This window comes from Pseudoalteromonas sp. C12FD-1, from assembly GCF_037414265.1.
GTDB lineage: Bacteria > Pseudomonadota > Gammaproteobacteria > Enterobacterales > Alteromonadaceae > Pseudoalteromonas.
The window spans coordinates 230,687-283,138 of record NZ_JBBEVD010000037.1; the positions used below are offsets into that span (position 1 = coordinate 230,687).

A 52,452-nucleotide genomic window follows, 5' to 3' on the forward strand; every position below is an offset into this window, starting at 1 on the left:
GCTTAAGGTTACTTGATGAAAACGTGTTATGCCGCGTATACGAGCATCACGAATTTGAAACGGGGCAATCTATTTCGCACCAACGTTTACGGGGTTATCAACGTGCTTTAAGTGAGGCAAATATTACAGTAGCTGATGACCGTATTTGGAATATACCCGAAAGCAGCGAGCGTTTTGCTAACATTGCCGCCAAAGAGGTGTTAAGTGCCTCCCCTCGCCCTAACGTTATAATTTGTATGAGTGATTTAATAGCCCTTGCCACCATGCGAGAAGCGATAAAACAAGGTATAAAAATAGGTGAAGAACTGCGTATTGTCGGCTTTGACGGAATAGATGAAGCCGCTCGCTTTGTGCCGCGCCTAACCACTATTCATCAAAACAGCCAAGAAAAAGGCGTAATGGCCGCCGAACTATTTATATCAAAAGAAGAAAAAATATGTGATGTAAGTTACGAGCTAGATATTGGCGCAAGCGGTTAATAGGTTATGTTAAAAAGGACAGGGTAAACAAAAGCCAAGCTTTTGAGCTCGGCTTTTATGTTTTAATGGCCTTTTAGACTAACAATGCGTTTAATCTTATCGTTGTTTCTTCATCACCGTTTACTTGAGTAATAAGCGCGTCTCGCGTTTTAAAATTAACACTTAATGCAATAGACTTATCTTCTAGTTGCCACGTTAAACAACATATTCCCTGTGTACCGTGAGCACTAAACTCTCCTTCAAAAGCGGGGTGTTCATTACGTAATTTAATGAGCTCTATTAAACCTTTTACTACAGGTTTATTAAGCGCGTGCTCAATTGTTTCAGTATTTAAATACGGGCGGTTAATATCACGGCCCACATTGGTACGTGCAAGCAAATCCATATCGTTTTCGCAGGCAAATAAACCACCGTAGTACACTTGCGGCACACCGGGTGCAAAAAACTGTATGGCACGCGAAATCAAATAATCTAAGTCGTTAGCACCTAATGCATTGTAATACGTACAGTTTACTTGGTATAAATCAACGTTACTGGCAGCAGCACCCGTAGCTTGGCGGCTTTGGTTGTTACTGTTGGCATGCATGGTTTCTACAAGGGTATCTATTTGCTGTGCATTTAAAAGACCTGGCTTGTCGCCCATTGGGCCTGCATCAATAATGCCTATGCCGTCGTGCGTATCTAGAACGGTTAAACAATTGCGTGGTGAAATAGCTAACCATTTAAGTAATGCTTCTACATCGTTATTAAATAAGCTATGTAAAATAAGTGGCGGTAATGCAAAGTCGTAAACCATGTTTACACGCTTTGCTACTTCTACTTGTGTTTGGTAGTGGCTATGAATTTCAGCAATGGTTTCCATGCCAAGCTCGTTTGCTTGCTTTGACAAGTTATCTAGGTAGCCAAAGGTTTCGTCTAGCATAAAACAATTTGTACCGGCTTGTTTAATTGCGTAACCCGCTGCATCTAAACGAATAATATTTACGTTATTTTCAGAAAACTTAGTTAATACGTTATTTAAATACGCTATACCCGCTTCAACTTTTACGTTTATATCAATTTGGTTATCGGTAAACGTGGTCCAAAAGTCATACGTTTGACCGTCGCCACACTGCATTGGTGTAAAACAGCTCCCTGGGCGCGGGCGATAAATAGCTTGCTGCTCTTGCTCGCTCATTCCATTTGGGAATACATCGTCTTTTGTTAAAAACAAATCCCAAAACTCTGATTGCTTACCTTTTGCTAGCACATCTTGAAACTGATAAGACTGCGCCGATACATGGTTAACGATTAAATCAGCCATTAAGTCGTGGTTTTCACCCAGTGCTTGAATATCGCTCCATGTACCAATGCGAGAATCTACTTCGCTGTGATCAATCGGGTCAAAACCCGCATCGCTTCCGTCAATAGGATTATAAAACGGCAAAAGGTGTACACCACCAAAAACGCCCTTAAGTTGGCCATTTAAAAGCGTAGTAAGTGCGTTTACATCTTGCCCTGTGATTCGATCAGCGTATGTGATCAATTGAACTTTATTCTTCATCATGTGTGATTACCGTGTTGAAACTTAATCGATTAAGATATATCTTTAACTAGCACGTACAATTTTACAAGTAATTTTTAAATATTTTACATACAAAAGTTGTGGCTCACGTAATACTAACCATAGTAAGTGATTGAGTTATTACTATAACTTGAGCCATAACGAGGAAAAATCACATGACAAATTTAAACACACACACGCAAAGCGACCCAATGCAGCGAATACGAATACTCACTTACATGATGTTTTTTATGTTTGCGATGACCTCTGATGCGGTAGGTATGATCATCCCCGAGTTAATCACAGATTTTGGTTTAAGCATGACCCAAGCCAGTGCTTTTCATTACGCACCTATGGCACTGATTGCCTTTAGCGGCTTATTTTTAGGTTTTTTAGCCGACAGCCTAGGTCGCAAACAAACCATAATGCTGGGCTTACTTATTTTTTCGGGCAGCTGTTTTTTATTCGCTTTAAGCAATAGCTTTTCGGTATTTTTAATTTTGCTTTGCTGTATAGGTTTAGCCATAGGTTTATTTAAAACGGGCGCATTAGCGCTACTTGGCGATATATCAGCGAGTAACGCAGAGCACACCAAAACCATGAATAAAGTAGAAGGTTTTTTTGGAATTGGCGCTATAGTTGGCCCTGCGCTGGTAGGCGTACTGCTTACTCAAAACGTAAGTTGGACTTACCTTTATATTATTGCCGGTGTTATGTGCTTAATTTTAGCGTTAATGGCTTGGCGCGCCGACTACCCTAGCGTTGTTAAAAGCACAGAAAAGCCAGCCTCGCTCGCCACCACCATGAAAATGATTAAAAACCCTTATGCTCTTGGTTTTTCACTAGCAATTGCCTTGTATGTGGCCACCGAAGTTGCCATTTACGTGTGGATGCCAACACTTTTAAAAGATTACACAGGCTCTTGGCCGTTACTTGCTACCTACGCACTTACTATATTTTTTGTGTTGCGTGCTGCTGGACGTTTTTTTGCTGTATGGCTTTTAAATCACTTTAGCTGGCAAGGAGTTATGGCTTATTTAAGTTTAGGCATAGCGCTATGTTATGTGGGCACTTTGGTAGGCGGTGTTGATTGGGCGGTAGGCTTGCTTCCGCTTTCAGGTTTGTTTATGTCGATGGTTTACCCTACTTTAAACTCTAAAGGTATATCGTGCTTTCCTGTTGCGCAACATGGTGCAGTAGCGGGTGTAATTTTATTTTTTACTGCGCTTTCGGCCGCGCTGGCACCTTTATTTATGGGCGTAATAAGTGATTACTTTGGCCATGTACGCTACGGTTTTTACTTAGCAACAGGCTTTGCTGTGATATTGTTTTTAGCCATGCTTTATAACTTTTACCGCGACCCTGCGGCAAAAGCATTAACTAAAAATGCATAAATGGCTGCTCAAGCCAGTATAAAAAACACCATTAAAATCAATACAAAAATAAAATAAGAGCAAATTACACACAAAAATAATTTGCTTATTGTAAAAACTTTGTTATTTTTACTTAATCGATTAAGTAAAAATAACAAACTCACACAACACAATGAGGCGTTAACATGACAACACACCACACACCTTTATATTTAATCAGTGCCTTAGCACTTGCAGTAAGCCAAGGCGTTCATGCACAAGACGAGCAAGAAACCAAAGTGCAAGCTAACCAAGGGCTTGAAACAATTGTTGTTACCGGCGTTCCTCGCCGCACAACCATTATGGCGTCGAGCTCATCAGTAAGTAGTTTATCGCTTGAACAAGTAGAGGTGTCTACACCTCGCTCAACGGCTGAAGCATTTAGAATTATTCCGGGTGTTCGCGCCGAATCAACAGGTGGTGAAGGTAACGCTAACATTGCTGTTCGTGGTTTACCTGTAGCATCGGGTGGGGCTAAGTTTTTACAACTGCAAGAAGATGGTCTGCCTGTAATGCAGTTTGGTGATGTTGCCTTTGGTAACGCCGATATTTTTATGCGCCTTGATAACACAGTACAAACAATCGAATCAATTCGTGGTGGCTCTGCCTCTACCTCGGCAAGTAATGCGCCTGGCGGCATTATTAACTTTATTTCTAAAAATGGCGAAAACGAATCGGGCAGCGTATCTACTACTGTTGGCCTTGATTACGACAGTGTTCGCACCGATTTTGAATACGGCACCTATTTAACCGACAGCGTACGTTTTCATGTAGGTGGTTTTGTGCGTCAAGGCGAAGGCCCACGCGAAACTGGCTACACGTCAAACAAAGGTGGCCAAATTAAAGCTAACCTGACTAAAGATTTTGAAAACGGCTACGTACGCCTTTACTACAAGCACCTAGACGACAAAAGCGTAGGCTATTTACCTATGCCTATGTACTCAAACGGTGATTCTATTGCTGGGTTTGATGCACAATCAGATACACCGCATTCAGCCTTGTTCACTAAAACAGTGCGCCTAAATGGCGAAAACCAAATTAGCAGTGGCGACTTACGCGATGGCATGAACCCTAAAGTAGATGCGGTAGGCTTTGAAGCCGTATTTGATTTAGATAACGATTGGCGTATCGAAAACCGTTTTCGTAAATCATCAATTAGTGGCAACTTCAACTCGCTAATCCCTGCAGAGGTAGGCAGTGCCTCATCTATTGCACAAAGTATTGGCGGTGTTGGCGCAACACTTAGCAACGCAAATACCGGTGCAGCCTTTAACGATGACCTTGCCATGCGTATTCACACCTTTGATGTAACGCTTAACGACTTTGGCTCAATTGTTAACGACTTCAAACTAACTAAATCGTTTAGTGATGACACTAGCCTAACCTTTGGTTACTTTGCCTCTACGCAAAATATTGCAATGTCGTGGTTATGGAACTCGTACTTAATGGAGCTTAAAGGCGACAACGCAGCGCTTTTAAATGTAACCGCTGCCGATGGCACTGAATATTCAGAAAATGGTTTATATGCTTATGGCACACCTTACTGGGGTAACTGTTGTCAGCGCGATTACGACACAGAGTACGATACTCGTGCCCCTTATGTTGCGTTTTCAACAAAGCTTGGCGACGTAAGCATTGATGCCAGCGCCCGCTACGACAGCGGTGAAGCACGCGGTAATTACGCAGGTGCCATAACCTCAACAGTAGATATGAATCGCGATGGCACTATTTCTATTCCTGAGCAAAACGTAGCAGGTATTGATACAGCTAACGCAAGCCCAGTAAATTACGATTGGAGCTACTCATCTTATTCTGTAGGTGCTAACTACCAAATTGACCCAAGCCTTGCTACGTTTGCACGTATTAGTAAGGGCGGACGTGCCAATGCAGACCGTTTATTATTTGGTAAAGTACGCAGCGACGGAAGCGTAGCCGATGAAGATGCAGTAGATGAAGTAAACCAATTTGAGATTGGTGTGAAAAAACGCTTTGATTCGTTCTCGGTATTTGCAACAGCCTTTTACGCAGAAACAGAAGAGCAAAACTTTGAAGCAACATCGCAAACCTTTTTCGACCGTGAATACGAAGCAAAAGGGATTGAGGTTGAATCAACTTACTTTATGGATGCATGGGACTTTAGAGGTAGCTTTACTTGGACCGATGCTGAAATTGCAAAAGATGCGCTAACTCCTGAAGTTGTAGGTAACACACCACGTCGCCAAGCGGATTTAATTTACTCACTAATGGCGCGTTACAGCTACGATAAAGGCGCGGCAGGTGTAAGCTTTATTGGTACAACCGATGCTTACGCTCAAGATAACAACGACCTTAAGTTTGACGGCTACACGCAAGTGAATGCGTTTGTGAGTTACGACTTATCAGAAAACTTAAACCTTGCGCTTAATGTAAATAACTTATTCGATACAGTTGGTATTACAGAAGCCGAAGAAGGATCAGTACCTGAAAACGACATTATTCGTGCCCGTACAATTAACGGCCGTACTACGTCGGTTACTTTAAAATACGCTTTTAACTAATTGTGTGTATTGCGCTGCAGTGAGTCATCGCTGTAGCGCCTTTTAAAGTACGAATAAATAACCCCCTTCATGTTTTAGCCCAGGTTTGCTGGGTTTTTTAGGATATTCCAAATGACCAAACTCCTGTGCTTAGGCGAGCTATTAATTGATATGCTGCCTCAAGATGCTCATAACTCAGCGTACTTACCCATCCCTGGTGGTGCACCTGCTAATGTTGCTGTTGGCTATGCAAAACTTGGCGGTGAGGCTGCATTTTGTGGTGGTAAAGGTGACGATCATTTTGCCAATCAATTAAGTAATGCATTGGCTCAATACAATGTAAATACAGACTATTTATTTACCATTACTGGCTCACAAACCGCCATGGTAATAGTAAGCCTTGATGAAACAGGCGAGCGCAGTTTTGGCTTTTACCGCCACAACACAGCCGATGTACTTTTAACCCAAGCGCATTTAGCGCAAATAAATTGGCAAAACATAAGTACCCTGCACTTTTGCTCAAACACCCTAACCGACCCAGTAATTGCCAATACAACACTTAAAGCGCTAGAACTTGCTAAAACACATAACAAGCTCGTCAGCTTTGACGTAAATTTACGCTATAGCTTGTGGGAAAACACCCATGATATAGCAAGCAATGTACAAGCCTGTTATACCTATTGCGACATAGTTAAGCTTTCGCGCGATGAACTTAATTTTTTAGCGCTGCATAGCGAAACAACGGGCGACGATTACATTCAAACATTATTAAATACCGGAGTAAAACTGGTATTTTTAACCGACGGGCCTGAGCCTGCTACGGTTTACCACAGCGCATTTATACTTAACGAATCGGCACCAAAAATAAACGCAGTAGATACAACAAGCGCGGGCGATGCCTTTATAGCGGGGGCTTTATACTATTTAAATAACTTAGGGAGTGATTTATCACTAGCAGATAAGTTAAATGATGAAACCAGCATAAAAAACGCCCTCCAATTTGCCCTTCAATGTGGCTCTAAAGCCTGTTTAGCTAAGGGGGCATTTCCGGCATTACCAGTGCTAGCTGATGTAATATAACTCTTGAGTAGAGTGTAAGTTGCTTTAAATAATAAAAAACGCTCTTGTGAGCGTTTTTTATTATTTAATTATTCATCTAGCCAATCTATGGCGGCGGTGGCGTTTTCGTAGTATTGCACCTCGCCTGAAATAAACCAGTTGCCTATTTTAGCCATGCGGGCTTGCCATTCTTGATTGCCATAAATAGCAATTTTATTAAATTCTTTTGAGTGCCTTACGCCAAGCTTTAAATCATCCCACGCGGCGCGAAGCTCCCAGCCATCTAGTTCGCTGGCATCAATAAGCACATTTGCTATAGGGTGTTTAACCTCGCCAAGCGCTGAGTCGATCATGGGGGTAATGACTTTATAGTCTTCGTGAGTGAGTGTACCCACTGCTTTTAATTTTAAAAAGAATTCTCGGCCTGCGCGTTCAATACCAATAGATAAACCATGTGTTGTGTGTACCATGCAGCTCTCCTTAATCGGGTGCGCTTATGTTATTTACAGCCTGTGTGAGTGGATTTAATAACGAAAGTTGGAGTTAATTAAAGCCTATAAAGTGAAATTATTCCCTTTAAAAAATAAAAACCCCAAAAATACCCATCACTTACTGAGTTAAACTATAAAACTACACCGAATTAAGTTAATTAGTACTGAACTAAATCAAACAAAACTGCTAAATAATGGTAATTGTTAAGCACTTTGCACACGCGCTATTTGCTTATCTACATCGGTTAAATGGCCTAATTTTAGCCACACTTTTGCACCTTGCTTTCCAGCGGTTATATTAAGCTCACTATTCACAGGCAGCCTTAACCAGCTGTGTTTTACTAATACGTCTGATTGCTCAGTTACCTCGCCTTCAAGCACGAGTAACTCAGCCCCCCCGTTTGCACTAATTTGCATGTTAGCACCGGCTTCAAAATGCAATAGGCTCACGTCTTCAACCTCATCTTTATAAAGCGGTGTAATGGCAAGCCCTTTAAATACAGGGTGCGTCACGCTGCCCATGTGCTGTGTTTGAAGGCGTACGTGGGTTCTATCTTGTGGCTGAAATTGCCAAAGCTTTACAAATATTATGCAGCCTTCATCGGAGCCTGGTTTGTGCTTTGATTGCGGTGGGTTACGAATATAAGAGCCTTGGGGAAAATCCCCATGTTCGTCTTGAAATACGCCTTCTAGTACTAAAAACTCTTCGCCGCCTGTATGCACATGAGGCGAAAACTCGCTCCAGGGTGCATAGCGCACAATGCTTGTAGCGCGGGCTACTTCTGCGCCTACTCTATCAAGTGGGCGCCTATCAACTCCGTTCATTGGCGAAGGGATCCAATCAAGCTGCTCACTATGAACAACGACACGCTGGGTAAAATCGGCAGCTATTTTCATCTTTACACCCTTTAGTTTTGCTTTTATACGCATAAAAAAAGCGAGCTAAGTAAGCTCGCTTTCTTAAATTTTTAAGCTGTTATGCTACATCTAACTTTTTATGTTTAGAGTGTACAAACACTAATGCAATTAAGCCAATAATTACTACAGCAGCACCAATTGGTTTACCTAAATCAGCAGATAAGTTAAAGCCAATTGCAGCGGTCATTATATACGAGATAGTAACGCCTGTTGCAATTACAGCAGGTACGCTGGTGATCCAATGAAAGGCACGTCTATCAAACAAGTACTTAGTAGCAAGCCATAGTACGCTTGTTGAAAGCAGCATGTTTGAAAATGCAAAGTAGCGCCAAATCACTGAGAAATCTAATTTAGTCATAAAAAAGGCAATCGTTAAAATAGGCACGGCCAGTAATAAGCGATTACGTAAGCTTTGCGGAATATTAAACGCATCAACCACGGTTAAACGCAGTGAACGGAACGCCGTATCGCCAGAGGTAATAGGGAACACCGCAACAGCAATAATGGCCATAATACCACCCATTACGCCTAAGTAACTATTTGCTACATGGTTAACCACTAAACCTGGGCCACCTTGGTCAAGCAATGCTTTTAAGCCAGCGTAACCTTCTGGGAATGCAGCAATACCCGCAAGTGCCCATACACAACCTACAATGCCTTCACACATCATTGCGCCATAATAGACTGGGCGTACGTATTTTTCGTTTGTTAAACAGCGGGCAATAATAGGCGCTTGGGTAGAGTGGAAACCACTAATGGCACCACAAGTAATGGTAATAAATAGTAACGGCCATGTTGGTAGGCCATCTGGGTTTGGCTCTAAAAAGTCGTGCGCGTGGTCTGCTTCAAAGTACGCTAAAAAGTCGCCTGCTACCGGCAAGTGTGGCGCATCGAGTAATAACGCACCGGCTATTAGCGTGGTCATTACTATCATTAATAAGCCAAATAATGGGTAAAATTTAGTAATAATTTTATCAATTGGCAGTAACGTTGCTAAAAAGTAGTACGCTAAAATAGCCAAAACCCAAAATGTATTGTTAGCTAAAAAAGTGCCTTCAAACACATCTAGGTTACTCAATAAGCCCGCTGGGCTCATAATAAATACAACGCCTACAAAAAATAACAGCATGGCTGTAAATATTAGCATAAAGCCTTTAAATACAACGTTGTAATAGTGCCCTGCTATTTCTGGTAAGCTTTTACCATCTTCTTTAATGCTCATCACACCCGAGAAGAAGTCGTGTACTGCACCGCCTAATACGTTACCTAGCACAATCCAAACTAAGGCAACTGGGCCGTAAAGCGCACCTAAAATTGGGCCAAATATTGGGCCTACGCCGGCAATATTTAAAAACTGAATTAAAAATGCACGCACAGGGTGAATGGCTACATAGTCAACACCTTCGCTAAAGCGTTTTTGCGGTGTATCAACTGTTGTATCCATACCTGCTTGTTTTTCAACAAATGGGCTATAAAACTTATATCCCAGTATTAAAATTGTGATGCAGATAAAAAAGATGATCATAAAGCACGTTTCTCTTTTTGTATTTGGAGTATAGAGCGTGTAATTTCCGCTCCGCCTTTTCAATCCGTGAATAATCGACGAACATTAACAAAGTATTAATTCCCCCGCTATAAGACGAATAGCTAATACACCAGCCACTTTTTATGCACCTTGCTCAACACTTAATCTAAATGGCTTAATAAATAAAAATTAAAGCAAAAAAAAGCGGCTTTACTATAAAAGTAAAACCGCTTACACACACAATGATTGGGTGTAACTGTGATTTGTTACATTAAGCTGGGCTCATAAACTCATTAATTTGTTCATGCGTTAATGTAGGTGTCGCACCGGCGCTTTGTGCAACCATAGCGCCTACGGCACAAGCAAAATCAACAGCGTGCTGAGCACAATCGCTACTACAAAGCTGATAAATTAACGAACCTAAAAACGAATCCCCTGCGCCAACTGTATCTACAACGCTAATTAAATAACCTGAGTTATAGTAATTCTCACCTTTAATAGTGAGTAGCGCACCGTGGCTGCCTTTGGTTACACAAAGGTATTCGGTGCTAGTTTGCTCTGCAATAAACGCTAAGTTTTGCTCAAGTGAATGGAACTTACAGCCCATTGCTTTAGCAATTTCGTAAAGCTCTTCATCGTTTAATTTGATGAAGTCGGCTTTGTTCATTAGCTCAACTAATGTTTTTAGCGTGTAATGCGGTGCACGTAAATTTACATCAAACACTTTAAAGTTAGCCACATCAACCAACTGGTTTAATGTAGCAAGTGAGGCTTCGCTGCGGCCAATTAGGCTACCAAATACAAATACATCACTGGCTTTTACTTTTTCAATAAGTGAGTTAGTAAGCTCAATGTTATCCCACGCAGTATCGGCAACTATTTCGTAGCTGGCTGAGCCGCTTTTATCTAGAGTAACTTGTACTGTGCTGGTTTTTTTGTCGTTATTAACGCCAATGTATTCGCAGCTTACGCCTTTGTTTTTAATTTCACTGAGTAACTCAGTACCAAGTTCATCGTTACCTACCGCGCTTATCATGTCGGCTTTAATGCCCAGTGAGTTAATACGCACACACATGTTAAGCGGCGCGCCGCCTAAGCGTTTATCGTTTGCAAAACAATCCCATAACACTTCGCCAAAGCAACTTACGCTTACGTCTTTACCTTGTTTAGAATCAATTAAAATGCTCATCATTAATTACCTTTAGGCTCAAGGACGTTATTCATAATTGCTTTTATTTTGCTTGCCGGTGCGTATAACGCTTCTACATTATTTTTGTAGTGAGACGTAAATGCGCTTTGCATGTTTAAATCGCCAAATAGGCTTGTTAGCGATAAAAATGCAAGGTCATCGGTGGCCGTTTTAGCAGCGGCTTCATGTAGCTCGCTTTGCATTGCATCAATTACTTCAAGGGTATTGCCTTGCTCATCTGTTTCTTTGTCGCTATAAAAACACCATGCAGCAATAACCAGTGTAGCAAGTGACACATCACGGCCTTGCGCTAAGTTTTCGTTAATAGTGGCAATTAAAAATTTAGGTAGTTTAGCTGCACTTTCTGAACAAATACGCGATAAGCTATCTTTAATGTTAGGATTAGCAAAGCGTTCTATAAGTGTGTCTTTGTAGATTTCTAGGTCAATGCCTTCTAGTTGCGCTAGGTTAGGCGTTACTTCTTTATCCATAAACGCACGTAGGTACTTTGCAAATAAAGGATCGGATACTGTTTCGTCAATTGTGCCATAGCCATGAACAGAGCCTAGTAAACCCAATACTGAATGACCTGCATTCAATAAGCGAATTTTCATCGTCTCAAAAGGTGTTACGTCACTTACAAATTGTGCACCTACGCTATCCCAATCTGGGCGTCCACAGCAAAATGAGTCTTCAATCACCCATTGAGTAAACGATTCACACGTAATTGGCCACTCATCGCTAACACCGTAAGCATCAACAACGTAATCAATATCGCTCTTCTTAGATACTGGCGTAATACGGTCAACCATTGCATTTGGGAACGTAACGTTAGTGGCAATCCACTCGCTTAACTCTTTGTCTTGCTCGGCTACAAAGGCAAGTAACATTTTGCGCGTTACACTACCGTTGTGCTGAATGTTATCGCACGACTGTACTGTAAACGCATCAAGGCCTTGTTCTTTACGCAACTTTAGCGCAGCAGTAATGTAACCAAACGCCGTGATTGGGTCGTTAGGGTTATTAATGTCGTTAATAATGTCTGGGTTTGAGTAGTCAAACTCACCCGTTACTGGGTTAAAGTTATAGCCGCCTTCGGTAATGGTTAACGACACAATGTGTGTATCGCTGTGCGCTAGCTTATTAATAACCGCTTGCTTGTCCTCTGGGGCAAACAAAAAGTCAATCATAGAGCCAATAACTTTGTTATCTATTTGCCCATTTGGGTGCCTTACTGTAAGCGTGTAAAGGTAGTCTTGCTGCTTTAAAATATCGCGCAGACCACGGTTACCCTCTAATAAGCCTACACCACAAATACCCCACTGCTCAGCACCTGGCGTTTTTAAAAGCTCGTTAACGTACACAGCTTGGTGAGCACGGTGAAAACCGCCCACACCAATATGAACTATACCCGCTTTTAGCTTACTGCGGTCGTAGTTTGGTGTATCTACATGGCTTGGCATATCTGCCAAGCTCTGTTGGTTTAGCCCTTTAACAAGAGCGTCAGTGTGCTGGTGTTGCGTCATGGTGCGGCCTTACTAAAACAATATTAAAATTTAAAATTAAGATGCAGTATTAAGTGCTTTATGGCGCAATAGCGACCAATAAGCGGTTGCAAAATAAATAATGGTGCAAATAAAACAGGCAATTTCAAACTGCGTTTTATTTCCTGCGTAAATGCTCATGCTGTCACTAAAAAACATAACTTGGCTGGCAAAGCCAAAAATAATAAGTAACGAAACGGTAGAAACAGCATTCAATACTTTAGTTAGCATAGAGTTATCCACAACAGGGGCTTGAACATCTTCAGCCAAGCCTGCCTGGTACTCTTTAATGTCTTTTTGCTCTTGCTCTTCTGCTGCAATTTCTTTGCTGTAGTCTTCATCTGCGCCGTATTTTTTAGCCAGTAGCGTGTAAACAACAATAGTGAAGAACCACGTAGGGATGAATAGGTAATAAAACGACATTACATCAATTGCATTTAAACCAAAGCCAAACACAAGTGCTAATGCCCAAGAGGCAATGGCCGGTACGCTGCGTGTAATGTTTTTGTATTTAGCCCAGTAACGAGTTAAACCAATTTTAGGAAATAAAACATGCTCAGCAAATACAATGCCGCCCACCGGCACTACTAATAAGCCTGCGTAAGTTAAAAGCGGTAACATTTGCGAAAATACAAACGGGAAACACGCAATTATAACAGTTACAACACCGACAATAGCGGTTGTACGCTCACGTGATTGGTCAACAAAAATAGATTGCGCAGCAAGGCCTGCACGGTAAAGGTTGGCGTTAGCTGTTGTCCAGCCTGCAATAATTACAATTACAAAACCCGTCCAGCCTAATGCGTGGTAAGCAACATCACCCGGATCAAGTGATGAAATAGTTGTTTTAAGTAATACCGCAACACCTGCGCCCATAATACCGGCCGAGATCCATGCAATGTAATGACCAAAAAACATACCTACGCCTGAAAACAAACCGTAACTTTTACGTTTTGCAAATCTAAAAATTGCCATGTCAATCAAGCCAAAGTGAGTAATAGAGTTTGCAGCCCATGCAAAACCAATCACTTCTAATAAGCCAATACCTTTTTCGCCATCAGCGTTTGTGCCGGTCCAGATTGATGAATCCCCTATTGCCATAAAGTCATCAAACCCTGTTAGCGTGGTTGCTCCTAATACATGATTAGAAAGCTCTGGGAACAATGCAAACGAGCCTGCTATAAAAATAACAAATAGCCATGGAGCACAAATTTTAGAAAAATCAGCAACGGTTGAAAAACCATACATAGCCACAAATACAACTATAGAGCCAACCGATAATACAATGGCCACAAATGCTAAGCTGTTAGGATACCAATCGAGTTGCGCGGGAATATCAAACAAAAACCGTACTGCGGTTGCCGATACCGTGATCATGGCGGCGGATATAACACTAAATATGACCACGTTTGCCCAGTTATAGAGCTTGGTCATTGAGTTACCGGCAATTTTATTTAGGTAGTTGTATAAACTTAAACGTGTTTCTACCGCAATTGGCGAGGTAATTAGCCACCACGAACACATTGCTAATAGGTTACCAATTAATAGACCTAATAGAATGTCGATGGTTGATGCGCCTAATGCAACAAAAGTTGCACCAATAACAAACTCGGTTGCAGCTACATGTTCACCAGCGTATAAACCGGCAAAGTGCTTCCAACCATGAAGCTTATGATTAGCAACAGGCAATTGCTCTTCGTTAACATCGTTAAATGTTTGTGTGTGTGGACTTGATGCCATGGTATTTTCCTATTGTTTTAAGCACAGCCCTAACTGTTAATTTAAATAAGTGTTTTTTATTTAGATTAACAATGAGTAAAACACCGTGCCTTTTTATAATGCTACTACTATAACTACTTAATAATTAATGCATTGTTACGTTAAGCTTGGTCAGTGTAATAAAGCTCAACGTTGATATTCTATTACTGTGTTTGTAATGCTGGGTACTGCTTATAAAAGTCATCCCAATGTGTTAAATGCGCTACCTCTGGGTAAGCTTGGTGAACAAAGTTCACTGCATCTTGCATATGCCCGCCACCACTGTAATGCAAAACTTGCATATTGGCGGCAAGTGCGGCGCTCACGCCGGCTTTTGAATCTTCAATCACTAAACAATTTTGAGGCTTCACGCCCATTTGCTCAGCGGCATGTAAAAATAAATCGGGTGCGGGCTTACCATTTTTTACCTCACTTGAGGTAAATACCTTATTAAAGTGCTGCTCAAGATTTACAACATTCAGTGCTTTAGCTGTGCGCTTAGGGCTACTGCTTGTAGCAATACAACAAGGTACCGCTAGGTGTTGTAAAACTTCTTTAATGCTATTTGTTGGCATTAATGCAGTTTCGAACTCGTTTAATAATGCTTCTCGGTAATCGGCTTCAAAGCTCTCAGCTAAGGACACGTTAAAGGTATCGAATAAGTTTTGGGTCACTGTTTTAAAATTACAGCCCAAAAAATATTGCTGTACATAGGCTCGGTCAATATTAACGCCAATCTCTGCAAGCATGTTTATTAACACTTGCGCGCTTAATATTTCGCTATCTATAACAACGCCATCACAATCAAAAATAACTAATTCTATTTTAGTATTCATATTGCCCCTTTTTATGCACCTAGTTTGGTGCAACCCCACCTTGAGCATAAGCCCAGCAAGTGAGCATATTCTCTTTATTGTTATAATAAGTCAACATCTTGTTAGTGAAAAACGCACCACAGTGGTGAATATTTATTCATTAAATATGAAATTGTCTGTATTTTCATTGATTTCAAAATTGCAATTACGACTAAGGTCGAACATTGCAAAATCGCTATTTAGAAAATAGAAGGCAGCTAACAAACAACAATCCAAATTTATGATTACTCCAATCTAAACAATCAATTTTACCGAACTCACTTTTGTTAATACACTCGTTAACAGTTAAACAGCCAGCAACACTGCCGGCACTTTTATACAGATGAGGTCGACAATGAATACTCAAAAAAATACTATTAATAATAAATCTACGTTAACGCTAAGCGCATTAGCTTTAGCAATGGCATTACCTGCAAGTGCCGCAACTACCCTTACTAAAGACAACGGCGCAGCTGTTGGCGATAACCAAAATTCAATTACTGCTGGCGAGCGCGGCAGTGTATTACTTGAAGACGTACAACTAATTCAAAAGCTACAACGTTTTGCTCGTGAACGTATTCCTGAGCGTGTAGTACATGCACGTGGTACTGGTGCTCACGGTGTGTTTGTAGCATCTAAAGAATTAGATGACTTAACAATTGCTGCACCATTTGCAGAAGCAGGCAAAGAAACTGATGTGTTTGTACGTTTTTCATCAGTAATTCATTCAAAAGGTAGCCCAGAAACACTGCGTGACCCACGTGGTTTTGCTACTAAGTTTTACACAGACCAAGGTAACTGGGATTTAGTAGGTAACAACTTACCAGTGTTCTTTATTCGTGATGCGATTAAATTCCCAGATATGGTTCACTCGTTAAAGCCATCTCCGGTAGATAACATTCAAGATCCTAACCGCTTTTTTGACTTTTTCTCTTACGAGCCGGGCTCAACTCACATGCTAACGTGGGTTTACAGTGACTACGGTACACCAGCAAGCCTACGTAAAATGGACGGCTGGGGCGTACACGCATACAAAATGATCAATAAATCAGGCGATGTTAAATACGTTAAATTCCACTGGGTAAGCCAACAAGGTATAGACAACCTTGATGCTAAAGAAGTAAACGAAGTGCAAGGTAAAGACTTCCAACACTTAACACGCGACCTATACAGCGAGATTGGTAAAGGCAACTTCCCTAAGTGGGATCTATACATTAAAACACTTGATCCGTCGCAGTTAGATGACTTTGACTACAACCCATTAGATGCAACAAAAATGTGGTTAGATGTAAAAGAAGTTAAAGTAGGCACAATGACCTTAAACCGTATGCCAACTAACTTCTTCCAATCTACAGAACAAGTTGCAATGGCACCGGCAAATGTAATTCCTGGTATTGAACCATCTGAAGACAGACTATTACAAGGGCGTGTTTTCTCTTACGCCGATACGCAAATGTACCGCTTAGGTGCTAACCACCAACAATTGCCAATTAACCGTGCAAAAGTTGAAGTGGTTAACTACAACCAAGACGGCGCAATGAACTACGGTAATACAACAAGCAACGTGAACTACCAACCTAGCCACGAAAATGTTGCAGAAAACCCAATTGCACGTAGAAGTAACACAGAGCTTAAAGGTTACGTACAACAAGCAGCGATTAAAAAGCAGCAAAACTTTGCTCAAGCTGGCGTACTTTACCGCAGCTTTAGTAAGCAAGAGCGTACTAACTTAGTTAACAACTTAGCCGGCGATTTAGGCAAAGTGAAAGACAGCAAAGTTATGCACAAAATGCTTAGCCACTTCTACAAAGCAGATAGCGAATACGGTACACGCTTAACTAACGCTGTAAACGGCGACATGAAACAAGTTAAGCAACTAGCCGCTAAGCTTTAATATTTTACCCAACCTGTAAGTTATTGAGGAAAGCCTAGCTTTCCTCTTTTTAAAAAGGTAAACAGTATGCGTAAATTACTTATTATATTTACTTTAGTGATGAGCTTTTCAAGCTTTGGTAATGAACAACAAAGCCCTGTAACGGAACAAAGCACCGCCCAGTCGCAATACGACAGCTTACTTGCTTATTACTTTGCAGCCGCACGCACCGACGACACCGCCGTAATAACGCAATTTGTTGATGCTGGCATTCCTATTAATAGTTACAACAACAAAGGTTACACCGCGCTAATGATTGCCACCTACCACGGCAATAAAAATACGGTAAACACCTTATTGCAATTAGGCGCTAATGCCTGCCTTGAAGACAACCGCGGTAACACAGCCCTAATGGCTGCTATATTTAGAGGCGAATTTAGCATAGCTAAAACACTTGTTAGCCTTGATTGCGATAACGCACATCAAAACAAAGCAGGCCAAACCGCTGAACAATTTGCACAAACTTTTGGTCAACAAAAAGTACTCGACTTACTCGCACAGGTAAACAGTAAATCTAATTAAAGATCAGCTATGCTGTGCTTATGCAAATAGCAAGATTTAGAAAACAAGTTCACTCCCATAGTTATTTAAATATTTAAACCTTCCTCTCGCCCCACTTCATTTGGGGCGTGGTTTATACAATGCCTACCCCTCTTGATAAAACTGGTCTAACCAGTTATTATTTTTACCTATGTACTTTATATGGGAAATAATAATTCTAATGACCGCACCACACTTTGAGCACACCACTATAACCTGTAACGACAGGCAAACCCTAAGCGCCCGTATATTTACACCCACCAGCCCTGTTAAAGGTGCGGTGATGATTGCCCCTGCTACCGGTATAAAACAACAGTTTTATGCAAACTTTGCTACTTACTTACAGCAGCATGGCTTTGGCGTAATTACCTTTGATAACCGAGGTATTGGCCAATCGCTTAACCACAGTATTAAAAAAAGTAAGGCCAACTTACAAACTTGGGGCGAGCAAGACATGCCAGCCGTGCTTGAGTATTTGCAAAAAACCTTTCCTGATACTTCATATCATTTAGTTGGCCACAGCGCCGGCGGGCAATTAGTGGGGCTTATGCATAATGCAGAACAGTTAAGCTCAGCGTTTAACTTTGCTTGCTCGTCAGGAAAATTAACCAATATGCGCCTGGCGTATCAAGTTAAAGCGCACTTTTTTATGAATGGGGTTATTCCTCTCAGTAACGCACTATTTGGCCATACTAAATCACAATGGTTTGGGATGGGCGAGCCCCTACCTAAAGGCGTTGCTAAGCAGTGGCAAAAATGGTGTAACGCGCAAGGTTATGTGCAATCGGCATTTGGCGATACCGTATTTCAACACTGTTACAACACGCTTGCTATGCCCTCGCTTTGGGTTAATGCTACCGACGACGACATTGCAAATAACGCGAATGTCGTCGATATGCTCTCGGTATTCCCTAAATTAAAAGCGAGTAAGTTAACCTTAAACCCACACGACTATGGCTTAAAAGAAATTGGCCATATGAAGTTTTTTAGTAAAAAATCAGATGGACTATGGCCACTGGCACTTAATTGGCTAAACAAACACAGCTAAAAAAGGATGCGTTTACACCGTTAATTTACAACATTAACTTGGTTTTTAATTGGTTTTTCACGGGTTACAAAATAACACACGAGTGAGCCGCCAGTGACCATTATTACCCCTTGCCAAAACGAGGCACTAAGCGTAATAGACAAATAAAGGGCTGAAATAATCGCCGAGAAAACCGGCGTAAAATACGAAAGCGTACCAAGCAACATTAAGTTACCGCCAATAATTGCTTGGTTCCAAAGGGCATACCCGCTGCCAACAACCACACCAGCTAAAATAAGCGTCACGGTAGCGTGTAGTGTAAAGGTCATTTTTGGCTCGTCACTTAAACCATACAACACCCATAAGCTTAGCGCTGTGGCAATAAAAAACAGCACAATGGCATTTTGCCCATTACTATTTTTTTGAGTAACTACGCAGTAAACAGACCATATAAAAGGGGCTACAAACGCCAACAAGTAAGCCGTGGGATTACTTGCAAAATTGCCCATAATACTATTAACAGATAAACCACTGTCACCACCAACACACCATGCAACACCAAAAAAGGCAAGCAGCATACCTGGGTAAATCCATACACTTACTTTACTACGGTTAACGATAATACTGAGTAAAATAGTAAGCGTGGGCCATAAGTAATTTATAACGGCCATTTCTACCGCTTGGTGGCGATTATTAGCCAGCCCCACAAACAACGCTAAACACACTTCATAAAGTGCGAATAAGGCAGTCCCCCAAATAATATAACGCTTATTAAATCCAGCAAACTTAGGCCGCCCCATTACCAACATTAAAAACAGCGCGCTTACACTGTACATTAGTGCCGCCCCGCCTATGGGGCCAAATAACTCCGATACATCCCTAAGCAGAGCCACTAAACAGCTCCATAATAAAATAGCGGCAATGCCATAAAGTGTGTATTTATGATTAGAAAAAAAGTCCATTAACTACCTAAAAGTACTACTTATGTTTGACGTAACGCTAACAGTAATTACTGGTTTAAACAATTGTTGCCCATCATTTATTGTTATAAAGGCGTTTTTAGCCTGCACTTAAGTGTTTGACCTTTTGGTCAGTAAAGTTACAATCATTCAACACCTTAAAAACAGCATCGCCATAATGAGCACACAAACAAAGCCAAATAAAAAAGAACTCACCCGAGTAAAAAACCAAACATTGATACTCGATGCCGCCGAGCAATTATTTTCTCAGCTTGGTTACGATGGCACCAGTATGAGCATGGTTGCCAAAGAAGCAGGCGTTCCTAAGGCCAATATTTTATATTATTTTAAAAGCAAAGACGGCCTATACGAAAACGTAATAGACCGCATTATTGCCCACTGGAACTTAGGCTTAGATAACGTAACCCCTGAGGACGACCCTGCACGTGTGCTTTATCACTATATTAAGAGCAAGGTAATACTTGCCGTAAATCAGCCGCTGCAATCACGTTTATTTGCCAGTGAAATACTACGCGGTGCTCCGTATTTGCAAAACTATTTTAGAACCAACACGCGCCCGTGGGTAAAACAAAAAGTAGACGTGTTTCAGGCCTGGATAGATGCAAACAAAATGGATAATGTTGACCCTTACCATTTATTATTTACCATTTGGTCAACTACACAGTACTACGCCGATTTTCAGGCTGAAGTGCTACTCGTAATGAACAAATTAGAATACGACGAAACCGATGTGGCACAAATAACGCAATCAACTGCCCACATAATTTTAAAAGGTATTGGCTTAAAAATACCCGAGCAAAGTGAGGCTTAACCTATGGATAACTTTACAACCCCCGATTTATTTGACGATCACCGCGAAAGCGTACAAGTAGCCGACAGCGGCCTGCGCCACTTTGGTAAAAAAACCACCTTTAGTGGTCAAGCAGTCACTGTTACCTGCCCAGAAGACAATTCATTCGCCGCCGATATACTGCATGAAAACGGTAAGGGAAAAATATTAGTTATTGATGGCTTTGCTAGCAAACGCTATGCATTTATAGGCGATATAATGGCTGAACGCGCGTTAAAAAATGGCTGGGAAGGCGTTGTTATTAACGGCTGTTGCCGCGATATAGAAATACTTACCACTATGGATTTACCGGTTATGGCGCTGGGCTCAACCCCGCGCAGTACTCTAAAACGTGGCTTTGGCGATAAAAACCAAAAAGTGACCATGCTTAGTACCATAATTAAGCCAAATGATTGGTTATACGCCGATGTAAACGGCTTAATTATTAGCCCACACACACTATTGTAAACCCATAACTTACAACCAAGATGGTGCAGACACGCACCAACTTGGTGTGTTTTTACCCCTAAATTACACCCTATTTATTACTTAAATTTTTATAAATACCATACAAACCCACAAAAACCTGACCGAGCGGACAACTTTATTGTATTTGGCATTGCTTTTGCTTAGCTTTTAGGCAATATAATAGGCTAACCGATTAAAAAGCGGATCAGGCTCTGTAAAATAAAAATAAGATGTTACGCAGTGGGCTGAAAAATAATAATAACTAATTCGTCTTTTTAACCACCCTAAATCTGATTATAACCAGTTGGTCAGATTTACTTTATAACGAGTGGTGATATGAGTACCAAAACACATAATAATTTAACCGGTATTTTTTGTGACCATGGTCCAAAAGCATGGCAAACACAAACTCACGGCACATTAGTAAATAAGCGCCTTGCGGTAAAAGATGTATTTGCTGTTAAAGGCGATCGCAACAGCGCAGGTAACCCTAGCTGGTTTAAAGCAGCAAAACCTGCTCAGCAAACAGCAAGTGCGGTAAATAAGTTAATGAATGAGGGTTGTAGCTTTACAGGCTTTACCCATACCGATGAGCTTGCTTATAGCTTAGAGGGTAATAACATTCACTATGGGGCGGCACAAAACCCAAAACTTAGCGGTCATGCAAGTGGCGGTTCGAGTATGGGTTCGGCGGCCGCCGTTGCGGCTAACTTAGCCGATATTGGCTTAGGTACCGATACGGGCGGCTCTATTAGAATACCCGCAAGTTATTGCGGCTTATTTGGTATAAGGCCAAGCCATAACGTCATTGAAAAAGACGGCCTAATTCCGCTCGCGCCCCCATTTGATACCATTGGCTGGCTTACGCAAAGTGCAAAGCTACTAAGCGATGTAGGCAATGTATTGTTACCAAATCAAACTATTAATAACGTTGATACTTTAGTTATTTGCGAGCCATTATTTGAGCTAGTAAGCCCTGCTTTACAAGCACCTATTAAACAACTACTTGAAAAAACCAAGCCTTATTTTAAACACCATAAAAAATTTGAACTGCCTAATAGCAACTTGTTAAGCGAGCTCGCTGATAGTTTTAGAATACTGCAAGGGCGAGCAATCGCAAAAACGCATAAAGATTGGCTTCAATTGCCAGGGCAACTTCCCCAGTTTGCTCCGGCAATTGCGGCACGTTTTAAAATGGCATTAGCACTAACCGCCCAAGAAGAACAAGAAGCACTAAAAGTACAAACCCAATGGCAAACACTAATAACTAAAAACCTAAACACAAACAGTTGTTTATTTTTGCCAACCACACCCACAACTGCACCTAAATTGGGCGCCGACACAAGCGCCCTACGTATGCAAATTATTACCTTATCGGCCATTGCGGGCTTGAGCCGCTCGGTGCAAGTGCACTTACCATTGGCTAATTTAGAAAATGGCCACCCGTATGGGTTTTCATTAATGATGAGCCACGGCAACGATAAAAGCCTACTTGCCTGCGTACAACAATTAGCTGCACACTTTAAACAGGACACACTTGCATGAGCACACACAACATTGCCTTTACTGCCCCGCATTTTGCAGCAACTGAGGCAGGCACCCAAATACTAAAACAAGGCGGTACAGCCGTTGAGGCCATGGTAGCGGCAGCGGCTGCTATTAGCGTGGTTTACCCACATATGAACTCGATTGGCGGCGACAGTTTTTGGCTTATTGATAACCAAGACCAAAGTATACCCACTGCCATTGATGCCTGCGGGCGCGCACCAAACGATATAAGCGCCTACAGTAATGAGCAACAGATACCAGAGCGTGGCGGTTTAAGCGCATTGACTCAAGCGGCTACGCTTCGTGGCTGGCAAAAAGCCCTTGAGGTAGATGAGCACGCAGCCCTACCACTAAGTACTATTTTAGCGCCCGCTATTAAGCTTGCTCGCGAAGGATTCACAGTATCAAAAAGCCTGCAAGCTGGCTGCGAAAAACTAGCAAGTGTTGCCAATACTAACGATGCCTTTAAAGCACTATACATCCCCAATGGTAAACCTTTACAAGCAGGGCAACATTTTAAAAACCCAAAACTTGCCAATACCTTTGAACACTTGGCAAAACACGGCTTAAACGCTTTTTATGAAGGAGAACTTGCCGACTCATTTGCCAGCGATTTAGCAGCTGCGGGCAGTATTATTACCCCAGCCGACATTGCCAATACAAAAGCAGATGTAGTGACACCACTTAGTGCTAATTTATCGGGTATTCATTGTTATAACTTACCCGCACCTACACAAGGGGTGCATTCTCTACAAATAATTGGCGCGGTTAATAAACTAAAACACTTAGCCAAAACAGAGGCCGATTGGATGCACTTAATTGTTGAGGCAACCAAACAAAGCTTTACGCACCGCCCTACACTTTGGGCTGACCCAGATGCGCTTAGCGATGATTATAAAAATGCACTAACCGATGAGCGCCTAAATCAGCTTGCCAACAATATAGATATGAACCAAGCCAAGCAATGGCCGTTCAGTGCTGAGCCAGGCGATACCGTTTGGATGGCAGCACGGGATAAAAACGGCCAACTCGTGAGCTTTATTCAAAGTGTTTACTGGGAATTTGGCAGCGGAATACTCATGAGCGAAGGCGGCTTTGTGTGGAATAACCGCGGTTTAAGCTTTAGTTTGAATAGCAACGATGTCAATGCCTTAAAAGCACATAAAAAACCAGCTCATACACTCAACCCAGCTTTAGCAAAATTTGATGACGGCAGGCGCCTTGCCTACGGCACTATGGGCGGTGAAGGCCAACCTCAAACACAAGCCGCAGTATTTACAGGTTACGCGTGGCGTAATAAATCAATTAACCAAGCAGTAAGCGATCCGCGTTGGTTATTAGGGCGCACCTGGGGCGATACAAGCACAAACTTAAAGGTAGAGCAAAGCTTAGTAATTCAAGTTAAACATGAATTAAATCAACGTGACCACGACTGGGTAAGCGTTGATAATAACAATGAAATGATGGGTCATGCAGGTGCCATTTTAGATACGCCTACCAGCCTTGAAGCAGCCACCGATCCTCGTTCAGATGGTCGCGCAACAGTAACTACAGCAGGAACACAATGACAGAAATAATAAATCAATGGCCGATTATAGCGGCCTTAATAGCAACCGGTATTTTTGCAGGTATTTTAGCAGGCCTATTTGGTGTAGGCGGCGGCATAGTAATTGTGCCTGTGCTGTACTTTTTACTGCAAGGCTTTGGCGTAAGCCCTGAGTCGGCCATGATGATAGCCACTGCCACATCGCTTGCCACCATAGTGCCTACTTCTATTTCGTCGATTCGCTCGCACCATGCCAAGGGCAATATCGACCTTGCTTTAATTAAATACTGGGCCCCGTTTATTTTGGTAATGGCCGTTATATGTAGCTACTTAGCGCACTCAATACGTGGTAATGCGTTGGTACTTATGTTTGCCTGTATTGCCATTTTAGTTAGCTTAAACATGTTATTTAGAGCTGGCGCCCCTGCGCTTGTTAGTAAATTACCAGGTAAATTTGGCCAAGGCATTATGGCAAGTATTGTCGGTGGCTTATCGGTCATGATTGGCATAGGTGGCGGCACGATTGGCGTACCCATGCTAAACGCGTTTAACGTACGTGCTCATGTTGCCGTTGGCACCGCTGCTGTATTTGGTTTATTAATTGCGCTACCGGGCGTTATTACTTTATTAAGTATTGGTACTACACCCACCGATGCGCCGCTTGGCACGTGGGGCCTTGTAAACCTACCTGCTTTTATACTTATTATTCCGCTTACTATTTTGTTTGCCCCTATTGGCGTAAAAATTGGTAGCAAGCTAGATCAAAAACAATTAAAACGCGCCTTTGCCGTTGTATTAATGATAACGGGCATTCGTATGCTTATTCAGACTCTGGGAGCCTAAAACATGTTTAGCAACACGCAAATTCAAACTTTAAATCCGCCGCAGCGTTTACTCATGGGCCCAGGCCCAATAAACGCAGATCCACGCGTGCTACGTGCTATGTCGGCGCAGCTAATTGGCCAATACGACCCAGTAATGACGGGTTTTATGAACGAAACCATGACTCGCTATCGCGAAATATTTAAAACCAAAAACGAATGGACCATGTTAGTTGACGGTACATCGCGCGCAGGCATAGAAGCCGTTTTATGCTCTATTTTACGCCCCGGCGATAAAGTACTGGTGCCTATTATGGGGCGCTTTGGCCACTTACTTGCTGAAATAGCCGAGCGCGTAGGCGCAAAAGTACACACCATAGAAGTCCCGTGGGGCGAGGTATTTACCCCCGAACAAATAGAAAAGGCCATTGTTGATGTAAAACCCCATGTACTTGCTATGGTACAGGGCGATACTTCTACAACCATGAACCAACCGCTTGAACACATTGGCGATATTTGCCAAAAGCACGACGTATTATTTTACTGCGATGCCACCGCCTCAATTGTAGGTAACGATTTACCTGCTGATGAGTGGAAACTCGATGCGCTTTCGGTTGGTTTGCAAAAATGTTTAGGCGGTCCTTCTGGCTCTGCGCCTTTAACACTGAGCGATAAATGCGCTGATTGGATCCAAAAACGCAAAAAAGTAGAAGCGGGTATTCGTACCGCAGAGCATACCGACGGCACCGAGCCATTTGTACGCTCAAACTACTTTGATTTAGGTATGATCATGAATTACTGGGGCGAGGAGCGCCTTAACCATCACACCGAAGCCACCAGCATGCTGTATTGCGCATCAGAATGTGCGCGCATTGTTATTGAAGAAGGCGTAGATAACTGCGTTGCCCGCCACAAGTTACACGGCGATGCCATGCTAACGGGTATTCAAGCCCTAGGCTTAAATGTATTTGGCGATTTAAACCATAAAATGAACAACGTAGTGGGTGTGTATATCCCCGAGGGCATTAATGCTGACCACGTCCGCGCTCAAATGCTAACTGACTTTGGTATTGAAATTGGCACCTCGTTTGGCCCGCTGCATGGCAAAATTTGGCGTATTGGCACCATGGGTTACAACGCCCGTAAAGATGCCGTATTACAAACATTGGCAAGCCTAGATGCCTGCTTACATGCCAACGGCTATAAAGGCCCTAAAGGCGAAGCCGCTATTGCCGCCCTAGCCCATTATAAATAAAAAAAGGATTTAGCATGACGATCGCAAGCCCCCTCCATGAGCCATTATTAAACACTGAGCTGGCTAATAAATTTGCCGCGCGCGCGTTATTGCGCTGTAAAACGCTCAGTGGCCTATCGCAAATGCAAGGTGGCATTCACCGTGTGTATTTATCTAAAGAGCACAAAGAGTGTAACCGTATAACTGCCACGTGGATGGCTGAGGCGGGTATGCAATCGTGGCAGGACGAAGTCGGCAATTTATGGGGGCGCTTAGCGTCATCTAACCCAAATGCTAAACGTTTAATTATTGGCTCACACCTCGACACAGTACCAAACGCCGGCGCATTTGATGGTATTTTAGGGGTATTACTGGGTATTGAAATAGCCGCCCTTGCGCATACGCTTAAGCTTGATTTACCGTTTCATTTAGATGTTGTGGGTTTTTGTGATGAAGAAGGCACCCGCTTTGCCACCACATTAATTGGCTCAAAAGCACTGGCAAACGAGTTTGACCCGCAGTGGTTAAATATACAAGATACAAATGGCATTAGTATGCGCCAAGCCATGCTTGATTTTGGCCTAAACCCTGATGATTACGCTAAAGCCGCCCTTAACAAAAACGAATTACTCGGTTACTGGGAAACCCACATAGAGCAAGGCCCTGTGCTTGAATCGGTAAATCAGGCGTTAGGCGTAGTAACCGCTATTGCTGGCGCCAAACGCGCCATGATCACCCTAACAGGTCAAAGCGGCCATGCAGGCACTACACCAATGAACTTACGCCAAGATTCGTTAGCAGGCTGCGCCGAATTGACACTTGCTATAGAGCAACTAGCAAAAAGTGCGAGTAATGGCGAAGTAGCCACCGTTGGGCAAATTCAAGCACGCCCAGGTGCTACAAACGTTATTGCCGGTAAAACCACCATTAGCCTTGATGCACGCGCACAAAACGATAACGACCTAGCAGTATTACTTAATGCAATACACACCCGCGCCGATCACATTGCAACATCGCGTAATTTAACGCTCGATTGGCAATGGACACATGCGGCCGACGCCGTAGCGTGTGATACTCAAATTCAGCATTTATTTACTAGCGCATGTAAACTTAACAACCAAGCCTCGCCTTCGCTTGCCTCAGGCGCCGGGCACGATGCCATGGCTATTGCCCCAATTTGCCCCGTTGGTATGTTGTTTATACGTAGCCCTGGCGGGATAAGCCATCACCCCGCAGAAGCTGTCATTGATGAGGATGTAACAAAAGCCCTTAGCGTAATGTACAGCGCACTTGTGCTTTACATTAAAGATCTTGAGAAGTAGTTATCATCAGTGCAGCGCATGGTACAGCAACTAGGGCGAGTAAACTACGTGGTTGTATTTTAAAGCCTAATTTAGGCTTAAGCCGAGCTCATTTAAACTCGCCTCAAAGCGCTGCCATCTTCTATCTATTTTACACTTGGCCATTGTGCTCACGTAATTACTAATAGGAAAAAACTCGGTATTACCAATATCATCAACAACAACACACCGCTCAATGGTGCCGTTATTATTAACACACGCTATATTGCGTGGTTTTATTTCTTTGGTAATAACTAAATTTTGTATTAAATAATCTTTTAACTTTAATAGCGGAGCCGCTAACGCTTCATTATTTGGCTCATTTAAATAATGCTCTAGCGTTTTAGAAGTTTGATTATTAGAATCGACTACCAGGTCAAACACATAGCCTTTACCTATATTGGTTTCTACCGCACCATGATAGCGCGTTAATAAATCCCACTGAATTTTTTTGTTATTAAGACGCTGATAATATGCAAGCTCTTCCTCTTGTTCGTGAGAAAACCCTTCATGACTTACTTTAATACATAAATTATCTATACCTGGGTGCCTGTAACAAGCTCTGTGAGTGCCTTTACCTATTAGTAAATCGTCATTTAATATTATCAAAACCGTTTTTATCCTAGCGTAAATTTACAAATACCAATTCACTTAATTAAGTAATCTATTTTGAGGATTGGTATAAAACGAGGTAAATGACACGCCTTAAAATTGCACGCTTAATATTTACATCTATTAATGCAGCTTTCATTACTATGTAAGTAATAAAGTAGGTACACTCGTTAAATAAGCCGGCCATTTTAGCTATAAATTAGGGTATATCAAGTTAAATTAAGAAGGCAGCGGGTATACAAACAAATAAAATAGCCTTATGAAACAAGTATCACACTAGGCTGGGTAATAATTAAATAAACCAAAAGTGTATACGGCCATACATTTGTTAATTAGCGCGCTTAGACCTCATAATAAGCATTCATAATTAGCTTAATAAAAAACGAATACGTATACTTTGATATTTTGGAAATGGAGAACATAGGATGTTAAAAAAAATTTTATTTTCAATAAGTTGCATACTAATAACTATTGCAGTATGGCTTGTTTTTCAAGCTTTTGGTCAACACACTTTTTCAATAATGCTAATAATTTCTGCTGTAGTAATTATCAAAATTTGCTGGGCTAAGCTTAAGCATCGAAAGTAACCTCTCGTCTATTTTGCCATTCAACATGCTTACTAAGGTGTGAATGTTAATGGCTATATACCGCACAACTATATAGCCACCCATTTTACTTTAATGCTTATCTAAGGTCTTATTTAATAGTTACCTTTGCGTCACTTACCCACGTTTCGGTTATCGCTTCATCATTTTTATCCACTAAATACGCGCGTATATGCGTTGGGTTATTATTAGATTGCTTGTAATCAAACGCTAAACGCCATTGGTTGGTACCCACTATAGGGTAAGCGCCAATTGGCTCTAGTATTTCGCCGTTACTGGCTTCAACAATAGGCTTTATGCTGCTTTCTCTATCGAGCTCTTTAAGTACAGGCCCTTCAAAGTCAATCACCATTTTGTTCACGCCCTCAGGAATAGGTTGACCAGGAATTCCGCCCTGCCCCTGGCGTGTATTCACAACACTTGCCAGTTTTTTTGATTTTGGGTCGAGTGGACGCCATTCAATATCATAAGAAAAGGTAAACTCATCGCCTTTACGTACCTCTTTTTCAGGCACCCAATAGGCAACAATATTGTCAAACGTTTCATCTTTTGTAGGAATTTCGATTAGCTGTACAGCCCCTTTACCCCAATCACCCTGAGGTTTTATCCATGCTGAAGAACGCTTATTGTAAAATACACCGTCGTCTTGATAGTTATTAAAATCACGATCCCTTTGAATTAAACCAAAGCCTTTAGGGTTCTCATCAATAAAGCTATTGGTCGATACCGACTGAGGGTTATTTAACGGTCGCCAAATGTACTGCCCCGATCCAGTATGAATCGCTAAGCCATCGCTGTCGTGAATTTCTGGGCGCCAATCTTTAGCTTCTGTTTTATCTTTTTCTGAGTACCAATACATACTCGTTAATGGTGCTATGCCTAAGCGCTCTACATCGGCGCGCATATACAAATTAGCACTCACAGAGGTAATATGCCCTTTGGCCTCTTTGTTGTCTTTACTTAAACCAAACCGATAAGCACCGGTGATAGAGGGCCCCTCAAGCAATGCCCACACAGACATGCTCTCACCTTTATTTTCTGCAGGGCCTAACCAAAATGCCGAAAAGCGAGGAAATTCTTCAGGTTGATTCATACCGGTATTAATTGCAATACCGCGAGCCGACAAACCATATTGCCCTTGTGGACCATCAGTTCTAAAATAAGACGCTCCCAAAAACGATATCCAATCTGGTTTTATATCGGGGCGCATAATTCTAAAGCCTGCAAACCCAAACCCTTCTGGCAGGTCGTGGGCTGGGCTATCGTCAGGCATATCAAAAAGCTCATTACTAAAAGGCAGTTCTTTAACGTTGTTTTTATCATCCCTAATATAAATACTTACTGGCTCAGGAAAGTATCGGCCAGGGTAAAATAATTGCACAGGAGCCTTTTTACCATTTGGATATAAGGTTTCATCTTCTTTAAAACGTATTTTCCAATGTTCGTCATAGGTAATTTTATCAATAAGCTCAGGGGCAGGAACTGCAGTTGGCGAATAAGGCTTTTTGGCAGAGGCTTTTGCCATTGCTTTTAAGTCTTCGAATGTAAAATGAGCACTTTCTTGAGCTGGCTCTGCGTGTAACGACATAGAGGTAGAAATAATAGCGGCAATAAATAACTTTAACTTCATAAAGAGTATCTCTAGTAAAATGAGTCTAAAAATAAGTGCTCGGTTCAAGCACTTAACTTAAAATGCGTGTAAAGATATTACACACCGCAATATGAACTCGCGTTTACTAAAATAACGTTATTTGGCTTAGTTAATTTGTTTTTGGAGCGGCGATTTTGATGATATCGCTGAAGTGAAAATAAGTGGGGATAGCGCAATTTATTATTAGAACCCTAGTATTCAAATTGATAGAGGTTGTATTTAGATGTTAGAAAACGAAGAGGCTCATCGCTTTAAAATTTCAATTAATAGCTAATTTTTACTTGGCCCTCGCTTCAGAGAATGTTGTTATATTTTTGAAGTTAATTCTTCAATGGCATCTTTAGCTACTTTCAAACTTACACCATGAACAGCTCTATAATATTTTATTGCTCTTACTTTGTGACCTGATTTTAAAGCAACAATAATATCATTTTCGGTTACACTGCCATGCCTAGGTATTGAGTTACCAAATATTAATATAAATAAAACTGCAGTAACCGCTAAAACCCCCAAAATATATTCAATTTCCATTAATATCCTCGATGTTCAAAAATAACAAGCCTGTAGAATGACTCATTTTTGTTTTTATTGATAAATAAACAATAGCTGAGTTCTTACTCAGGTTCAATCTATTACTGTGCTTTCAAGCAGCATATAAAGAAGCACTTGGTGTTGTTTTAATTGCCTTTTTTTGAAAAAACACGGGGGTTAAATGGATTTTTAGGGTGAAATAGCTTTACCTTCTTAGTACATCCTGTTTTGCGGGTTTCAATATTATGAACAAAACAATACAGTTACCGCAGCGTAAAAAAGCATTTACTTTCGTTCACCCGGAAAGGAAATTTATTCACGTCCTTACTTTAATCTTCTGTATTCTATTTAAAAGTAAGCAGGCTCAATAAAGCCGTGTCGTTTCCATTATAAATTAACAATTAGAATGAGAGCTGTCCTAATGCCCCCTCAGAAAAACTGCTTTCAAAAAAGAGCAGTTATCCAAGTTAAGTCTATTTCACTGCTCTAACCCTTTTAGCAATAGTTAAATAGCTTGTGCTTTTACTGTAGCTATTTTTTGTCTGTTTTTTAACTCTTTAATTAAAAAATCAACCCACTTCATTGAATATAAATAGTGGTCAAAGCCTTCTATATAACTAGAGTATTCACCTTTAAAAGTCGCATCAACTTCTCGAGGCCTAGCTGCATAAAACTTCCAACATTTCGTATGCAAGGTCATATTGAAGCCCTTACTTTTCTTAGCAACTAATTCGACAACTTTCGAGGGCTTCAATTTAAAAGGGTTTTCAATCCCTTTAATAAAGGCAACGCCTTGCTCATAATTTGCGACTTCTTCTTCGCTCAGGTTGTTTACATTTAGAAACTCTACAGCAATATCAGTTGATTTGGCATGATTGCCTAACTTGGGAACCAAGAAAGCCCTAATCCTATATTTTTGGCTTTGGACAATGTCATCGTTTAGGTCATTTCTGTATGTTTCCATGTATTCACGAACTACTTTGTAGTTTTCTTTTTGCAGCTGCTTTAATGAATCAAGTTGAGCTTGCTCACTGATTCTGGTTAATTGCATCGCAATAGCTAAACTTGCAGTCAAAGCATGGTCATCGCCAAACTCTTCGACAAGTAGAGTTTCAAAATTGCTTAATGCCGATTGGCATTCTCCACAAACAGCTAAATCAATGGCAGGTAAGCTTCTATGTTCAATCTTGTTCCTTAAGCCAATAAGAAATTTAATATTGGCTTTTTCTGCATTTGACTCACCTTGCCAGTAAGCATCACTACACTCACCAAGCTCCCAGGCTTTCTCTTCACCGTCGATCAGTATTGGATTTCCATCGTTGTCTAGGTAGAAATATTCAGTACCTCGCTTTTCAAAGATTGCGTGAAATAGTGATGTATAAGCAATAACTATATTTACAATAAAACCATAAGTCTTAAATTCTGTATAAGGGTTGTTGTAAGTGGAAACAGCTAGTAAAGCGAATTCTTTCGCTTTATGAACCAAGATTCCTTTTGTCGATAGGTCGGTAGTTTTTTGAAGTTTTTGGCTATGTACACTCCGAAACTCTTCTTTACTAAGATATGAAATACCAGAGCTAGAATATTGAGTTCCATCTTTTACGACATATTGATGCCAGCGTTTAGAAGGATATGTACTACATGTGCCTGTACTCCAACCTGTAGCCTCAGCTAACTGTGCAATGGTAAATGCTTCTGTTTCTTTTTCTTTTGTTACTAAAAAATCGTAAGCTAAATCAACTTTATCGTATCTACTCATTGCGCGATTCCATGTGCCATTTAACAACTTATTGAACACCACTTTGGGGGTTTATAACATCCCAAAACGGCGCATATTACATCGATCAATAATTCCACTAAATAACTGCAATGTAAACAAGCAATTAGGCATGCAGTGAAAAAGCCTTTGTTACTTTGCACCAAAACGTCTTTCAATAATGTTATTGGACAAAGTCAAATAGCTGTTTATGTGAACAATTCATTCTAAAGGTAAGTTTTGCCTTTATGTATTTAGCAGGTATGAGCTAAAGCATTGATCAGATAAGCGAGCCTTAACATATTGATGATACAGGCCCGCTGAGGTATTTATGATAAAACGAATAGGTAAGAAGGTATTTACTTAACATCAAAGTCCACGTGGTCAAAGTATGGATTACTCTCACGCGCTTTAAGTACGCTGATTGTAGTGAGCACAATAAGCTTTAGCTCGCCACTAACATTAATGGCAATGCACTCTTGTTTGAGTGCATTGCGTTTTGTATCAGTTGCTACGCCACATAGAGCATCGCCATTTTTTAAAATAAGCTCAACGCTTAAATGGTGCATACAGGCAATTTCGATGTAATCGTAATGGTTGCAACTGATCATAAAGTTCTCTTTATTTTATTTAGCTGGTTTAAATAGCATTAAAGTGGCAATAACAATTAAGTTGCCTACATACCATAAATCTTTAATTACAAATTGCCCTAAACGCTCTAATAACGTGCTTGAGCTAAACGCACCGTTTGCGGTAATTAAAAATGTTTGGGTCATTAAAAATACACTTAAACACGCTAAACCACTCACAATAATAAGCTTTTTATTGTTAAGTAAAATGCCTGTGCCAAGAAGCACTGCAAATAATACATCAAACCCACCTATTACGTTTGATGCGCCTTGTACGCTAAATACCGTGTATAACCACGACATAAACGGTGAGGTTTCTACTAGGCCTACAATGGCTTTGGCTTCAAACTCATAAAATTTCATGCCGCCAATCCACAGTAACACCATAGCAACCGGTATAAAGTTTAAAAGTACGTGTTGTTTGTCTGTTAGCTTATTTTTATAAAACAAAAATAAATACAAAGGGATGATAGCAAAGTATTTAATAATGCCTTGCCCACTGCCAATTACTGGAAAGCCGCCTAACTGTGCCATCCAGCGGTTACTGGCAAATAAGGTAAGTAAAGGCACTATGCTAACAACTAACGCGAGTATAAGTGCAGGCATCGGCTTTATTAATTTTAAGTGCGCAGCAAAGGTGGTGGCTGCCAACGCAATCATAGCGCTGCCTGTGAGTAAACCTAATGCATTTACACTGAGTAAGGTATCAAGTTCATAAAAGCTAAAGGTAGTTATGAGTGTATTTGGGTTTGCACCTAAAGCAAACGATACACCAAGTAATGCAAAGCTAAGTGTTAGTATAAAGGTGAGTGCGTTATTTGTGTGTGTTAAGTTCATTGTGTGCTCATTAAATCTGTGATGGCTAATAAAGACCTTACAAGCCGAAAAAACAATTCACTCAAGTTAACTAATACCCATTGTTCGCGAAGCCATTAATAGTATTCGCAGCTGTATGGTTAGTTATTTTTGATTTTTAAAATCTTTTTTCCTGAAAATAGTTATGTGCCAACCCCAATGAAGCGATCCTAATCTTAAAAATACAGTGGTAAAAAGTGAGCCTAAAATACACCATATATAATCTACCTCTATAGTAAATAGCGCAGCATAAACTAAGCCACCAGCTAAACAGGCTGAGGCATAAGGTTCGTTTCGCATAACTGAGGGTACTTCGCGGCAAATTACGTCTCGTATTAGGCCGCCAAAAATCCCTGTGGTGATCCCCATTGTTATGGCTATTACCATACCGGTGCCGTTTATTAAGGCTTTTTCTATCCCAATAATATTAAATAACGCCATACCTATGGCATCTACTAATAAAAAGTAATAATTATTTACATGAGGTAAGTAACGAACAAATAATATTGTGGCAATAATAGCGGCGTATGTTGAGTATAAATACTCGGGCGTAGCTATCCAAAATATAGGTTTATCTAAAAGTATGTCTCTTAGCGTGCCGCCACCTAAAGCGGTAACAGTTGCTACCACCACTACACCAAAGCCACTTATGCTTTTTTCGTAGCCGAGCAATGCTCCGGCAACCGAAAAAAATGCCACCCCAAGCAGCCCCAACACCATAAAATATTCAGCGGTCATGTGCAGTCCTTTTAAAAATTTATAAATGAGTGCATCAACTTATATGCCAAAAATAATTAGTAAGAGCAAAAAGAGGATTAAAAAATACTATTTAAAAACAGTATGCTAGAAATCACTTAATGCAGCTGTGACTGAGATTGAATGAAATAAAATATTCATAAAAGTAATTATTTTAAAAGTGAGTAGTTTTTACATATTATTTATAAGTAGGGCTGTAAATTAAGCTATTGCGATTAACCCATTCATAATAAGCTAAATAACCGACAAAAAGAGCCTCTAAAATTAATAGGCTTATACCCTTCCAACTTGCAGAATCTAGGTATATAAAAATGAAAAAAATGCAAATCAATGCCCAAAATGTGTTAGCTAAAGCTAATATTTTAATGATCAAAAAGCTTCTTTTTCTTTTATCAGCCAACAATAATGCCAGCGCACCATAAAGCATATTAGCTGCTGTAATAATTTGGAGGGCATACATAGGTAAAGAATAAACTTCGTGAAACCATCCTTGAAAACTAAACAACGTTAAACCTGCAAGTAGCCCTGCTGCACCGTCGAGAAAGAGTATGTCGAATTTTTTATGTGTAACCACTTTTAGTATCTTTCAACTTTTAACTGTTTTGCCTTTTTAACCGCCCACCAACCAATTACTAGGCTCATTAATATCCGCACGGGAAAGTAAATAGCAGCAGGAATACCAAATAACCAATTGGCAAAGCCTTGTGGCATTACATAAAACGCAACCTGCTTCACCCAATATATAAACTCAACATACTGCGCTAAAAAGTCATTAAGCGATAAGCTCAAAAGTGCTAAATTATTACTGATTAAAACCCATAGTGCATACATACCAAGCAAGCCATCACCCACACTGCCAATATAAGATGAGTAACCTATAAATAATAAAAAGCCGCGCATAGTAAGTCCCTGTTGGCAGAATTGTAAGTTAAATAATAACTAGCCTAGTTAATTGCAGCCTTTGTTGGTTTTAGTTAGCTGAACGTCATGAACACTTGCATGGGCCCCGCAGTAAAACATGTAGTTAGAGCAGTGATGGTTTTCATCTTTAAGATTCAAGCCATTTTCATTAAATTCTAGTTCAAACTTACAGTTAATATCGTATTCGGGCTCTTGTTCTTCAAACACCAGTTTTTTATCCTTTAGTACTAAAGGTAATGGTTCTGTAGTTCCTTCAAGCGGCGCTGTGATAGTGCAAATATGAAAGTTGTAGCCCCAGATAAGGCCTTCTGCAAAGTATTTATTTTCTTTTTTAAATACATTTACATAGCTCGTTTTTAATTTAAAACGCTCATTACTTTCGCTTCCATCGTCGTTGAGCATAGGGGTCGCGCTCGTTATTTTATCCGTCATTGAATAACATCCTTCAAATGAGCTTGCATATAAATACCCACTAAAGATGACACTTACTAGCATCAAAAATATTAAAACCAGTTTGCTCACCACTGCTCCTTGCTGCGCTGTTAATCTTCGTCAAAAAAACGGCCACTATCATCTGTCATTTTTACTGGTAGGCCGTTATCAACCATAAAATAGTAAAAACGTAGGTCGTCAATTAAATCTGGAGCGGTTATTTCAATATCTTGGTATGTCGCGTTTTTAAACTTAAATCGTAAAATATGCTCAAAACGCTTAGTTTGGCAATAAAGCACTTCTTCTAGCTCAGACACCTTTATATTTATGCCGAGTAGTTCAAACTCGCCATTTACAATTTCAATTGCATGAGCCTGTTCTGTGTTTGCGCAATACCACTGTGAAAAAAACCTCAATAATACAAACGCAAAGAGGTATAAAAATTGATGCAGCAAAGGCTGTTCAATAAATACCTCTACCCAAAATAAAACTATAACTGCGATAAATGTGTTGAAACCAAGCGTCCAAAGTAGTTTTGCGCTGGGTGTTTTTTTGTACCTTGTAAGTTTTTTCATAAATCCCTTTTTAACGTTATCCCTACATAAATATTGCTACTACTAAATATTACTCACTTTTGTTCCCGCTATATGATCGTGTAAACAGCGTTTATCTTTTCCTAATATAAATGCAGGGTTTACAAATCCAGCAATAAACTGACCTACCGAAGGGACTAGTGATAGCAGCTGCATAGGTAACATGCGTTTAAAGTAAATAGTTGTAAAACTTGCTTGTGTGCCGTCTAGGTTTTCTATACGAATAGACATACAGTATTTACCAATAGTTTGTCCGCGGTGATACATAAGGTAACCATGAAGTACTAATATAGAAAACACACCGAAGCCCCATAAAAATGCCGTTAAACTCAGATTTGGTTGGCTTAAACTTTCAAAACCGATATACATTATTACAGGTATAAAAACCGCTATACCTATTAGGCCGTCAATAATAGCAGCAACAAGCCTGTCCCCGCGTGATGCTTTTTCCCCCGCTATTTTTAGGTCACTATTTTGTGCGGGCTCTTGCGCTTCTCGGGTTTTTATAAGCTCGTCTATTTCTTTTGCGCGCTCAGGAAAACGTTCTCGATCAATGACTTTTGCGCTAGAATAAAGTTCATCTAATGTGTAGGTAGAAAAGTCTATTGGGGTGTCCATGCTTGGGGGGATTCCTTTACGTAATTTATCTCAAAGTAGCATAGCTTTAGTAATTTATTCAATATCTTAAATTAAAGACTGGCGTAGCTTTTAACTTTTAACTTTTAACTTTTAACTTTTAACTTTTTAAGCAAAAAAAATGACGCTAAAAAGCGCCATTTTTTGTTTTAGTATTAAATTAAAGCGCTAGGCTTAAAATTTTCTTCGCTTTAGCAACGTCAATATCGCCATGTTCGCCAAGGGCTGTCATGCCGTTACGCTCAAGGTTATTGCCAACTGCTTCAACGGCTTCTTCACCTAGGTCGTAATCGCCAAGTTTTGTTTTAATGCCCATTTGCTCAAAAAAGTCTTGAGTATGTTTAATGGTTGCATCAATCAGCTCGTTTTTGTCTTCCATATTTAGGCCAAATACACGCTCACCTAATTGAATAATTTTAGCGCGTTTTTGCTCTTGCTGAACAAACATCAATGGCGGTAATACAATAGCAAGCGTTACAGCGTGGTCTAAGTTATAAAGCGCTGTTAGCTCATGGCCTATCATATGCGTAGACCAATCTTGTGGAACACCTTGGCCAATTAAACCATTTAACGCCATCGTTGCCGACCACATTACGTTTGCACGAACATCGTAATCTTCTGGGTTTTCTAGGGCTTTAGGGCCTTGCTCAATTAGCGTTGATAAAATGCCTTCTGCAAAACGGTCTTGCAGTGGGGCATTTACTGGGTACGTTAGGTATTGCTCAATAACGTGTACAAACGCATCAACTACACCATTAGAAATTTGGCGAGTAGGAAGCGAGAATGTGTACTGTGGGTCTAACACTGCAAACTGAGGTTGCACTATTGGTGTACCAAAGGCACGTTTTTGCTGGGTTTCTTTACGGGTAACAACAGAGTTACCGTTACTTTCTGAGCCTGTTGCCGGTAGCGTTAATACCGCACCAATAGGCAGTGCGCTTTTTACTTCTGCGCCATTTACTAAAATGTCCCAGCCATCGCCTTCGTATTTTGCTGCTGCCGCTACGTATTTAGCGCCGTCGATAACACTACCGCCGCCAACAGCTAATATAAAGCTAACGTTTTGCTCTTTTACAAGTTCAACTGCCTTAGAAAGTGTTTCGTATGTTGGGTTTGGCTCAACTCCCGAAAACTCAACAAAATCTACACCTTTAAGTGCATTTACTACATCGTCATATACGCCGTTCTTTTTGATAGAACCACCACCGTATAAAAACATGACCTTGCCTTCGCTAGGTACGCGGCTTGCGATCTCGTTAATTTGATCTTTGCCGAATAAAATCTCGGTGCGGTTTTTAAATGCAAAATTTAACATATTTGTACTCTACTTGGTTACGGGGCTTAGCCCCTTGTGCTCATTGCTTTATAAAATGGGAGTCAATCTTTAACTTACAAGTTATTAATTGCCAAATTTATAAAATAAATACGATAACGTTTAATCTTTGAATGAGCGGCAAGTGTACGCGCTCTTTACAATAAGTAGAATTCAGTTAATCTTGCTTTACCTATCGGATTTCTGATACCAAACATTTATGTCTTACTTTGTTCAACTACGCACCTTTGTTGAAGTTTACCGTTGTAGAAATATTTCTCGAGCAGCTAAAAACTTAGGGTTATCACAACCTGCAGCCACCGCACATATACAAACTATGGAGTCGGTGGTAGGTAAGTCTTTGTTTGAGCGGCGTCACCGAGGCGTAGAACCAAGTAATGCCGCCCACGATTTAGCAGGCCAAGTGGCAAATCATCTTGATGCTATAGAGCAAAAGGTCGCCTCTGTACGCACCCGTTCAAGCGATGTGAGCGGTACAATTACACTAGCAGGGCCTGCTGAATACATAAGCTATGTGGCTTCTGCACAATTGGCTAACTTATTACAAGCAGGTAATGTTGATGTAGTAGTACTGCCTGGCAATCGTGAGCAAATTTATTCAGCGCTCGACACCGGTGTTGCCGATATGGCTATTACGGCCTCCTTGCCCGATAACAAAATTTACGACTTTGAAGTGCTCGACAGCGAAGAGTTAGTACTGGTGGCACACCGTTTATTAGCACAAAGCTTAAAGGGGCAAACCATTACGCCAGCACTGTTAAATACGCTGCCAGTGGTCAGTTACGACAGTCAATTACCGCTTATACGCCAGTATTTTGATACCGTATTTAAGCAAAGCTGTACGTCAAAAATAATTGCACGCTGCCCCGATATACGCGCCTTAGCTGGTATTGTTAGAACAGGCGTTGGTTATACCGTGCTGCCAGATTATTTATGTCACGACGATATTCAATCAGGAAGGTTAATTAAGCTTGGCCCTCAAGGCCCTGAAAACAATTTATATTTGGCGTGGCGTAAAGGCGCTTTAGCTCACCCTAGGCTTAACTATGCACGTGATGTGCTTATGGCTTTTTCTAATATTAATAAATACGCAAAATAGCTATTTAATAAAATAGCCAACCGCACGCCATTGGCCACTGCTTTTACTTAATGTAAGGGTTTCGACCGCAAGCCTTGCTGAAAATTGCGTTTTAAATTGTACTATAAGGTATTTTCCTTGCGGGGCACCAGGTAAAGATGTGTATTCATTAGCGCTTATTTGTTCTCGCGTAGCCACTTTACCTAGCGGTGCACGCACTGTGCTTAATGCACTTTTCCAGTTAGCTTTACTTAGTTGCGATTTAAATAGCGCATCGGCTTGTTGCCAACTTTTTGTATATTTACCCGCATCAATTAACTGTAACCAGTTTATTGCTACGGGCATATTTTTAGTGGTTTTGGCCCACACAGAGCCGCTTATAAACAAGCATAAAATTAAAATGAGGGGTTTCATCATTTATCCTTTTAATCTGGCATTAAAAGTAAATATTGCAACTTTAAATTACAACACATTAGTAAAATGGTTAACCCCTAAAGTAAAAAACATTTGTACTGTAAAACAAAATTAAACGCTAATAGGCCCTATATTAATGCCAGTAACTTAAAAGCTGCGGTTAACTGCAGCTTATGCTTTTGTATTCTTAACACTTAATAGGTTAAAAGTGCCATTTAACCATTAGGTTTGGGTTGTGCTCTGTTTGACCATCTACACCAAACTTATTTTTCCAATATACGTACTCAATGCCTACATCTAAGCGCCCTGTGTCTAAGCCAAGCATTGGGGCAACGTTGTATTTTAGCTGCGAGGTAAAGTTAAAGCCGCTTTCACTTTTACCAAACATCGTATTGGTGCTGTCTGTAATGTCTAAAAAGCCATCATATCTAAAGTTGCCGTTGTTATAGCCCCACGTTACGGTTATTTGGTTGTTATCTTCACGCTCTATACCAATATCGTCCTGAAAACGGCGGTAATAAGCCACGTTAAAGTATTGAAAACCAGGTACATCTAACGATACGCCACCACCTAATAAATAGTTATTTTGATCGGTATCACCTGAGCCGTATTCTGTTTGTAGCCCTAAAAACACCGCTTTAACAAAGCCGTCTTGTGGTTTGTAAAGCGTTGGGTTTATGTTTAGCTCTCCGTACACTTCATCGGGGTTACTTAATCTATCCATAAAAAAGAACGTGCTTCCCCAGGTATGGCCCGATGCATGCTCAATGGTTACTACACTTCTGTTATCTTTTTCCTCGGTGAACGGATTTAAATAGTCATCTCCGGTCATCGCAGTGATACTAAAATCTGACCAAAGCTCTTTTGCCGACACCCCAGTTGAACAAACAGCAATTGCGGTTACTAAAACTAACTTTTTGATTTTTTTGATTTTCATGTTGATTCCTTGATAATTATTTTATTAGTTTAGTTAACATGTTCCGTACTTGCTGAATAATTTTCAGGTAATATCAGGGTCATAACAATTGCAGTTAAACCCGACACAGTCACAGCACTACCAAATATAGCGGTTACTAATTTAGGTGCATTTATAAATAGCTCTGGTACAAAACTAACGCCTAGCCCCATACCTAAACTCACGGCAATAATAAGTAAGCTACGGCGGTTTATTTTTTCACTTGCAAGAATTTTTACCCCTGCGGCTGCCACGGTGCCAAACATTACAAGTGTTGCACCGCCAAGTACGGGTTTGGGTATGTTTTGTAGCACCGCCCCCACCACCGGAAACAACCCTAAAACAATCAGTATTGCGCCAATCCATAGGCCAATGTACCTACTTGCCACACCTGTTAACTGAATAACCCCGTTATTTTGACTAAAAGTAGTATTAGGAAAGGTATTAAATGCGGCTGCAATCATTGAGTTAACGCCATCACCTAGTACACCTGCGCGTATTCGGGCTAAATAGTTTGCCCCCTTAACGGGTAATTTAGACACCGCACAATTAGCGGTAATATCGCCGGTCGATTCTATGGCTGTAATAAGGTATAAAAAGCCAAAGGCAATCATGGCACCAAAATCAATATTAAAGCCGTATTTGAATGGTATTGGCATGGCAATTAAATCAAACTCGCCCACCTCAAACTTGGCAATGCCTAAAATAACCGCAAGTATCCAGCCTACTATCATGGCTACAACCACAGCGGTAAGCCTTACCCACTGGTTTTTGCTGGCGTTAAGTAACACCACTAATGCCACCACCGAAAATCCAACAATTAAGTTACTTGGCGATGCAAACTTTTCAGGCATATTAGTCAATAACCACTGGCCACCGCCTATGTCGGTCATACCTACTTTAATGAGGTAAACCCCAATGGTGGTGATCACCACACCGGTAACAACAGGTTTAATGACTTTGCCTAGTTTTTCTATAAAAAAACTAATAAATATTTCTACAAAGGCCGCTAAAAAGCACACCGCAAATATAGTAGCGAGTACATCATCGTTACTGCCTCCACTGGCTTTTACGGAAAAGCCAGTGGCTAAAATAGTGCCTAAAAAAGCAAAACTGGTGCCTTGTACGCATATAAGTCCACAACCTACAGGCCCAACACGGCGCGCTTGTATAAACGTACCAACCCCCGATACAAACAACGCCATACTAATCAAATACGGTATTTCGCTTGCAAGCCCCAGTACACCACCAATAATAAGCGTAGGCGTAATAATGCTTACAAAGCTTGCTAGTACATGCTGCAATGCAGCAAAAAGTGATTCTACTAGGCCTGGCTTATCATCTACTGTGTATAAAATGTCTTCGCACGTATTAACCGCTTTTTCTGTCCTTGCCTCACACATTGCATCGTTTGATTGCTTTATCGGCTCTAACATAGTGCTCTCCTTTAGTTTGTATAGTTAATATTGCTGCAACCAAAAATCAAAACTATTGCTTTATATCTAAAGCCAACAAACTGTCCTAATGGTCAAGTTTATTGTGCAAATATTTTTATGGCGCCTATTTAAAATGTTAAAAATAAACTTCTATAAAAAGCTATTTAGCTAACAACTTTTACTTTATATAAAAGGGTAAATAGCTTTTTAGCCCTCACTCTTTTGTGTACTTGTTAAGCAAAACTGTGCTTTAATTAAATTACTGACCGAGCGGTCAACAATGGCATGGTATCTGCAATAAACTTACCAAGATGAAAAAGTTTTTTTCTTAGCAGCACCAAAACAACAAGAAAAAATATACGCCAAGCCTTTAAAGATCAGGGCTTTAAAAAAGTTAAGGGGGTCTGTGTGATTCAGTTTTTATTAAATGACACGCCAATAGAAGTACAAGAATGTTCGCCAAGTCTCACCATTTTGGACTGGCTACGCACCAAAAAAGGGAAAGTGGGCACCAAAGAAGGGTGTGCTACAGGCGATTGCGGCGCGTGCACAATTTTAGTCGGCGAAGAAAAAACAAACTCAAACGGTAACCCAGTTTGGCACTACCAAACCATGAACAGCTGTCTGCTTTTATTAGGCAATGCACACGCAAAACACATTGTAACCGTAGAAGCTGTAACAGCGGGGCTTTACCCAACCCTTGATGACTTACACCCAGTACAACGCGCATTGGTAGAGTGCCATGGTTCACAGTGTGGTTTTTGTACCCCAGGTATAATAATGAGCATGTTGGCGCTTTATATTAATAACTCGAGTTACCCAGGTAAAAAAGCCGCTATTCATGCTTTAGGTGGTAACTTATGCCGTTGTACTGGCTACAGCCCTATTTTACTAGCGGTAGAAAAAGCCTACAGCTACGAGCGTAAAAAGGAGCCTTACTCAGCCATGGCGGCACAATTTAAGGCATCACTAAATATAGGTGATGACATTCCATTTTTAAAAAATGGCCCTCGTACGTTTTATTTACCGCAAAGTGCAGCGCAACTTGTTGAGCTTAAAGCGCTTTACCCCCATGCACACTTGGTTGCTGGTGGCACCGACTTTGCCATTGAGCTTAGCCAAAATATGCTATTACCCGATGTAATAATATCCCTAAGCCAAGCTAAAGAGCTGTGCACAATAAGCGATAACAACGGCGAGCTACATATTGGTGCAGCACTCCCTTACAGCCAATTTATTGAAGCGTTTTACACTTACTACCCTGAGTCTAAAGAACTGTTTGAACGCCTTGGCTCTAACCAAGTACGTAACAGTGGCACCTTAGGTGGCAGCATCGGAAATGCCTCTCCAATTGGCGATCCAGCCCCATTGTTAATTGCACTTAATGCCACTCTAGATTTATTAAGCGCATCAGGCACACGTACTATAAACGTGGCCGACTACTTTGTTGATTACAAAAAAACAGTAATTAAAAGCGATGAAGTAATTAGCAAAATTACAGTGCCAAAACGCCCAGACTCGTTAAAGCTTGCGTGCCATAAAATTTCAAAACGCTTTGAAGATGATATATCTACCGTGTGTTTAGTACTGGCTATTGAACAAACACTAGGCGCAATTTGCAATGCCCGTTGCGCCATGGGCGGCATGGCTGCCATACCCAAACGCGCTGCGCACATAGAGCAAAACCTTAACGCACAGCCCTTACAAGTAAGCACGTTTATAGATGCGGCTAATGCTATAAATGATGACTTTGCCCCCATGAGCGATGTACGCAGCAGCGCACATTATCGCACTACGGTAAGCAAAAACTTGCTACAACGCATTGGTATTGAGTTTTGCGGTGCACAGCCTAGTACCAATAAAAATAACAACATTGCCATTACGAGGATCTCACATGCGTCACTTTGAAATGGGTAAACTAAAAGCCCAAGGCGGAAGCGTTGGCCAATCTAAGTACCACGAAAGCGCAATAAAACAAGTATGTGGCAATGCAAACTACGCCGACGATAACCCAGAGCCTCATGGCTGTTTACACGCCTACCCTGTGCTTGCGCCTATTACCAGCGGCTTTATTAAATCAATTGATACAAGTAAAGCGCTTGAAGTGGCAGGTGTTAAACGTATTTTATCGGCCGATGATGTACCCGGTAAGCTTGATATTGGCCCAGTATTTCCAGGTGATGTACTACTGACCAATCACGAAATTCAATACCACGGGCAACCTGTGCTGGTAGTCGTTGCCGACAGCTATGAAATCGCGCGCCGCGCTGCTCGCTTAGTGGTTATAGAGTGCGAGCAAACCACCCCCATACTTGATATTAAAGAAGCCATAAAAAAAGAGCATTGGGTAAGGCCGCCACATTCACTACAGCGTGGTAATAGCGAGCAAGCCATAAATAATGCAGCTCACCAGCTTAAAGGCGAAATACACATAGGCGGGCAAGAACACTTTTACCTTGAGGGACAAATAGCACTTGGTCAGCCCGATAACGATGGTGGAATTCATGTGCAATGCTCTACGCAGCACCCAACGGAGGTGCAGCACTTAGTTGCCAAAATTTTAAACAAGCCATTTAGCTTTGTAAACGTAGAAACCCGCCGCATGGGCGGTGCTTTTGGCGGTAAAGAAACCCAAGGCGCACCGTGGGCTTGCCTTGCAGCGCTTGCGGTTTACTACCTTGGCTGCGCCGTTAAAATGCGCCTAGCGCGCAGCGACGACTTTAAACTTACCGGTAAACGCCACCCGTTTTATAATCAATACCATGTAGGGTTTGACGAAAATGGCCTAATTGAAGGCGCTGATGTAACCGTAAATGGGTTTTGTGGCTACTCGCCTGATTTGTCTGATGCCATTGTAGACCGTGCGATGTTTCATGCTGATAACGCGTATTACTACCCAGCTGCCACCATTAAGGGTAATCGCTGTAAAGTTAATACCGTAAGCCACACCGCATTTAGAGGATTTGGTGGCCCGCAAGGTATGATCATGGGCGAGCTAATAATGGACGATATTGCCGCTAAATTAGGTAAAGATCCGCTTGAGATCCGAAAACTTAATTTATACAAAAAAGGCCGCGACACCACGCCGTATCATCAAACAGTAGAGCAGCATATTTTAAAAGATATGATTGCCCAGCTTGAGGAGTCGGGTGATTACTGGGCGCGAAAAGAGGCTATTAAAGCCTTTAACGCATCATCCCCTATTATCAAAAAAGGCCTTGCAATGACGCCGGTTAAATACGGTATATCGTTTACCGTACAGCACTTAAACCAAGCGGGTGCATTAGTGCATGTATATAGTGATGGCTCGATACATTTAAACCATGGCGGCACCGAAATGGGCCAAGGGCTTAATACAAAAATAGCGCAAATAGTCGCCCATGGCTTTGGCGTTGATTTTGACGCAGTAAGTATAAGCGCAACCCGTACCGATAAAGTACCAAACACCTCGCCAACTGCTGCATCAAGCGGGACTGACCTAAACGGCATGGCAGCGCTAAATGCTGTAAACACCATAAAGGAGCGTTTAATAAAATTTATAAGTGAGCACTTTGAAGTAGACAGCAACACTGTTGTATTTAAAGATAACCTCATTACCTTTAGCAAAGGCGAAATTAGCTTTAGCGAACTTGCAAATCTTGCTTATATGAATCGTATATCGCTTTCATCAACGGGTTATTACGCCACGCCTAAAATTCATTACGATAGAGCGAAAGGCGAAGGCCGGCCATTTTTTTACTACGCGCATGGCGTAGCACTCAGTGAAGTAGAAGTAGATACGCTGACAGGCGAAAACACCGTAACGCGTGTTGATATACTGCACGATGTAGGCAGCTCAATTAACCCGGCACTTGATATAGGGCAAATTGAAGGGGCTTTTGTGCAAGGGATGGGCTGGCTTACCACCGAAGACTTACAATGGAATGATAAAGGCCAGCTTGCAAGCTTTGGCCCCGCTAACTATAAAATTCCGGCTATTGGCGATACTCCTGCCGAATTTAACGTCAATTTATATAACTCGGCCAATCCAGAAACCACCGTATTTAGATCAAAAGCGGTTGGCGAGCCGCCGTTTATGCTGGCCTTTAGTGTGTGGAGTGCTATTCGTAATGCCATAAGCAGTGTGGCCGATTACAAGTACACCGCCCCACTCGATACACCTGCGACACCTGAGCGTGTATTAAATGCAATTGAGCAAACCGCTAGCTGGTATAAGGAGCAGTAATATGGCTAATTTAAATGAGTCGTTTCAGGGTTTTCATACTCAAAATTGGGCGCAAGCTATAAACGAGCACGAACAAAGCGGCACTAACTATGTTATTGCCACTGTGCTAGGCACCAATGGCTCAACCCCACGGGGCACAGGCTCTAAAATGGTAATAAGTGGCGAGCATATTTACGACACCCTAGGCGGTGGCCACCTTGAGTACGCAGTAATAGAAAAAGCCCGCGAGCTTCTTGCCAAAGGCGAGGCCGCGCAAGTAATAGAGCAATTTAACCTAGGCGCAAATTTAGGCCAATGCTGCGGGGGAGCTGCCACCGTGATGCTTGAGTGCATGCAATGCGAGCGCTTTACCCTCGACATATACGGCGCAGGCCATGTAGCACAGGCGCTTATTGGTATATTAGCACAACTGCCTATGCGTATACGTTGGATAGATAGCCGCGCCGATGTATTCCCACAGAACATTCCAAATAACGTAATAAAAGTGGTTGATGAAGAGCCAACAGAGCAAGTTAAACGCGCGCCCAAAGCTAATAATTACTTAATACTCACCCATAACCACCAGCTCGATTTTGCACTCACACAAGCCATTATTAAACGCGCTGATGCTAATTGGCTGGGCGTTATTGGCTCAGATACTAAAGCAAAACGCTTTAAACAGCGCTTAGCCCATCGCGATTTTACCACCGAGCAAATAAAGCAAATGACCTGCCCTGTTGGGCTTGAAAATGTAACGGGCAAGCTCCCTATGGAAGTGGCTATTTCAATTAGCGGGCAATTAATTGGCCTTTACCAGGCTATGCAAACCCATGCGCCCAAACGCCAAGGTGTGCAATGGCGTGCACTTAAAAATGCCCTAATTAGCACCGCGCAAGAGGAAGAAAACGCATGAGTAGCTTAAAAATTAATAACCTAAATGAAGCGCAAGCGCATCAAGCCTTAGAACACTGCTGCGCCGCCCCTAATTGGGTAAGCGGTATGCTAAATATCATGCCATTTGAAAATAAAGAGCACTTATTTAAGAGTGCACAAAGCGTATGGGATAGCCTAGGCGAGAGCGATTATTTAGCCGCTTTTGAAGGCCACCCTCAAATAGGTGATTTATCAACATTAAGTAAAAAGTACGCCGCTACAGCGCAAAAAGCGGGCCACGAACAATCAGGAATGAGCAAAGCAAACGAGCAAACCCTTAAAAAAATGATTGCACTAAATAAAGAATACCTCAGTAAATTTGGCTTTATATTTATTGTGTGTGCCAGCGGCAAAAGTGCTGAGCAAATGCTTGAACTTATTGAGCAGCGTATACACAACACCCGTAGCACAGAGCTTAATATAGCCGCGGGCGAACAAGCTAAAATAACAAAAATAAGATTGGAGTCATTGCTATGAATAAAAGCCCTATCACTACCCATATTCTCGATACCAGCACAGGCAAACCTGCAGCAAATGTAGCTGTACAATTGTTTATACACACTAATAACGAGTGGGAATTAATTGCCCAAGGTAAAACAAATAGCGACGGGCGTATTACCGACTGGCTAAATACAGACGTAGAATTTGCAACCTATAAGTTGGTATTTGATTTAGATAGTTACTATGAAAACCAACCTACCCCAGCGTTTTACCCAGAAGCGCAAATAACCTTTAGATTACAAGATAAAAAACACCATCATATTCCGTTATTGCTTAGCCCATTTGGCTACTCAACGTACAGAGGCAGCTAACAATGAGCACGCAAAATAATAATAAAATAACCGTAATTTGTGCCAACATACTCGATTTTGTTGACGACCCAGCCATAGCCGGCGACAACGCCCATCGCTATTTTGAAAAAGGCGTGTTAGTTATTCAAAACGGCAAAGTGGTAAACCTTGGTTACGAGCAAGACATACTGCCAAGCATTGATAAATCAGCCACTATTATTCGCCACGATGGCAAATTGGTTATGCCCGGCATGATAGACACGCACATACACTTGCCGCAAACCGAAATGGTCGGCGCGTATGGCGAGCAGCTTTTAAGCTGGCTTACCGAATATGCCTTCCCAACCGAAAAAAAGTTTACCTGTGAGCATTATTCAAAAGACATATCGAATCGTTTTTTAGACGAACTACTTAGAAACGGCACCACCACTGCATTGGTATTTGGCACTGTGCATCCGCAATCGGTGGATGCGTTTTTTAACGAATCTCAAAAACGTAATTTACGCATGATTGCCGGTAAGGTAATGATGGACAGAAACTGCCCAGATGATTTATCAGATTGTGCGCAAACCAGTTACGATCAATCAAAAGCACTGATAGAAAAATGGCACAATGTTGATAGATTAAGCTATGCGGTAACACCACGTTTTGCGCCTACCTCTACCCCTGAGCAACTACAAAAATGTACTCAATTATTAGAAGAATACCCCGACACCTACCTGCATACGCACTTATCTGAAAACAAGGACGAGTGCGAATGGGTAAAAGGGTTATTCCCAGAAGCCGAAGATTACCTTGGCGTTTACGAGCAAGCTAAAATGGTGCGTAAACGCTCGGTATTTGCCCATAGCATTCATTTATCGGAACGTGAGCTTTGCTGCCTTGGTGATAACAACGCGGCTATATCTCACTGCCCTACCTCTAACTTATTTTTAGGCTCGGGCCTTTTAAATTTAAAGAGATGTGAAGAACACGGAATAAATGTAGGCATGGGCACCGATGTAGGCGCAGGAACAAGTTTTTCTATGCTGCAAACAGGTAACGAAGCGTACAAAATTCAGCAGTTACAAGGTCAAAAGTTCTCCGCATTTAAAGGTTTTTATTTAACCACCCTAGGCGGTGCACGGGCGCTTGATTTAGAAGGCACCATAGGTAACTTTAATATAGGCTGCGAGGCCGATTTTATTGTAATGGACTACGCGGCCACCTCGTTTTTAAAGTTCAGAATTGGCCATGCCAAAACCCTGCATGAGCAACTTTTTGCCATAATGATGCTAGGTGATGACCGCTGTATTGAACAAACCTACATCATGGGTAAAAGCGTGTATAAGCGCGATGCAAAAGAGCAGTTTTCAACAACCCACACACCACAATTAGAAGAGGCATAACCCGATGGAAAACTATTTATTTGAGCTTGCTCATTTGGTGTTTAGATACTTTCACGTGGTCGCGGGTATTGCGTGGATAGGCGCCTCATTTTATTTTGTATGGCTTGATAACAACTTACAAACGCCGCCACAATGGAAACAAGATAAAGGCATAAGAGGCGATTTATGGGCAATTCATGGTGGTGGCTTTTACGAAGTGGCTAAATACCAAAATGGCCCAGAGCAAATGCCCTCAACCCTACACTGGTTTAAGTGGGAAGCCTACACCACTTGGATCAGCGGCGTGCTGTTATTTTCGCTTTTATATTATGTAGGCGCAGATGTGTATTTACTCGATGCCAGTAAAAGTGAGCTAAGTAAATTTGCCGCTATTGGTGCATCACTTGGTTTCATAGGCTTGGGCTATGGGGTTTATCGTTTACTGTGTAAAAGCCCACTTGTTGAAAACGGCAAAGCCTTTATTGCGCTCAGCGTTGGCTTTTTAGCGTTATGGACGTATGGGGTTGATCAGCTATTTAGTGACCGCGCGGTATATATTCATGTTGGTGCATTAATTGGTACATGTATGGCCGGTAATGTATATCACATTATTATGCCTGCGCAGCGTTACATGGTAAGCGAAGTAGAAGCAGGGCGAATTCCTGATTCAGCGCCGGGTTTAAAAGCAAAGCAATGCTCGGTACATAATAACTACGCCACCCTGCCGGTTATTTTTATTATGCTAAGTAATCACTTTTCGTATACCTATAGCCATGAGTTTGGTTGGTTAGTGCTTATTGGCTTTTTTATTATTGGTATGTGGATACGCCACTTTTTTAATTTAAAACACCAAGGTGTTAATAAGCCTTCAGTACTAATAAGCGGTATTGCCGCGTTTTTTGCGTTAATGCTAGCCATAGCACCATGGCCTAGCAGTACAACCCATGCAGGCGAAAACGCACCGTTACAAGCAAGTATAAGCGATACGCAAGCGTGGGATATAATTAATAAGCACTGTACACAGTGCCACAGTGAAACACCTACATCAAAGCTTTTTCAAACAGCACCGCTTGGCTTTAAACTCGACTCACTTGCTGATGTAAAAAAAGCCAGTGCACTTATTCATACTCGCGCGGTTATAACCAAAGACATGCCATTGGCAAATATGACCAAAATGACTGATGCAGAGCGCGAAATGCTAGGCTCTTGGCTCACAACACTTAAAAAGGAGCAATAACATGAGCGAGCAATTTAAACACTACCCGCGCGATTTAATTGGTTATGGCTCACAAGTGCCCCATGCAAATTGGCCCAATAATGCCCGCATTGCTGTGCAAGTGGTATTAAATTACGAAGAAGGCGGAGAAAACTCTGTATTACATGGCGATGCAGCGGCTGAAACGTTTTTATCTGAAATAGTCAGTGCTCCCCATGTAGAAGACCGCCATATAAGCATGGAGTCTATTTACGAATATGGCTCGCGAGCGGGTGTGTGGCGTTTACTTAAACTCTTTAAAAAATACGATATACCGGTCACCATTTTTGCTGTGGCAATGGCCCTTGAGCGCCACCCTGATGTAGCTAAAGCTTTTGTTGATGCAGGGCATGAAATTGCAAGCCATGGCCTGCGCTGGATAAATTATCAACATATAGATAAGCAAACCGAGCGCGAGCACATGCAAAAAGCCATCGAGATCATTCAAGCGCTTACCGGTAAAAAGCCCACAGGCTGGTACACCGGGCGCACAAGCCCTAACACAGCTGCCCTTGTGGTAGAAAATGGCTCGTTTTTATATGATGCCGACGATTACAGCGACGACTTACCCTTTTACAGTATTAAAGAAGGTAAGCCACAGCTAATAGTGCCCTACACCCTTGATGTAAACGACATGCGCTTTGCTGCAGTGCAAGGCTTTAATGCCGGCGATCAGTTTTATAATTATTTAAAAGATGCCTTTGATACGCTGTATGAAGAAGGCGATCCACAAGGTGAAAACGCCCCAAAAATGATGTCGATTGGTTTGCATTGTCGCTTAATTGGCCGCCCAGGGCGCATTAAAGCCCTCGCACGTTTTTTTGAATATGCTAAATCGCATGAACAAGTATGGTTTGCCACGCGCGAACAAATCGCCGAGCACTGGCTTAAAACCCATCCGTATAATACCAATCCGCAATAATACTTAATCATTTTCAGGGGCTAAACGTGTCGCTATCTGCGTTAAAAAATTCTCATTTAGAACAACTAAATAGCGAATTTTTTGCCTTGCTATCAACACGTTTATCCATCCTCAAAATAGATCACTTAATTATGCGGTTTGGTATAAAAAAGCCTAGATGTGAGCCGTTCAAACGTAAGCGTCTAGCTAACGACACCCAGCTTGTTTAATGTTCCAAGGTAACAGCGATTCAA

At 41.4% G+C, this 52,452-nt stretch carries 48 protein-coding genes (1 of these 48 running past the window's edge); 23 read left to right on the plus strand and 25 right to left on the minus strand.

The window, feature by feature from the left end; genetic code table 11:
* Nucleotides 1–479, plus strand: the end of a protein-coding gene (locus tag WDB87_RS03500) for a LacI family DNA-binding transcriptional regulator (protein WP_054981726.1). Its footprint begins 553 nt before the window's first position; 479 of the gene's 1,032 nt are visible here — the last part of the coding sequence; the start codon falls outside the window, past its left edge; the stop codon is at nucleotides 477–479.
* A gap of 73 nt (nucleotides 480–552) precedes the next feature.
* On the opposite strand, the gene gtfA is transcribed toward WDB87_RS03500, so the two are convergent.
* On the minus strand, nucleotides 553–2,025 hold the full coding sequence (gtfA, locus tag WDB87_RS03505) for a sucrose phosphorylase (RefSeq protein WP_337849052.1): 1,473 nt from the start codon (nucleotides 2,023–2,025) through the stop codon (nucleotides 553–555).
* A gap of 173 nt (nucleotides 2,026–2,198) precedes the next feature.
* On the opposite strand from gtfA, the gene WDB87_RS03510 reads away from it, so the two are divergent.
* From WDB87_RS03510 to WDB87_RS03520, 3 genes are all read left to right on the plus strand, one after another.
* Nucleotides 2,199–3,416: an MFS transporter gene (locus WDB87_RS03510; RefSeq protein WP_286248965.1), complete on the plus strand. Its 1,218-nt coding sequence runs from the start codon at nucleotides 2,199–2,201 to the stop codon at nucleotides 3,414–3,416.
* 164 nt (nucleotides 3,417–3,580) lie between these two features.
* The gene (locus WDB87_RS03515; RefSeq protein WP_337849053.1) at nucleotides 3,581–5,971 is read left to right on the plus strand and encodes a TonB-dependent receptor; all 2,391 of its coding nucleotides are present in this window, start codon (nucleotides 3,581–3,583) and stop codon (nucleotides 5,969–5,971) included.
* A gap of 111 nt (nucleotides 5,972–6,082) precedes the next feature.
* A complete protein-coding gene (locus WDB87_RS03520; protein WP_337849054.1) occupies nucleotides 6,083–7,030 on the plus strand; it encodes a carbohydrate kinase family protein in 948 nt (315 codons plus the stop codon).
* Between the two features lie 68 nt (nucleotides 7,031–7,098).
* Here WDB87_RS03520 and WDB87_RS03525 read toward each other — a convergent pair whose 3' ends face one another.
* From WDB87_RS03525 to WDB87_RS03555, 7 genes are all read right to left on the minus strand, one after another.
* Complete coding sequence (locus tag WDB87_RS03525; protein ID WP_337849055.1) at nucleotides 7,099–7,479, minus strand: STAS/SEC14 domain-containing protein; 381 nt, start codon at nucleotides 7,477–7,479, stop codon at nucleotides 7,099–7,101.
* A gap of 225 nt (nucleotides 7,480–7,704) precedes the next feature.
* The gene (locus WDB87_RS03530; RefSeq protein WP_337849056.1) at nucleotides 7,705–8,397 is read right to left on the minus strand and encodes a cupin domain-containing protein; all 693 of its coding nucleotides are present in this window, start codon (nucleotides 8,395–8,397) and stop codon (nucleotides 7,705–7,707) included.
* 79 nt (nucleotides 8,398–8,476) lie between these two features.
* A complete protein-coding gene (locus WDB87_RS03535; protein ID WP_286248960.1) occupies nucleotides 8,477–9,943 on the minus strand; it encodes a carbon starvation CstA family protein in 1,467 nt (488 codons plus the stop codon).
* A 271-nt stretch (nucleotides 9,944–10,214) separates the two neighbouring features.
* On the minus strand, nucleotides 10,215–11,132 hold the full coding sequence (locus WDB87_RS03540; RefSeq protein ID WP_337849091.1) for a carbohydrate kinase family protein: 918 nt from the start codon (nucleotides 11,130–11,132) through the stop codon (nucleotides 10,215–10,217).
* 2 nt (nucleotides 11,133–11,134) lie between these two features.
* A complete protein-coding gene (locus WDB87_RS03545) occupies nucleotides 11,135–12,658 on the minus strand; it encodes a mannitol dehydrogenase family protein (RefSeq protein WP_337849057.1) in 1,524 nt (507 codons plus the stop codon).
* A 36-nt stretch (nucleotides 12,659–12,694) separates the two neighbouring features.
* Complete coding sequence (locus WDB87_RS03550) at nucleotides 12,695–14,416, minus strand: purine-cytosine permease family protein (protein ID WP_337849058.1); 1,722 nt, start codon at nucleotides 14,414–14,416, stop codon at nucleotides 12,695–12,697.
* 182 nt (nucleotides 14,417–14,598) lie between these two features.
* Nucleotides 14,599–15,270, minus strand: a complete 672-nt coding sequence (locus WDB87_RS03555; protein ID WP_286248957.1) for an HAD family hydrolase — start codon at nucleotides 15,268–15,270, stop codon at nucleotides 14,599–14,601.
* A 373-nt stretch (nucleotides 15,271–15,643) separates the two neighbouring features.
* On the opposite strand from WDB87_RS03555, the gene WDB87_RS03560 reads away from it, so the two are divergent.
* The 3 genes from WDB87_RS03560 (at nucleotide 15,644) to WDB87_RS03570 (ending at nucleotide 18,809) form a co-directional block, all read left to right on the plus strand.
* On the plus strand, nucleotides 15,644–17,182 hold the full coding sequence (locus WDB87_RS03560; protein WP_337849059.1) for a catalase: 1,539 nt from the start codon (nucleotides 15,644–15,646) through the stop codon (nucleotides 17,180–17,182).
* A 66-nt stretch (nucleotides 17,183–17,248) separates the two neighbouring features.
* Nucleotides 17,249–17,743, plus strand: a complete 495-nt coding sequence (locus tag WDB87_RS03565) for an ankyrin repeat domain-containing protein (protein ID WP_337849060.1) — start codon at nucleotides 17,249–17,251, stop codon at nucleotides 17,741–17,743.
* Nucleotides 17,744–17,942: 199 nt separating this feature from the next.
* Nucleotides 17,943–18,809 (plus strand): alpha/beta hydrolase family protein, encoded by an 867-nt coding sequence (locus tag WDB87_RS03570; protein ID WP_337849061.1) that lies wholly within the window; start codon nucleotides 17,943–17,945, stop codon nucleotides 18,807–18,809.
* A gap of 20 nt (nucleotides 18,810–18,829) precedes the next feature.
* Here WDB87_RS03570 and yddG read toward each other — a convergent pair whose 3' ends face one another.
* Nucleotides 18,830–19,750: an aromatic amino acid DMT transporter YddG gene (gene yddG, locus WDB87_RS03575; protein ID WP_337849062.1), complete on the minus strand. Its 921-nt coding sequence runs from the start codon at nucleotides 19,748–19,750 to the stop codon at nucleotides 18,830–18,832.
* Between the two features lie 175 nt (nucleotides 19,751–19,925).
* Here yddG and WDB87_RS03580 point away from each other — a divergent pair, with 175 nt between their 5' ends.
* The 7 genes from WDB87_RS03580 to WDB87_RS03610 all read left to right on the plus strand — a co-directional run bounded on the left by WDB87_RS03580 (nucleotide 19,926) and on the right by WDB87_RS03610 (nucleotide 27,536).
* A complete protein-coding gene (locus WDB87_RS03580) occupies nucleotides 19,926–20,579 on the plus strand; it encodes a TetR/AcrR family transcriptional regulator (RefSeq protein ID WP_337849063.1) in 654 nt (217 codons plus the stop codon).
* A 3-nt stretch (nucleotides 20,580–20,582) separates the two neighbouring features.
* Nucleotides 20,583–21,065: a putative 4-hydroxy-4-methyl-2-oxoglutarate aldolase gene (locus WDB87_RS03585; RefSeq protein WP_337849064.1), complete on the plus strand. Its 483-nt coding sequence runs from the start codon at nucleotides 20,583–20,585 to the stop codon at nucleotides 21,063–21,065.
* Nucleotides 21,066–21,401: 336 nt separating this feature from the next.
* The gene (locus WDB87_RS03590) at nucleotides 21,402–22,610 is read left to right on the plus strand and encodes an amidase family protein (protein ID WP_337849065.1); all 1,209 of its coding nucleotides are present in this window, start codon (nucleotides 21,402–21,404) and stop codon (nucleotides 22,608–22,610) included.
* Complete coding sequence (locus WDB87_RS03595) at nucleotides 22,607–24,181, plus strand: gamma-glutamyltransferase family protein (protein WP_337849066.1); 1,575 nt, start codon at nucleotides 22,607–22,609, stop codon at nucleotides 24,179–24,181. Before WDB87_RS03590 ends, WDB87_RS03595 begins: the two co-directional genes overlap by 4 nt.
* Entirely contained in the window at nucleotides 24,178–25,002 is an 825-nt protein-coding gene (locus WDB87_RS03600) for a sulfite exporter TauE/SafE family protein (protein WP_004587085.1), read from the plus strand. Before WDB87_RS03595 ends, WDB87_RS03600 begins: the two co-directional genes overlap by 4 nt.
* A gap of 3 nt (nucleotides 25,003–25,005) precedes the next feature.
* Nucleotides 25,006–26,235: a pyridoxal-phosphate-dependent aminotransferase family protein gene (locus WDB87_RS03605; RefSeq protein ID WP_337849067.1), complete on the plus strand. Its 1,230-nt coding sequence runs from the start codon at nucleotides 25,006–25,008 to the stop codon at nucleotides 26,233–26,235.
* Nucleotides 26,236–26,249: 14 nt separating this feature from the next.
* Nucleotides 26,250–27,536: an allantoate amidohydrolase gene (locus WDB87_RS03610; protein ID WP_337849068.1), complete on the plus strand. Its 1,287-nt coding sequence runs from the start codon at nucleotides 26,250–26,252 to the stop codon at nucleotides 27,534–27,536.
* Nucleotides 27,537–27,602: 66 nt separating this feature from the next.
* On the opposite strand, the gene WDB87_RS03615 is transcribed toward WDB87_RS03610, so the two are convergent.
* The 13 genes from WDB87_RS03615 to WDB87_RS03675 all read right to left on the minus strand — a co-directional run bounded on the left by WDB87_RS03615 (nucleotide 27,603) and on the right by WDB87_RS03675 (nucleotide 38,846).
* Nucleotides 27,603–28,163 (minus strand): YrbL family protein, encoded by a 561-nt coding sequence (locus WDB87_RS03615; RefSeq protein ID WP_337849069.1) that lies wholly within the window; start codon nucleotides 28,161–28,163, stop codon nucleotides 27,603–27,605.
* A 699-nt stretch (nucleotides 28,164–28,862) separates the two neighbouring features.
* Nucleotides 28,863–30,401: a glucan biosynthesis protein gene (locus WDB87_RS03620; protein WP_337849070.1), complete on the minus strand. Its 1,539-nt coding sequence runs from the start codon at nucleotides 30,399–30,401 to the stop codon at nucleotides 28,863–28,865.
* Between the two features lie 327 nt (nucleotides 30,402–30,728).
* On the minus strand, nucleotides 30,729–30,953 hold the full coding sequence (locus WDB87_RS03625) for a hypothetical protein (RefSeq protein WP_337849071.1): 225 nt from the start codon (nucleotides 30,951–30,953) through the stop codon (nucleotides 30,729–30,731).
* 505 nt (nucleotides 30,954–31,458) lie between these two features.
* Nucleotides 31,459–32,712 (minus strand): DUF3644 domain-containing protein, encoded by a 1,254-nt coding sequence (locus tag WDB87_RS03630; RefSeq protein WP_337849072.1) that lies wholly within the window; start codon nucleotides 32,710–32,712, stop codon nucleotides 31,459–31,461.
* 356 nt (nucleotides 32,713–33,068) lie between these two features.
* The gene (locus tag WDB87_RS03635; RefSeq protein WP_337849073.1) at nucleotides 33,069–33,320 is read right to left on the minus strand and encodes a Rho-binding antiterminator; all 252 of its coding nucleotides are present in this window, start codon (nucleotides 33,318–33,320) and stop codon (nucleotides 33,069–33,071) included.
* Nucleotides 33,321–33,335: 15 nt separating this feature from the next.
* On the minus strand, nucleotides 33,336–34,175 hold the full coding sequence (locus tag WDB87_RS03640; protein ID WP_337849074.1) for a DUF417 family protein: 840 nt from the start codon (nucleotides 34,173–34,175) through the stop codon (nucleotides 33,336–33,338).
* A gap of 123 nt (nucleotides 34,176–34,298) precedes the next feature.
* Nucleotides 34,299–34,931 (minus strand): trimeric intracellular cation channel family protein, encoded by a 633-nt coding sequence (locus WDB87_RS03645; RefSeq protein ID WP_337849075.1) that lies wholly within the window; start codon nucleotides 34,929–34,931, stop codon nucleotides 34,299–34,301.
* Nucleotides 34,932–35,127: 196 nt separating this feature from the next.
* Complete coding sequence (locus WDB87_RS03650; protein WP_337849076.1) at nucleotides 35,128–35,523, minus strand: hypothetical protein; 396 nt, start codon at nucleotides 35,521–35,523, stop codon at nucleotides 35,128–35,130.
* 2 nt (nucleotides 35,524–35,525) lie between these two features.
* Nucleotides 35,526–35,849: a hypothetical protein gene (locus WDB87_RS03655; protein ID WP_337849077.1), complete on the minus strand. Its 324-nt coding sequence runs from the start codon at nucleotides 35,847–35,849 to the stop codon at nucleotides 35,526–35,528.
* 48 nt (nucleotides 35,850–35,897) lie between these two features.
* Nucleotides 35,898–36,302, minus strand: coding sequence for a hypothetical protein (locus WDB87_RS03660; RefSeq protein ID WP_337849078.1), 405 nt, complete (start codon nucleotides 36,300–36,302; stop codon nucleotides 35,898–35,900).
* A 110-nt stretch (nucleotides 36,303–36,412) separates the two neighbouring features.
* Nucleotides 36,413–36,877 (minus strand): hypothetical protein, encoded by a 465-nt coding sequence (locus WDB87_RS03665; RefSeq protein ID WP_055018918.1) that lies wholly within the window; start codon nucleotides 36,875–36,877, stop codon nucleotides 36,413–36,415.
* 42 nt (nucleotides 36,878–36,919) lie between these two features.
* Nucleotides 36,920–37,513: an RDD family protein gene (locus tag WDB87_RS03670; RefSeq protein ID WP_286248908.1), complete on the minus strand. Its 594-nt coding sequence runs from the start codon at nucleotides 37,511–37,513 to the stop codon at nucleotides 36,920–36,922.
* Nucleotides 37,514–37,691: 178 nt separating this feature from the next.
* Nucleotides 37,692–38,846 (minus strand): iron-containing alcohol dehydrogenase, encoded by a 1,155-nt coding sequence (locus WDB87_RS03675; protein WP_055015708.1) that lies wholly within the window; start codon nucleotides 38,844–38,846, stop codon nucleotides 37,692–37,694.
* 217 nt (nucleotides 38,847–39,063) lie between these two features.
* Between WDB87_RS03675 and WDB87_RS03680 the strand changes: the two genes are divergently transcribed.
* Complete coding sequence (locus tag WDB87_RS03680) at nucleotides 39,064–39,963, plus strand: LysR family transcriptional regulator (protein ID WP_286248903.1); 900 nt, start codon at nucleotides 39,064–39,066, stop codon at nucleotides 39,961–39,963.
* Here WDB87_RS03680 and WDB87_RS03685 read toward each other — a convergent pair whose 3' ends face one another.
* The 3 genes from WDB87_RS03685 to WDB87_RS03695 all read right to left on the minus strand — a co-directional run bounded on the left by WDB87_RS03685 (nucleotide 39,964) and on the right by WDB87_RS03695 (nucleotide 42,747).
* The gene (locus WDB87_RS03685) at nucleotides 39,964–40,356 is read right to left on the minus strand and encodes a DUF4019 domain-containing protein (RefSeq protein WP_337849079.1); all 393 of its coding nucleotides are present in this window, start codon (nucleotides 40,354–40,356) and stop codon (nucleotides 39,964–39,966) included. It abuts the gene before it with no gap.
* Between the two features lie 202 nt (nucleotides 40,357–40,558).
* Nucleotides 40,559–41,293: a DUF5020 family protein gene (locus tag WDB87_RS03690; protein WP_286248899.1), complete on the minus strand. Its 735-nt coding sequence runs from the start codon at nucleotides 41,291–41,293 to the stop codon at nucleotides 40,559–40,561.
* 29 nt (nucleotides 41,294–41,322) lie between these two features.
* Entirely contained in the window at nucleotides 41,323–42,747 is a 1,425-nt protein-coding gene (locus WDB87_RS03695) for a uracil-xanthine permease family protein (protein ID WP_337849080.1), read from the minus strand.
* Between the two features lie 408 nt (nucleotides 42,748–43,155).
* Here WDB87_RS03695 and xdhA point away from each other — a divergent pair, with 408 nt between their 5' ends.
* The 8 genes from xdhA to puuE are packed head-to-tail and all read left to right on the plus strand — an operon-like array spanning nucleotide 43,156 to nucleotide 52,219.
* A complete protein-coding gene (gene xdhA, locus WDB87_RS03700) occupies nucleotides 43,156–44,655 on the plus strand; it encodes a xanthine dehydrogenase small subunit (RefSeq protein WP_337849081.1) in 1,500 nt (499 codons plus the stop codon).
* Nucleotides 44,642–46,972, plus strand: coding sequence for a xanthine dehydrogenase molybdopterin binding subunit (gene xdhB / locus WDB87_RS03705; protein WP_337849082.1), 2,331 nt, complete (start codon nucleotides 44,642–44,644; stop codon nucleotides 46,970–46,972). The genes xdhA and xdhB overlap by 14 nt, the downstream gene beginning before the upstream one ends.
* Before the next feature lies 1 nt (nucleotide 46,973).
* Nucleotides 46,974–47,864 (plus strand): xanthine dehydrogenase accessory protein XdhC, encoded by an 891-nt coding sequence (xdhC, locus tag WDB87_RS03710; RefSeq protein ID WP_337849083.1) that lies wholly within the window; start codon nucleotides 46,974–46,976, stop codon nucleotides 47,862–47,864.
* The gene (gene uraD, locus WDB87_RS03715) at nucleotides 47,861–48,361 is read left to right on the plus strand and encodes a 2-oxo-4-hydroxy-4-carboxy-5-ureidoimidazoline decarboxylase (protein ID WP_337849084.1); all 501 of its coding nucleotides are present in this window, start codon (nucleotides 47,861–47,863) and stop codon (nucleotides 48,359–48,361) included. The genes xdhC and uraD overlap by 4 nt, the downstream gene beginning before the upstream one ends.
* On the plus strand, nucleotides 48,358–48,696 hold the full coding sequence (uraH, locus tag WDB87_RS03720) for a hydroxyisourate hydrolase (RefSeq protein ID WP_337849085.1): 339 nt from the start codon (nucleotides 48,358–48,360) through the stop codon (nucleotides 48,694–48,696). The genes uraD and uraH overlap by 4 nt, the downstream gene beginning before the upstream one ends.
* A gap of 2 nt (nucleotides 48,697–48,698) precedes the next feature.
* Nucleotides 48,699–50,063, plus strand: coding sequence for a guanine deaminase (gene guaD / locus WDB87_RS03725; RefSeq protein ID WP_337849086.1), 1,365 nt, complete (start codon nucleotides 48,699–48,701; stop codon nucleotides 50,061–50,063).
* A gap of 4 nt (nucleotides 50,064–50,067) precedes the next feature.
* Complete coding sequence (locus WDB87_RS03730) at nucleotides 50,068–51,279, plus strand: urate hydroxylase PuuD (RefSeq protein WP_337849087.1); 1,212 nt, start codon at nucleotides 50,068–50,070, stop codon at nucleotides 51,277–51,279.
* A 1-nt stretch (nucleotide 51,280) separates the two neighbouring features.
* Nucleotides 51,281–52,219, plus strand: coding sequence for an allantoinase PuuE (gene puuE / locus WDB87_RS03735; protein WP_337849088.1), 939 nt, complete (start codon nucleotides 51,281–51,283; stop codon nucleotides 52,217–52,219).
* The last annotated feature ends 233 nt before the right edge of the window (nucleotides 52,220–52,452 follow it).

What these genes read in the sequence shown, in the direction of transcription:
- gtfA (WP_337849052.1), bottom strand. Translation starts at nt 2,025, where the DNA reads ATGATGAAGAATAAAGTTCAATTGATCACATACGCTGATCGAATCACA.
- WDB87_RS03510 (WP_286248965.1), top strand. Translation starts at nt 2,199, where the DNA reads ATGACAAATTTAAACACACACACGCAAAGCGACCCAATGCAGCGAATA.
- WDB87_RS03515 (WP_337849053.1), top strand. Translation starts at nt 3,581, where the DNA reads ATGACAACACACCACACACCTTTATATTTAATCAGTGCCTTAGCACTT.
- WDB87_RS03520 (WP_337849054.1), top strand. Translation starts at nt 6,083, where the DNA reads ATGACCAAACTCCTGTGCTTAGGCGAGCTATTAATTGATATGCTGCCT.
- WDB87_RS03525 (WP_337849055.1), bottom strand. Translation starts at nt 7,479, where the DNA reads ATGGTACACACAACACATGGTTTATCTATTGGTATTGAACGCGCAGGC.
- WDB87_RS03530 (WP_337849056.1), bottom strand. Translation starts at nt 8,397, where the DNA reads ATGAAAATAGCTGCCGATTTTACCCAGCGTGTCGTTGTTCATAGTGAG.
- WDB87_RS03535 (WP_286248960.1), bottom strand. Translation starts at nt 9,943, where the DNA reads ATGATCATCTTTTTTATCTGCATCACAATTTTAATACTGGGATATAAG.
- WDB87_RS03540 (WP_337849091.1), bottom strand. Translation starts at nt 11,132, where the DNA reads ATGAGCATTTTAATTGATTCTAAACAAGGTAAAGACGTAAGCGTAAGT.
- WDB87_RS03545 (WP_337849057.1), bottom strand. Translation starts at nt 12,658, where the DNA reads ATGACGCAACACCAGCACACTGACGCTCTTGTTAAAGGGCTAAACCAA.
- WDB87_RS03550 (WP_337849058.1), bottom strand. Translation starts at nt 14,416, where the DNA reads ATGGCATCAAGTCCACACACACAAACATTTAACGATGTTAACGAAGAG.
- WDB87_RS03555 (WP_286248957.1), bottom strand. Translation starts at nt 15,270, where the DNA reads ATGAATACTAAAATAGAATTAGTTATTTTTGATTGTGATGGCGTTGTT.
- WDB87_RS03560 (WP_337849059.1), top strand. Translation starts at nt 15,644, where the DNA reads ATGAATACTCAAAAAAATACTATTAATAATAAATCTACGTTAACGCTA.
- WDB87_RS03565 (WP_337849060.1), top strand. Translation starts at nt 17,249, where the DNA reads ATGCGTAAATTACTTATTATATTTACTTTAGTGATGAGCTTTTCAAGC.
- WDB87_RS03570 (WP_337849061.1), top strand. Translation starts at nt 17,943, where the DNA reads ATGACCGCACCACACTTTGAGCACACCACTATAACCTGTAACGACAGG.
- yddG (WP_337849062.1), bottom strand. Translation starts at nt 19,750, where the DNA reads ATGGACTTTTTTTCTAATCATAAATACACACTTTATGGCATTGCCGCT.
- WDB87_RS03580 (WP_337849063.1), top strand. Translation starts at nt 19,926, where the DNA reads ATGAGCACACAAACAAAGCCAAATAAAAAAGAACTCACCCGAGTAAAA.
- WDB87_RS03585 (WP_337849064.1), top strand. Translation starts at nt 20,583, where the DNA reads ATGGATAACTTTACAACCCCCGATTTATTTGACGATCACCGCGAAAGC.
- WDB87_RS03590 (WP_337849065.1), top strand. Translation starts at nt 21,402, where the DNA reads ATGAGTACCAAAACACATAATAATTTAACCGGTATTTTTTGTGACCAT.
- WDB87_RS03595 (WP_337849066.1), top strand. Translation starts at nt 22,607, where the DNA reads ATGAGCACACACAACATTGCCTTTACTGCCCCGCATTTTGCAGCAACT.
- WDB87_RS03600 (WP_004587085.1), top strand. Translation starts at nt 24,178, where the DNA reads ATGACAGAAATAATAAATCAATGGCCGATTATAGCGGCCTTAATAGCA.
- WDB87_RS03605 (WP_337849067.1), top strand. Translation starts at nt 25,006, where the DNA reads ATGTTTAGCAACACGCAAATTCAAACTTTAAATCCGCCGCAGCGTTTA.
- WDB87_RS03610 (WP_337849068.1), top strand. Translation starts at nt 26,250, where the DNA reads ATGACGATCGCAAGCCCCCTCCATGAGCCATTATTAAACACTGAGCTG.
- WDB87_RS03620 (WP_337849070.1), bottom strand. Translation starts at nt 30,401, where the DNA reads ATGAAGTTAAAGTTATTTATTGCCGCTATTATTTCTACCTCTATGTCG.
- WDB87_RS03625 (WP_337849071.1), bottom strand. Translation starts at nt 30,953, where the DNA reads ATGGAAATTGAATATATTTTGGGGGTTTTAGCGGTTACTGCAGTTTTA.
- WDB87_RS03630 (WP_337849072.1), bottom strand. Translation starts at nt 32,712, where the DNA reads ATGAGTAGATACGATAAAGTTGATTTAGCTTACGATTTTTTAGTAACA.
- WDB87_RS03635 (WP_337849073.1), bottom strand. Translation starts at nt 33,320, where the DNA reads ATGATCAGTTGCAACCATTACGATTACATCGAAATTGCCTGTATGCAC.
- WDB87_RS03640 (WP_337849074.1), bottom strand. Translation starts at nt 34,175, where the DNA reads ATGAACTTAACACACACAAATAACGCACTCACCTTTATACTAACACTT.
- WDB87_RS03645 (WP_337849075.1), bottom strand. Translation starts at nt 34,931, where the DNA reads ATGACCGCTGAATATTTTATGGTGTTGGGGCTGCTTGGGGTGGCATTT.
- WDB87_RS03655 (WP_337849077.1), bottom strand. Translation starts at nt 35,849, where the DNA reads ATGCGCGGCTTTTTATTATTTATAGGTTACTCATCTTATATTGGCAGT.
- WDB87_RS03660 (WP_337849078.1), bottom strand. Translation starts at nt 36,302, where the DNA reads ATGACGGATAAAATAACGAGCGCGACCCCTATGCTCAACGACGATGGA.
- WDB87_RS03665 (WP_055018918.1), bottom strand. Translation starts at nt 36,877, where the DNA reads ATGAAAAAACTTACAAGGTACAAAAAAACACCCAGCGCAAAACTACTT.
- WDB87_RS03670 (WP_286248908.1), bottom strand. Translation starts at nt 37,513, where the DNA reads ATGGACACCCCAATAGACTTTTCTACCTACACATTAGATGAACTTTAT.
- WDB87_RS03675 (WP_055015708.1), bottom strand. Translation starts at nt 38,846, where the DNA reads ATGTTAAATTTTGCATTTAAAAACCGCACCGAGATTTTATTCGGCAAA.
- WDB87_RS03680 (WP_286248903.1), top strand. Translation starts at nt 39,064, where the DNA reads ATGTCTTACTTTGTTCAACTACGCACCTTTGTTGAAGTTTACCGTTGT.
- WDB87_RS03685 (WP_337849079.1), bottom strand. Translation starts at nt 40,356, where the DNA reads ATGAAACCCCTCATTTTAATTTTATGCTTGTTTATAAGCGGCTCTGTG.
- WDB87_RS03690 (WP_286248899.1), bottom strand. Translation starts at nt 41,293, where the DNA reads ATGAAAATCAAAAAAATCAAAAAGTTAGTTTTAGTAACCGCAATTGCT.
- WDB87_RS03695 (WP_337849080.1), bottom strand. Translation starts at nt 42,747, where the DNA reads ATGTTAGAGCCGATAAAGCAATCAAACGATGCAATGTGTGAGGCAAGG.
- xdhB (WP_337849082.1), top strand. Translation starts at nt 44,642, where the DNA reads ATGCGTCACTTTGAAATGGGTAAACTAAAAGCCCAAGGCGGAAGCGTT.
- xdhC (WP_337849083.1), top strand. Translation starts at nt 46,974, where the DNA reads ATGGCTAATTTAAATGAGTCGTTTCAGGGTTTTCATACTCAAAATTGG.
- uraD (WP_337849084.1), top strand. Translation starts at nt 47,861, where the DNA reads ATGAGTAGCTTAAAAATTAATAACCTAAATGAAGCGCAAGCGCATCAA.
- uraH (WP_337849085.1), top strand. Translation starts at nt 48,358, where the DNA reads ATGAATAAAAGCCCTATCACTACCCATATTCTCGATACCAGCACAGGC.
- guaD (WP_337849086.1), top strand. Translation starts at nt 48,699, where the DNA reads ATGAGCACGCAAAATAATAATAAAATAACCGTAATTTGTGCCAACATA.
- WDB87_RS03730 (WP_337849087.1), top strand. Translation starts at nt 50,068, where the DNA reads ATGGAAAACTATTTATTTGAGCTTGCTCATTTGGTGTTTAGATACTTT.
- puuE (WP_337849088.1), top strand. Translation starts at nt 51,281, where the DNA reads ATGAGCGAGCAATTTAAACACTACCCGCGCGATTTAATTGGTTATGGC.